Genomic DNA, 48,125 nt, shown 5'->3' with positions numbered 1-48,125 from the left:
ATGTGGAAAAGAAAATAAAGTTAGAAAAATAAAATTATAAAAAGAAAGGAAACATAAAAGTGAAGGCAAAATAAAACCATCTGAGGATGGTTTTATTAGGGCTTAGAGAGAAGATTGATTTAAGCAAATAATTGTGTAACAGAACACCATAGAATTGCTAAAATCGCAATCGCAACGATAGGTTCTAACACTTTAGACCAAGTGGGTACAATTGCTTCTACAGGCTCAATATTTTGATGATCATCGTGGGTATGTTGTTGAACCATTTGATTAAACTCCTTAATTGATGCCTCTAATGATAGCTCTTCTTGAGGAATTGGTTTAGAACCTTTTAACTCTATTAGATCATTTGTTGACCAAACCCAATCATCTGCTTGACCAGATAAATGTTCAATTTGACCTAGCAATAATTCACCTAGACCTTTATTGCCAAAATTACCGGTTTGATCCAATTGCTTGAGCTCTGTGAGTTGTAAGGCTAAGACTTCACTAATATTCTGTTCAAGCTCAGTTTTGGAGAGAGGTGACTGATTGTGTGGAGATGTGGTGAGTCGACGTGCAATTTCCTGAATATATAATTCATCTTGATGATCAATTTCTTGATAAAGTTTTTGGTTGTCTTCTCGCCACAGACTGACCAGTTTGCCTAAGCTCAGCGCATTGATTTCTTGAATATATTGGTCGCGATCAACAGCATTATATTGTTTCAAAAGCGAGGGCTTTTGAAGTTTAATCTGCGCTGCAAAATATTGTACTAAATCAAAAGCCATTCACTACTCCATTGTTTTAATCTAATAATCTAAGGCTTGGTTTTTTCTTAGTTTGTTCGGTTTTTTCTTCAGTCTTTGATTCTAAAGCATCTTGATCATTTTGGATATGTGCATACTCACTTGGATCAAAGAATAAGCCTTGTCCATTCTCTCTTGCATAGATACCTACGACGGCATTCATAGGTACATATAAGTCGCTTGATACGCCACCAAAGCGTGCAGAGAAGGTGATTGCATCATTGCTCATGTGTAAGGCATGCACTGCATGTGGAACGATATTTAGGACAATCTGACCATCCTGAATAAATTGTTCAGGAACAAGCGTATTCGGCTGTGTAGCATCGACCAATAAATGTGGTGTGAGTTGGTTATCACAAATCCATTCATAAATTGCGCGGGCTAAATAAGGACGGGTTGGACTTAAATTGATTTCAGATTCAGACATAATATGCTCTTTAAGTATGAATTAAAAATTCTTGATAGCGATTTTTTTCTTGCAAAGTCATTGCTTGAGTGAAGGCAGGGCGTGAAAAAATCCGCTGACAATACAGGAAAATTGGACGACAGTGTTGTTGAGGTAATTCTATGCCCATGGCTTTTAGCCGTATAAATAAGGATGCCAGCATGCAATCTAAAATACTGAAATTTTCTGACATGAAATAAGGATAATGCTGAAATAATGGTGTCAGTGAAATGAGTGTATCACGTAATTTTTTTTGTGCAGCGCGCTGTGTTGTGTAATCTAAGCTATCAGGATGACGTAGCATCTGATCGGCAAGTTTGAACCAGTCTTGTTCAAAGCGCCAAATATATTGACGTTGTTCTGCACGTGGCATAGGTGCATCGGCATAAAGTTTATTTTGTCGATAACGATCATCCAGATATTCGGAAATAATCGCAGTATTAAAGAGTTTTAAATCGTTTTCTAGCAGCATTGGAAGTTGATTATACGGATTCAGGCTTGCGAGGTCTTCATCTTCATAATCGACCAAAATCAGTTGATATTTGATTTGTTTTTCGGCCAGAACGTAACGAATCCAATGTGAGCGAAAGTCGTCCGCATGACTGTAGAGGGTAATGCCTTGTAAGGGTGCGTTCTCGACTGACATAATCCGAAATAAAACCAAATGAATAGAATAGGATACTAAACTTAGCCACTAAAATCACCCAGCAAAGCTGATAAAAGTGTATGAGATATTTGTTGATTGGTTTTCAATTTTTGGACTGTATTGAATTTTGATTTTTGGTGTATGTGAATCCGAATTGTTTATCTGACTTAAAATGCTCAGCTCGTTGATTTGCATAAAAAAAAGCCTTGGAAAATCCAAGGCTTTTTTTGTGTCCGATTCGGTAAACGAATTAACGTTTAGAGAATTGTGGACGTTTACGAGCTTTACGTAAACCAAGTTTCTTACGTTCAACTTCACGAGCATCACGAGTAACGAAACCAGCTTGACGAAGAGCAGGTTTTAAAGTGTCGTCAGATGCGATCAATGCACGAGTAATACCGTGACGGATTGCACCAGCTTGACCACCAATACCACCACCAGCAACAGTGATGTAAAGGTCATATTTTTCAGTAGCTTCAAGAAGCTCTAATGGTTGACGTACGATCATACGAGCAGTTTCACGACCGAAATATTGCTCAAGAGTACGGTTGTTAATTACGAGTTTACCTGTACCAGCTGATAAGAAAACACGTGCAGTTGCGGTCTTACGGCGACCTGTACCATAGTTAGTAGCCATGTGCTGTATCCCTTAGATGTCCAAAACTTGTGGCTGTTGAGCTGTGTGAGGATGCTCAGCACCAGCGTACACTTTCATTTTCTTGATCATAGCATAACCAAGAGGACCTTTTGGCAACATGCCTTTTACAGCGCGTTGGAAGATTTCTTCTGGTTTGTGAGCAACTAATTTCTCGAAATTAGTTTCACGGATACCACCAGGGAAACCAGTGTGGCGATAGTATTTCTTGTCAAGTGATTTGTTACCAGTCACTTGAACTTGCTCAGCATTGATGACAACGATGTAGTCGCCAGTGTCAACGTGAGGAGTATAAGAAGTTTTGTGCTTACCGCGTAAACGACGAGCGATTTCTGTCGCAAGGCGACCTAGAGTTTTGCCAGAAGCATCAACAACGTACCAGTCGTGTTGAACTTCAGCTGGCTTAGCGCTGAGAGTTTTCATTAAACCACTACCTATTATAGTTGGTTTGGACTATGGAAGCTGTCCAAACAAAAAGGAGTCCGAATTCTACCTGAGAATGGGTAGAACTACAATGGAAAAGTCACATTTTAAACGCTATATTTTATCAAGTTTGGTTATAAAAGCAAAATCACCTCTAGCGACCATTTCACGACAGTAAAAATCAGGTATTGATCTTCTTTATCTAGTGCTGTTTTAGCTTTTTCTGTATGGTCGCAGCAAATAATAATGATGAGGACGGATCACTATGTCTGATGATTTAGAACGCATCGCTACAACGACAAAAGCATTAACGACAGAAGCATTAAAGCCGCAACCAAATAAACTGCTAAAATTTATAGCAGGTTTTTTCATCACATTGATTGGTCTGTATGAACTGGCATTTTTGTTGGTAGGTGCAGCTTATGGTACTGATGTATTTGATTTTATCTTAATCTATTCTGTATTTATGCACATGACCTTGCTCCCTTTTATGCTATATGGCATTGGAGGCTTCATCATCTTGAGTCTATCTGATCAAAACTATCGAGCAGTTATTCAGCAAGCGCCCAAAATACTATTTATAGGTTTGTTGTTATGCGCGGTCGTGATTGGCATTTCAGAGTGGGCGCATCAGATGGGCATCTTAGATAGCCGATTTAGATTAGATTGGAGATAAAACAATTTTGCTCAGGATGGCGCTATAATTCAGCTACACCTAGCTATAGTGGATGAAGCTGCATGCGCCCTTTATATGTCACCAGTGGTGAACCTGCAGGTATTGGACCTGATATTTGTTTAAGTCTGGCAAATCGACAAGATGAGCGTCCAATTGTTGTATTGGCAGATCATCAATTATTACAACAACGCACCGGAATTCTAAAGCAACAAGTCGAATTGATTGAATATTCAGGTCAGCAACAGCCTGCAGCGCTTGGGCAGTTATATGTTGAGCATGTGCCTTTGGCTGTAGATGTTGAGTTGGGGCATTTAAGTGCACAAAATGCAGCTTACGTTTTGGAGCAATTACGTCGCTCAGCTTCTTATGCAATGACAGGTAAGAGTGTGGGCGTGGCGACAGCACCCGTGCAAAAATCTATTATTAATGAAGCTGGTATTTCTTTTAGTGGGCACACTGAATATTATCAGGAGTTTGCAGGTGTTGCGCGTGTGGTGATGATGTTAGCCACCAAAACCTTACGCATTGCCTTGGCGACCACGCATTTACCTTTACGTGCCGTGGCAGATGCCATTACCAAAACACGTTTAGAACAAGTAATTGATATTTTGCTGCACGATCTAAAAAGCAAGTTTAAAATTGAACATCCTAAAGTATTGGTCTGTGGTTTGAACCCACATGCGGGCGAAGATGGGTATTTAGGCATGGAAGAAATTGAGGTGATTAATCCTGTGCTGCAAAATTACCGTAATCGCGGTGAAAATCTCAGTTTAAGTTTACCTGCAGATACTTTATTTACCCCAGAAAATTTAAAAGATGCCGATGCAGTTTTAGCGATGTATCACGATCAGGGTTTACCTGTGTTAAAATCTCAGGGCTTTGGTGAAGCAATCAATATTACTTTAGGCTTACCGTTTATTCGCACTTCAGTCGATCACGGCACAGCGCTCTCCCTCGCAGGTACGGGACTTGCGAAAAGTTCTAGCTTGCATGTTGCTGTCGATTTAGCGCTGGATTTAGCACGTTCATAATTTCAGCTTGGAAATCTTTATGTATCAAATTAATGCCCTAAACCCAAAAGATGAAGGGCATCAGGCTCGTAAACGCTTTGGTCAAAACTTTTTGCATGATCAACGCGTGATTGCCAAAATTGTCCGCTCAGTGAACCCACGTCCAGGCGATAATATTGTCGAGATTGGACCGGGTTTAGCGGCATTGACCTCACCTTTAATTGGTGAGTGTGATGCTTTGACTGTAGTGGAATTAGACCGTGATTTGGCCGCAGGCTTACCGGGACGTGTGCCACATCCTGAGCGTTTAACTATTGTAGAAAGTGATGCGCTGAAATATGACTTTACCGAGTTATTTCAGGAAGGGCGCCCGCTACGTGTGGTTGGAAACTTGCCGTATAACATTTCGACGCCGCTTTTGTTTCATCTCTTAGAGTTTGGTGACAAAGTTAAAGACATGCACTTTATGCTGCAAAAAGAAGTGGTAGATCGTATCACGGCTGAACCGAATACCAAAGAATATGGGCGTTTATCGGTGATGATGCAGTATTACTGTAAGCCAACGTTCTTGTTTGAAGTACCGCCTGGCGCATTTAATCCACCGCCTAAAGTGACTTCTGCAGTATTCCGTTTAGAGCCTTATGTGACTAAACCGATTATTGCCAAAGATGAAAAAGCATTGGCACGTTTGGTGGCGCATGTATTTACCCAACGTCGTAAAACATTGCGCAATAGCTTAAAAGGCATGTTGGCTGAAGATGCGTTTGAACGTGCAGGGGTAGACCCAATGGCACGTCCTGAAACTTTAAGTTTGAGTGCATTTGTCGCATTGGCAGATCAGATGGTGAATTAATGGCAGCAATTCGATACAACTATGTCATTGGTGATGTGCAGGGCTGCTTTGAAGCCTTAAAACTGTTATTAAAAGAAATACAGTTCGATCCCGATCAAGATTTTATTTGGTTTGCAGGCGATTTAGTCGCGCGGGGTGAAAACTCGGTAGGTGCTTTGCGTTTTATTAAAAAACTGGTAGATCGTGGCGTTGCAGCAACGGTGTTAGGCAATCACGATTTAACCTTGTTGGCAGGCGCACGTGGCTTAAAGAAAATCAAAGCACAAGACAACACTCGTGATGTGATTGATGCAATTGACAGTGATGATTTGATTGATTGGTTGCGTAAACAACCATTGTGTCTTTTTCCTAATGAAAACACCATTTTAACTCATGCAGGTATTCCACATATTTGGAATGCGGAACAAACCGCAGCTTTGGCAAAAGAAGTTGAGGCGGTGATTGGGCATGAGGACTTTGAGGTAGTGGATGCATTCTTAAAGGAAATGTATGGGGCAGAACCTGCAGTTTGGTCGGATGATTTAGAGGGGCATGCGCGTTTACGTTGTATTACCAACTATTTGACCCGTATGCGTTTAGCCAATGCACAGGGTGGTTTGGAATTCAGCTTTAAAGATGCCTTAGATGATCCGATGCCAGAAGGTTTTAAACCGTGGTTTGAATATCCATCTTTAGCTGCGCAAACACATCAAATCGTATTTGGTCATTGGGCAGCATTGCAGGGACAAACGGTAGCCGACAATATTCAAAATGTGGATGGCGGTTGTGTGTGGGGCAATCAGCTTGTGGCTTATCGTTTGGAAGATCAGCAATTGTTTGCAGTGGATAATCCGCTGGCAGAATGGTAATAACATTCATCTTTAAAATTTAAAAATGTGATGATGAAATGAAAATAGCCACCTATTGAGGTGGCTATTTTTTATCTTGAATTTTATTGAATTCGAATCCAAGTTTGATTGCGACCTAGTGTAGATACACCCATATAAGCACGTAAAGTTAAACGTTTACCTGTTGAGTTGAGGCGAATTTTTGCATCGTAAATACGACCTGCCAATGGATCAATTACGCGTCCTTTTTCGTAATTGTTGCTGTTTTTGACTTGTTGTAAGCCTTTTAAAATATCCATCCCTAAAATAGGTTGGTCGGTATAAGGCGCAGGGCATTTATTACAAAGTTCACGTGGGGTATAACCCGGACGCGGGGTTACTTTCACAATTTTACCCGTATAGGTTTGATTGGCTTCTTTACGAATTTCGATGACAGCTTTGGGTGAGCCTGTTTTATCATCAATTTGTTGCCAAGTTCCTGCTAAATCTTGTGCCATCGCCAAAGTGCTTAGACTGCCGAAGATGACGGCTATTCCTAAAGCCAATTTCTGAATCATTTTATTTCCCTTACTCGGTCTTTGCGGCTAGTCTAATCTGTGAATTAACGGACACAAAGTCCCGAGTATCCAGAAAAAATGACCGATGAGACACAATTACTCGCTTATTGTTGGCGAATCCACGTTTGTGTCCGACCAATGGCTGAAATTCCGACGTAACCACGTAAAGTGAGACGTTTATTATTAGATGCTAAACGACCTTTCAGGCTATACATTTTGCCTGTAAGTGGATCTAAAATACGCCCATCGGCATAGTTGTTATTTTCCACATGCTTTAAGCCACTAATAATTTCCAAACCGACCAAAGGTTTGTTGGTATAAGGTGCAGGGCAATTCACACACATAGTTTTTGGGGTATAGCCCGGTCTTGGTGTGACTTTGATAATTTTACCAGTAAAGCTGCCATTTTCAGCTTGGGTAATTTCAATCAGGGCTTTGGGTGAACCTGTTTTGTCATCAATACTTTGCCAGATACCTGTTAGGTCTGCAGCAAATGCTGAACCACTGAAGATTAAGCTTGCAAATACACCCATCAATACATTTTTCTTCATATCAGTTCCTTTGATTGTCGAAAGTTATTACAGAGGTTAATTCAAGATATAAAGCGAGTTGTGGTAAGAGTCAAGAGATTTGAGGAAATTTTTAATCTTAAACTTGCAGGGAAAATGCTGGAAAAGATGTGAAAAATGCCACGAACGTGTGGTATTTTAAGTGAAAAGTGAATTAATTAAGTTGATGGAATAACTTATAAATTAATCACTTTTAATCCAAGTTTGGCTGCGACCTAAAGCCGATACACCGACATAACCGCGCATGGTCAAACGCTTACCATTATTGCTCAATTTGGCTTTGGTGCTGTAAATATTGCCGCTTAAAGGGTCAATAATTTTCCCGCCTGTGAAATTGGAATTACCTGTATATTTTAAGCCAGTGAGTACATCCATACCTAAAATCGGTTGGTTGGTATAAGGCGCAGGGCAGTTGACACAGGTTTCTCTTGGTGTGTAACCTGGGCGTGGCGTCACTTTAACGATTTTAGCGGTATAGCTACCATTGCTTTCCTGACGAATTTCTAAAATGGCTTTAGATGAACCCGTTTTATCGTCAATGTTTTTCCAAGTTCCTGTAATATCTTGAGCCAGCGCAAAACTACCTAAGGCTGAGCAGATTAAGGCAACGGTGAGTTTCATCTTGACCATGTTCAATGTTCCTTCATTTCGCAAACTGGATATTTCATAATAAAAAGAAAGTGAAATGGTCACAATCTTTAAAAGTGATTGCTCAGTCACATTCTTTGTAAATACAGTATAAATGTTGGCAGCCAAACTGCGGTAAAGACTGCATTGACTGCCATGCCAAAGGCAGCATAACGTCCTGCAACACTGCCACGTTGCCATGCTTGAGCAGTACCAATGGCATGTGCAGCTAAGCCAAGTGCCAAACCTGAAGCACGTTCATCATTGATATGCCTTAAAATAAGTGGTGAAAAAGCAGCACCCACGACACCTGATAAAATTACAATTAATACTGCCAATTGAATCGGTGCTTCTAATAAGGTTGCGATATTAATCGCAATCGGCGTGGTCACTGCACGGGTGGCAAATGCCATAATATCGGCACTGGACATATGTAGCGCATAAGCAAGCCCCATCGGCAGCGCCACAGCACTAAGACTGGCAAAGAACAAAATACCTAAAATCGCTTTGAGGGGTAAATCGTCATAACGCATGGCTGCTAGAGGAATGGCGAGTGCAACTGTCACATAGCCCAATAATTGATTAAACAAAGGGTTGGTTTGTGCGACGTAAGTTTCGTATGGAATCCCGAAAAAATACAACAGTAGCAACACAAAACACATGCCAAAGACAATCACAGGGATTTGCGGGACTTTTTGGTTGCAAGGTTTTGCCAGTAAATATGCAACGAGAGTGATTAAAAAACCATATAGAATTGACAGCATTTTAATCTCCTAAAGCCAGCGTTTTGCCATTTTGGCATACAGCCAAAGCGGGATCAGCGTACTGATAAACAACACAATTAAGAAGATTGGAATTTGTTTGCCCATGTGCGTGAGCATAATTAATGAACCCGCGCTGATGGGTAAAAAGGCAAAGGCACTTTCTTTCATGATTTTGTTGTTGGTATCGACCAGACGAGCAGGAATTTTACTGAGTTTGCGCCATGTAAATAATACCGCCAGTAGGCTGAGCAAACCGACTAAATTGCCTAATTCTGGGTGATTAAATTGGGTCATGATCCATACAGAGGCTTCACGAAACACAATAATCAAAAGGAGTGTGCCGATCCATGCTGGCCAATCGATATGTTTTATCCTGCTCATTTTTGATCTTTCATTAAAATTTTACTTATCACGTTTTAACCGATCTGATCGTCAATTTCAAATGCTTCAAGCGGACGTTTAAATTGTTCTGCCTGTGCACCTAAAATTTCGTCTATCGGTAAATGTGCCTGTTTAATCAGTTGTTCCAGTTTATGTGGTGCCATGCTGACTTGTAGATGTAATTGACCTTCATCATCGTACTGTTCTGCCTGAATGACATTGAGCGCATACAGTTGATTGCGCAGTTTGCCATAAGCAGGTTGTAATTTAAGATCAAACTTTTGAATTTGCCCCATCAAACATTCATGTACGGCTTGTTTTAACAAGTCTAAACCTTGCCCTGAATGTGCCGATACATAGACACGGTCAGGTTGATGCGGTTTTTCATAGATAATTTTGGCTGTTTCGCCTGAGACATCAATTTTATTGTAAACCCGCAAAATAGGTACATCTGCGCCAATTTCTTTTAGCACACCTTCGACTGCTTCAATTTGTTCCAACACATCGGGGCTGCTTGAATCAATCACATGCAGCAATAAACTGGCTTCTAAGGTTTCTTCCAAAGTTGCTTTAAAAGATTCCACCAAAGAGTGAGATAGGTTTCTTACAAAGCCAACGGTGTCTGCCAATACCAGACGTCCGATGCCATCCCATTCTAAACGCCGTAAAGTAGGGTCAAGCGTAGCAAACAGTTGGTCAGCAGCATAGACATCACTTTGCGCCAAAATATTAAATAAGGTCGATTTGCCTGCGTTGGTATAACCGACCAATGAAACGGTAGGAATGGCGGCTTTTTGCCGAGCCACACGACCTTGTGCACGGGTTTGACGGACTTTATCGAGTTTGGTTTTTAGTTGTCCCATGCGAATACGCAATAAGCGTCGGTCAGTTTCAAGCAAGGTTTCCCCAGGACCACGTAAGCCGATACCACCTTTTTGACTGTCTAAGTTGCTGCGACTACGCACCAAACGTGAAGATAAATGTTGTAATTGTGCCAATTCGACCTGTAATTTACCTTCGTAAGTGCGGGCGCGTTGAGCAAAAATATCTAAAATGAGTTCGGTACGGTCAACCACACGGCATTGCATCACTTTTTCTAAATTACGTGCCTGTGCAGGACTGAGTGCATGATCAAAAATGACCAAATTGGCGTCGTGTTCTTTGACCAATGCGGCAATTTCTTCGGCTTTGCCTGAGCCAATAAAGAGTTTGGCATCGGGTTTACTACGTTGAGTGTGGACGTGTTGTAAAACTTCTGCACCCGCAGATTCAGCCAAGAGCTGAAATTCTTCGGCATCTAGGTCTTCTAAAATTTGGACAGCGACACTGACCAGTACAACACGCTCGCCATCTTGAGGTGGCACAAAATTTTCCACTCAGCGCAATCTCCATGCTAAAGCTATATTCTAGTAGAAAAAATGTTTGTGCAGGGAAATAGATGATTGGATTTTTCCTGCGCCCTGATTTGATGCTATATCAACGTATGTAAACTCAATTATAAGGATGACCCCAATATAGAATTTATCTATTTAGATTTTGCCAAAAGTCGCATGTTTGCATGCAGGTTTCGGTTTTTATTATCAATGCAAGTTCAGATTGAACAGTATAGAATGAGCAAAATATAGACCTTTATACGTTGTTTTGCGTTTAACAATTAGTGATGACCCTATGAACCCAGCTGTTGAAACTCACACATCTCCAATTCATGGTTTTGCAAAGCTTGCTTTGTATAGCAAAAAAGTTCTGGCAACGGCTGGCGCGATTGGTGAAGGGTTTTATTTGGTCTATCGTCATCAATTGTATAAAGACACCAACAACCCGAACAATACGCGCTATGTGCAATATTTTTGCCGTCAATTGTGCAAAGTTTTTAATATTGAAGTGCAAATTCATGGTGAAATTCCGCATGACCCTGCGCTATGGGTCAGTAATCATATTTCGTGGTTAGATGTAGCGGTATTGGGTTCTAGTGCGCGGGTATTTTTTCTGGCCAAAGCTGAAATTGAAAAATGGCCGTTATTGGGTAAGTTAGCCAAAGGTGGGGGGACGCTATTTATTAAGCGTGGCTCTGGCGATTCAGTCAAAATTCGTGAACAAATCACGCAATTTTTAAAACAAGATATTCCTGTATTATTTTTTCCTGAAGCGACCACGTCAGATGGAAGCAAAATTAAAAAAGTGCATGGTCGTATTTTAGGGGCAGCAATTGAAGCCAAACGACCTGTGCAAATTTGTCTGATTTGTTATGTGAATCAGCAAGGTGAGTTAGATACTGTTGCGCCGTTTATTAATGACATGACCTTTGTTGATCATGTGAAAGATGTTTTGGAAATGCCGAAAGTGACAGCGCATTTAATGGCGTTACCTGCAATTGTGGTAGAAGGGCACGATATTGAATCTTTAACTGCTGTGGTACAGGAACGCATGACAGAAGGTTTGGCTGAGTTGCATCGTCAGGTATTAAAACCACAAGTGCTGACATCATAAAACATGCTTAGGCGCATCTTCATGTTAAAGATAGCCTAAGCACATCACATTTTTTTAAGAATAATGGTCATCATCCAACAGCTTCAATATTATGTTGCTACATAAAGCCTTCAATTGGCAGCCATGAGGTAATTTTCATTGCCGCACGTTGATACCATTTCATCCCTGGTTCTTTTTTCAGAATTTGAGTTTCGCCTTGTGGATTTTTCATGTGCCATTGAATGTTTTGCTGTGCATCCAAAACCAGTTTATAAGCATATTTGGACAAATTGACATCCATGGTGTGGTGAACTGCGCGAGCCAATGGCGGACTGTTTAAAATCACCCCAATTTCAGTATTTAAATATGCCGAGCGTGGGTCAAAATTAAACGAACCAATAAATACCTGTTTTTCATCCAATGCCATGAGTTTGGCATGTAAACTAGAACGGCTTAAACCTTTCATACTGACTTTGGCTTTTTTGGAAATTTCGTGCGTATGTGTGTTTAGGTTTTCCATTTCAGGTCGCGCCAAAAACTCATACAGCTGCACGTTATTTGCCAATAAATCTTCTCGATATTTGGCGTAAAAAGCATGCACCACAGGAACATCGTTGGCTTTAAAGGAGTTGGTCAGTACGCGTACCTGAACGCCATCATCCGCCAAGTCTTTTAGTTTTTCTGCCCCCGATTGTTCGGGGACAAAATACGCAGAAATAATATCGACACTACTGCTTGGCTTCTCTAAATGCGTCAGCAATTGAAAGTTGAGATGTTCTTCTTTTGAGGCGCGGTCTTTAATTTTACTCGGCGCATCTTTGACCACTTCAGCACTGACCCAATCGAACTTAATACTATGCGTCATCCACTGTTCAATCGCTTTAGAACGAGTCACCAAATCTAAATAATTTTGTACGGTGGCTTCTTGATCGTGCTGTTCTAATTGCTGTTTTAAGCTTTCATAACGCAAGGTGTAATGTTGTGGATTGACCAATTGCTTGACTGAATAAGCATAGTCATCATTCCAGTATTCATCAAAAGAGTGAATAATTTCATCCGAAGCCGAGCCGACTAACATCACATCGACATCAGAAAATTGATAATTGTCGCTGACGTTATAGTATTGATTGCTCATATTGCGCCCACCAATCAGAGAAATTTGGTTATCGGCAATAAAGCTTTTGTTGTGCATACGACGGTTAATACGCTTCAAATCCAAAATCATGTCCATGGCACGATAATGTCGAAAGCGATATGGATTATACAGTTTGATGTCGATGTTGACGTGTTGATCGAGCGCGAGATAAATGCCTTCCATTTTTTTGGCATTGTTATCATCGACCAATAAGCGGACTTTCACCCCACGATCTGCCGCACGAATAATGGCGTGTAGTGCAAGCGCGCCAATTTTATCGTTATCCCAAATATAATATTGTAAATCTAAAGATTTTTCTGCTTTATTAATCAGATAGATACGTGCTGCTAGGGCTTCGAGCGGATCATACAGGACATGATAACCCGTAAGCTGCGGATATTTTTCGCGTAGCGGCAGTACAATTTTGGCCAAACTGGTTTGATCGGTTGGGGTTTCAAACGCCATCCGGATCGGATGTTCAATCTGTTTGGGCAGCGTGCTACAGCCTGAGAGTGTCAAAACGAAGGCGCAACTCAGCCACAAGACGTTGTGCCGAATATTTTGAAATGGAGCGGATGAGCTGCGGTTTGCCAAATTAAATTCCTTTTTAGCACGAGGAGCAAATAAGTTAAAAATAGGGTTTGAGTATAATTGTCAGCTATGAAAAGATAAATATGACAATACAGATATATGACGTGTGTGGGTTAAATGCGACATCTGGGTTTAGCGCAGCATTGAATAGCAGAAGTATGAAGTAATAGAGAATAAATATGTGGGATAACGATTCAGTCGTGTTGTATTTCTATATGGGTATGGCAATTTTGGCGCTGTGGGCAGTTTCGCAAGCATGGCGCAGTCAGGCCAATACAGAAACCATTCACCCGTTTAAGGCCTTTGTGCATTTGTTGGCATTTTATTTGTCTTACCTGTTGCCGCCTTTGGTTTTTTTTAGTGTCTATGCGGGTATTCAGGGCTATTACTCCATCCACGAAGCGATTTTTGTATTTTTAGTCAGTGCTGTGTTGAGCTATGCGCGTTTTATTGAACCGCATTTGATTCAAGTCAAAACTACCAAATATCAAATTCATGCAGATCGCCGTTTATTAAAGCCTGTCAAAATTGCTTTAATTGCAGATTTACATATTGGCTTGTTTTCTGGGCATGAGCGTCAATTGAAGCAAATTGTGAAAAAACTCAATTTGCAAAACCCCGATATTGTCGTTGTAGCAGGCGACTGGACTTATGAGCCTGAAAATAAATTGGTCGAAGAATTGGCGGTATTAAAAGAAATTTGTGCGCCTGTATATTCGGTAAATGGTAATCATGATGAGCAGTATCCTGGCCCGCCCATTCAAGAGCTGTTAAAAACGGCTTTAGAACAAAATAACGTGATTGATATTGAAGGTAGAATTGTCGAGTTTGATGAGTTTCGTTTGCTCGGTATTGGCGATTTATGGGCAGGTAAAACCGACATGCGCTATATGCCCGATTTACCTCAGGATAAGCCGTGGGTGTTGTTATCACATAACCCCGATACAGTGGATATGGTGCCAAAATTGCCGACACGTCCGTTGATGTTGGCAGGACATACCCATGGTGGGCAGGTTGAACTGCCGTGGCTGACCGATTATGTGATGAAAAAAGTATCTATTTTAGGGCATAAAAAGGGGTTATATCGCCATGATCATGCCGATGTATTTGTGACTGTAGGGACAGGAATGGTCGGTGTTCCTTTTCGTTTTGGTGTGCCGCCCACGATTGATATTATTGAATTATTGTAAGCACCGTCACCATCGCCTACATGAAAAAAACCAGCCGAGGCTGGTTTTTTGATGCAATTTTTGCGCTTAAATTTGATTGTTTACATCATCATGCTTGGTTTCTCGAATCATTAAAAATGCGATTAAAGACAAGATGGATGCTGCACTTAAATAATAACCAACTGCAGCCAAGCCATAAGTGGTGGCAAGTTTGGTGGCAATCAGTGGGGCAAACGATGCGCCAAAAATACCCGCCAAGTTAAAGGTGAGTGCCGAGCCTGTATAGCGTACAGAAGTAGGAAAAATTTCAGACAACACTGTACCAATTGGTCCGTAAGTGAGTCCCATAATCGCCAAGCCAATACACAGGAAAATAAATACAATCCATGTGCTGCCTGAAGCAAGCATATCGGCAAAGAATAAGCCAAAAATTGCAGAGACGATGCACACCGCAATAGAGGTAGTTTTACGTCCAAATTTTTCGGCTAAAACGGCTGAGAGGGGAATAAATGCGGCAAAACACAATGTGGCTAGTAGTTGAAGTTTTAAGAATTCTTCACGTGAATAACCCAGTTGTTTAGTGCCCCATTGCAAGGCAAATACTGTAGTCAGATAAAACACCACAAAGGTACAAATTGCAGCGATTGTTCCGAGCACTAACATTTTAGCGTGTTTTTTAAAGACCTGAATAAATGGCACATTGACTTCTTTTTGTTTATTCAACACTTTTTGGAAGGCAGGCGTTTCATGCAGTTTTAAGCGAATCCATAAACCGACAATCACCAATAAGGCACTCGAAATAAACGGGATGCGCCAGCCCCATGTCATAAAGTCTTGCTCAGACATCAGCGCACCTAAAATAAGGAATGAACCTGTGGCAAGAATAAAACCAATCGGAGCGCCCAATTGTGGGAACATGCCATACCAAGCACGTTTACCTTCAGGGGCATTTTCTGTGGCTAACAGTACTGCTCCCGACCATTCACCGCCCAAGCCTAAACCTTGCCCTAAGCGACACAACGCCAACAGTAATGGCGCGATAATCCCAATTTGTGCATACGTCGGCAGTAAACCAATACAGACTGTAGAAATTCCCATGGTCAATAATGCCGCGACCAAAGTGGCTTTGCGTCCAATCCGATCTCCTAAATGTCCAAATAAAGCTGCGCCAATTGGACGGGCGATAAAGGCAATTGCAAAGGTGGCGAGAGATTGAATGGTTGCCGTCATTGGGTCAGTACTGGTCGGAAAGAACAGATACGGGAAAATAATGACTGCCGCAGTGGCGTAGATATAAAAGTCAAAAAACTCGATGGTGGTACCGACCAAGCTTGCAGTCAGTACTCGAAATTTAGAATTTTGAGTCGGCTGTTCAGCGGCAGCAGTAGATGAAGATGCCATACAGGACCTTATGTAAAGTGAATTTTAAATGAAAGTGCAATTTGGCACAGACCGCACTGGCAGAAAAATAGTAGATACTTCTTGTAGTTATACTTTTTTGAACAAGAAGTCGGTTACAAAACTGCATCCATGAACACCATTCAAATCTGATCGTTTTATCTGTAAGACATGAGCGATATTCAGCGTTAAATCACATACAGATAAATTGCCAGAAAGTGTGCGCCTGCACCAATTAGGACAAATACATGCCAAATTGCGTGGGTATATCTTACGCGTTTTAAGGCATAAAACAATGCACCCACGGTGTAGGCAATGCCGCCAATTAGCAAAAAGGTCAGGGCTTGGCTGCTTAAATAGGCTTGCATATCGTCCATGACCAGAACGGCTAACCAACCCATCACCAAGTAGGCAATTAAAGAAATTTTATGAAAACGGTTGATAAATACCAGTTTAAATAGGGTGCCAATCAGGGCAATAATCCACAGGGCAATTAACAAATATTGTGCTTTTTGCGTAGGAATCGCGATGGATAAAAATGGGGTATAAGTCCCTGCAATTAAATAATAAATTGCGGTGTGATCTAACTTTTTATAAAAATAACGACGGTCTGCTGCGGTTGCCATGTGATACAGCATTGAAGCAGAAAAAAGCAGTACCATGCTTATTGCATAGGCCCACAAACCTAGCCATTGTCCCGTACTTAAATACGCACCTTTAATGATTAAAAGAATACCTGCAATAAATGCCAAAGCCGCACCAACACCATGGCTCAGATAGTTAATCCGTTCTTCTTGCAGGTCATAATCAGGCACTAAAGGGGCATTTAATTTCATGGCGAATCTGCTTTAATTTCTTTAATTATACAACTGTATCGTAATTCAATTTTGCTTTTAGGGTAATAACAATTAAACTTGAATTGTAATTTTTTCAGGTTTTTATTATGTCGACTTTGGCTTCTCCCTCTGTGCAGGAACAACAATTCTTAGAGGCTTTTCAGCAAGCCATTGATACACAAAAGCTTGATCGTGTGGTGCTGAGTCAATATAAAGGCGAACTGGAACAATTAGAAAAAATCACCTTACGGGTGATTCAGCTAAATCAAGACACCGTTTTAACTTGTTTGTATCGCCATAAAACGCAGGATATCACCAAAAACTATCCTTTGGCAGAAGCACAGATACAATTGAGTCACTTATTGGCAGATTGTAAACAGGCCAATTTATTCACGACAGATCAGGAAATTCAGCTAAAAAAGAACAAAAAGAAAGCCATGCTTAGCATCAGTAAAACAGCACCGACTATAGCGAAACCGAAAGAACCACAAGGACATGACCGAGAAAAGCAGCGTTATGTCGATCAATCCAGCCCATTTTTACAACACTTGGGGATTAGCGATGCCAAAGCGCAAATTATTCCGAGCATGGCGCGGAAATGGAAACAGATTAATAAATTTATTGAAATTTTTTCGGGTGCCTTGGCGCAAATCAAAATTTCGGAAAATACCTTGCGCGTGGTGGATTTTGGTTCAGGCAAAGGCTATTTAACTTTTGCGCTCTATGACTATTTGCAAAAGCAGCAATTTATTCCCTTGGTGACTGGGGTGGAACTAAACCCGAAAATGGTTGAGTTTTGTCAGTCGGTGGCGAGTGCTTCAGACTTTCAGCAGCTAGATTTTTTTCAGGGCGATGTGCGCACCTATCAGCCAGAACATTTAGATGTAATGATTGCTTTGCATGCCTGTGATGTCGCCACCGATTTTGCAATTCATACTGGTATTCGCCTGCATGCACAAATGATTATGTGCGCGCCGTGTTGCCATAAAGAGTTGCGTCCACAATTACAAAGCCCAAGCGTGTTGCAACCGATGCTGCAATTTGGCATTCATGCAGGGCAACAGGCGGAAATGTTAACCGATACCATCCGCGCTTTATTGCTCAAAGCCTATGGTTATGACACCAAAGTTTTTGAGTTTGTCGCTTTAGAACACACCAGTAAAAACAAAATGATTTTGGCAACCAAACGTCAAAATTGGAGTGAACCTGATCAAGCAGTTTTGGCACAAATTCGTGATTTAAAAACCATGTACGGTATTCAAAAACATTCTTTGGAGTTGTTGTTGAACGATCAGTGGGATCAACAGGGCATTGGTTCTAAGTGCTAAGCAAGATGGAACAGGATATAAAGATGCAAGATTATGAAATTCAATCGGGCACTTGGACACAATTTGCTGCAGAGGCCAAATCTATTCGTGAGCAAGTCTTTATTCAGGAACAGCGAATTGCGCCTGAAGATGAGTGGGATGCACAAGATGCAGTTGCCTTGCATTTTGTGGTCTATGCAACTGGACAGGCGATTGCAACAGCACGTTTACTGGAAAATCACAGTATTGGACGGGTCGCAGTGTTGAAATCACAGCGCGGTTTAGGTGTGGGACGTGTTTTAATGCAGCATATTATTCAGGTGGCAAAGCAGCAGCAACGTCCGTGGGTCAAGTTGTCTGCGCAGGAACACGCGATTCCGTTTTATCAAAGTTTGAGTTTTCAGGTTGAGGGTGAGTCGTATTTAGATTGTGGTATTCCGCATGTAGATATGCGATTGATATTTTAAATGAATTGTCGATAGTCCTGATTTTAATCGTGCAAAATAAAAATCGCCATGATGGAATGTGATCATGGCGATTTCTTTTTATAAACTGTATGAACAGAACCGCTAGCGCATATTAATGTCCATGTGCGGGTGCTGGCTCATGGTTTTCAGGCATATTGGCATGTTCTGTTTCAGTCATACCGTGTGCATCTGCAGTTTCAGCAGCCAAAGCTTCACGTGCTTCACGATCTGCTTGTGCTTTTGCCAATGCTTCTTGTGACATAGCTGGCGCATTTTTAAAGGCGTGTTGCTGAGTATTCTGCTTTTGTTGCTGGCTAGGCATGTAGTCAGGTTCATTCGTGACCGCTAACCAGAAAATAAACATGAAAATTCCACCCAAAATACAGAAAATAAAGAGTGCTTTCCAACCCCAAGGTGATTTTTCAGGAGTAAGGCGTTCGGTCATGTGCATCTACCCAATTTGAATCTAAATCTTAAAATTATGTAACTTTATAACATAAAATGCATAAAAAACGGATTAAATTCTATTCATGCAGGGATATTCATTGTAATTTTGAGCAAATAAAAAGAGGGATGATGTATCCCTCTCAGATTGTTTTAAATTTAAAGTTTAGACTTAAATGCTTTTAGCATCTGCAGCAACACGGTCTTGCAAAATTTTAGGTGGGGTAAAACGTTCGCCATATGCTGCAGCAAGTTGCTGTGCTCGTGCCAAAGCCTGTGTTAAACCATATTGATTTAAAAACTGCAAAGCACCACCTGTCCATGCAGGGAAGCCAATGCCAAAAATTGACCCAACATTGGCATCAATGACAGATTCTAAAACACCTTCTTCCAAGCAACGTAAGCTGTCCAGTGCTTGTACAAATAAGAAACGGTCAATCATTTCTTGTTCAGCGATTTCGGTATTTTTATACCAATGACTTAATCCCGACCAAAGCTGTTTTTTACCCTGTTCAGGGTAGTCATAAAAGCCTGCACCTGCAGCTTTGCCTTTACGTGAGAATTGATGAATCATGGTTTGAATGACTTCATCTGCATTCGACAGTGGTCGATCTTTTCCTTCGGCTTGTAACGCTTTACGTGCTTCCTGCGCCACGTGTTCAGACAAGGTTAAAGACACTTCATCCTGAATGGCAAGCGGACCAACAGGCATACCTGCTTTTAAAGCTGCCATTTCAATTTTGGCAGGATGTACGCCTTCTGCCAGTAAGCGCAAGCCTTCCTGCACAAAAGTGCCAAACACCCGACTGGTAAAAAAGCCACGGCTGTCATTGACCACAATCGGTGTTTTACCAATGTATTGCACAAAATCATAAGCCTTTGCCAAAGTATCGGCAGAGGTGTTTTTTCCTTTAATGATTTCTACCAACGGCATTTTATCGACAGGACTAAAGAAATGCAGGCCAATAAAACGCTGCTGATCTTGCGCCGCTTGGGCAAGCTCACTAATTGGCAAAGTTGAGGTATTGGATGCCATCACACCTTGTTCTGCCAGAAAAACTTCGGCTTCTTGTGTGACTTGCGCCTTGAGTTGAGGATTTTCAAATACCGCCTCAATAATCAAATCACAGCCTTGTAAATCGGCAGCCTGTGCCGTTGGATGAATATTGGCTAAGACTTGTGCTGCTCGCTCTGCACTTATACGACCTTGCGATACTTGTTTATCCAATAGTTTTTGACTGTAAGCTTTGCCTTTTTCAGCTTGTTCGATGGATACATCTTTAAGAACAACCGCAATGCCTTTGCTTGCTGTGGCATAAGCAATGCCTGCGCCCATCATGCCTGCACCTAAAATGCCGACTTTTTGAGTTTGATGCGGTGCAATGCCTTGCGGACGGCCACTGCCCGATTTAATCGCATTCAGCCCATGCCAAAAGGTGCCAATCATATTTTTAGAAATTTGACCTGTTGCGAGCTGGGTAAAATAGCGAGATTCAATGCGTAAGGCTGTATCGACATCAACCTGCGCACCTTCTACTGCTGCACTCAAAATTGCTTCAGGCGCAGGGTAACAGCCTTTGGTTTTGTCGTGTAGCATGGCAGGAGCAATGGAAAGCATTTGCGCGACAGCAGGTGTAGATGGTGTTCCCCCAGGGATTTTATAGCCTTTGACATCAAATACTTGTTGTGATTGAGGATGTGCAAGAATCCAGTCTTGGGCTTTGCTGAGTAATTCTGTTTCATTTTCAGCAAGATCATGGATTAAACCTAAACTTTGTGCTTTTTCCACACTCAGCTGTTTGCCTTCCATCAACAGCGGCAGGGCAGTTTGTAAACCCAATAAACGTACCATCCGCACAATACCACCGCCACCAGGCAATAAACCTAAAGTCACTTCGGGTAAACCAAACTTGGTTTTTGCATCACGAATTGCAATACGATGATGACAGCACAGAGCAAGTTCCCATCCGCCGCCGAGTGCCGTGCCATTTAAGGCAGCTACCACAGGAATACCACGGGTTTCAATATAACGCAGCTGTGCTTTTAGGTTTTCAATCATCTGAAAAAATGAGCTGGCATGCTCAGGCTGTACTTGAATCAACTCATCTAAGTCACCGCCTGCAAAAAAGGTTTTTTTCGCAGAGGCGAAAATGATTCCCGCCACTTGTTCGTCTGCTTTTAACTTTTGTACCACTTGCGCTAATGCATCTCTAAAGTCAGCATTCATGGTGTTGGCAGATTGATTTGGTGAGTCAAAGGTTAGAATGACAATGTTATCGGCATTTTTATAATAGTGAATGGCGCTCATTTTTATACTCCTTATACTCGCTCAATAATGGTGGCAATTCCCATCCCACCGCCTACACATAATGTAGCCATGCCGCGTTTTTTATCTTGTCGTTCTAGCTCGTCCAGTAAGGTGCCTAAAATCATGGCACCTGTAGCGCCAAGTGGATGACCCAAGGCAATGGCACCACCATTCACATTGACTTTGGCGGGGTCAACCTGAAGCTCGGTAATAAAACGCAGAACCACGGCTGCAAAGGCTTCATTAACTTCGAACAGATCAATATCTTCAATGTTCAGTCCTGCTTTGGCTAAGGCTTTGCGTGCTGCAGATGCTGGCCCTGTGAGCATAATCGCAGGATCTGTGCCGACCAGTGCAGTGGCAAGCACTTTGGCACGTGGTTTTAAATTGTGTTGTTGTACCGCCTGTTCTGATGCAATCAAGACCAACGCCGCACCATCAACAATACCCGATGAATTGCCTGCATGATGCACATGATTGACTTGCCCTGCTTCAGGATATTTTTGCAAGGCGATGGCATCGAACCCCATTTGTCCCATCATTGCGAAACTTGGCTTGAGCTGTGCCAAACTTTCAACTGTGGTTTGTGGTTTGATAAATTCATCTTGTGCCAAAATCACCACACCTGCCTGATCTTTGACAGGTACAATCGAGCGTTCGAAATATCCCTGCGCTTGCGCTGCGGCTGCTTTTTGTTGCGATGCGGTTGCAAATTGATCGACCTCGGTGCGGCTATAACCATCTAAAGTGGCAATTAAGTCAGCGCCAATACCTTGCGGAATAAAGTCACAGGCCATGTTGGTTTCAGGGTCGAATGCCCAAGCACCACCATCAGAACCCATTGCCACACGTGACATAGATTCCACACCACCTGCAACAATTAAATCTTCCCAACCTGAACGGACTTTTTGTGCTGCGAGGTTCACGGCTTCTAAACCCGAGGCACAAAAGCGGTTGATTTGTACGCCTGCGACGTCATTGTCCCAACCTGCGGCAATCGCTGCGGTTTTGGCAATATCTGCACCCTGATCGCCAATTGGTGTGACACAACCCAAAACAATATCGTCTACTTGTGAGGTGTCTAGGTTGTGTCGTTGTTGCAATTCATTCAATAAGGTTGTGAGTAGGCGAATGGGTTTAACTTCGTGTAATGCGCCATCTTTTTTTCCTTTGCCGCGCGGAGTGCGAATAGCATCAATGATGTAGGCCTCGCTCATAATCAATCCTTTGTCGATAGTTTTCTTTATGATTGCTTTTGAGTGTAATCTGAAAATTTTGAAGTGCAATGACGAGAACGGTACAGGTCAGTGAGGTTTTTTGCTAATTGGGATGACGCAGTAATTTGGCAGAAAGATTGAAACTATAATAGAGCGATAAAAAAAGCCCTTGCGGTGTGCAAGGGCAATCGATTGGAATTATGAGTTATTGTGAATTGTCGATTCTAAATTAATGATAACCGTGCAACTGACGGTATAAACCAGGTGTGACGCCAGTCCACTTTTTGAAAGCACGGTGGAAAGTACTGGTTTCGCTAAAGCCAACTTGTTGTGCCACATCTTCAAGGGTAAGTTCAGGATTCAGCAATAGGTGAATCGCGGCATCACGGCGTAATGCATCTTTTACCCCTTGATAGCTTTTACCTTCTGCAGCCAAACGACGACGCAAGGTTTGTGGCGATAGGTACAGCATGGATGCAACATCGTTCAAGGTTGGCATTTCTTCGCCAATTTGGCTCTTTAACACGTCACGAATACGCGAAGTTAAAGAATTGGTGTTTTTGAATTTCACCAACAATTGCGCAGGCGCGGTTTTTAAGAATTCGTCTAAGGTTTCTTGGGTTTGACGAATTGGTAAATCCAAGTAGTCGGCAGCAAAGGTAATTTCGGTGCGTGGCATGTCAAATTGCATGACAGGCGCAAAGAACAGCGCATCGTATTCATCTGCATGTGCAGGACGTGGATAGCCAAAATGTACGCGCTCCAAAGGCAGGCGACGTTCAATCAGCCAAGATGCCAAGCCGTGCCAAATCATCAACATACTTTCAGTAATAAAGTGATCAGGATCCATAGCTTGTGGAATAGATGGTACCAAACGTGCTTCGTGTTTATCACGTTCTAAGGTAACCGACCAATCATCACCAAACAGTTTGTAGAATTGCGAAGAGAGTTCTAAGGCATCGCCCAGTGTTTTGGCGTGAATTACCAATTGGCACATGATCGCGAATGTACCCAAACGACGTGGCTGAGAATCAAAACCCACGTGTTCGTCTTGGGTCACCATCCACAACATTTTAATAAAGCGAGTATATTGTTCAGGTGAAATACGTGCTTTCGGTTGGCGCAGAAGTTCTGCCTCAATACCGACATGAGATAATAAGGTTTCGACATCCATGCCGAGTCGCTTAACACCCGTGAGCGCTGCATTTACAAAATGGATACTAATGGTATCTCTGCTCATGTTAAATCCTTCAGTCTCTTTTGTATTCACGTAAGCTTGACCTAAATGACGCTAAAAATTGAAATTGGCAATTTACAATACCAATTTTACTTATTTTACATAATAAATTGCCGAAATGATCAAGGTAAATGGCTGAACATGACATTGTGTTACAGTTTTGCTGTTTATAAGATGAACGGAAAATCAGTAAAAATCGAGTAATCACAACAATGACACATGCACTGAGCGGTTTAAAAGTTTTAGATTTTTCTACCTTATTGCCCGGCCCTTTTGCCAGTTTGTATTTGGCGGATATGGGTGCAGAGGTGATTCATATTGAATCGGCAACCCGTCCTGACTTAATTCGTTTATTTCCGCCCTATGCCAATGGACAAGCGACTTCGCACAGTTATTTGAATCGGAATAAACAGTCAATTACTTTGGATTTAAAATCCCCCGAAAGTATTCAGCTTATTCACGATAAAATTGCCGAATTCGATATTGTATTGGAACAGTTTAGACCAGGCGTGATGCAGCGTTTAGGGCTGGACTATGCCAGCTTGGCAAAAATTAATCCGCGACTGATCTATTGTTCCATCACAGGTTATGGACAAACAGGCGATTATCAACAAAGGGCAGGACATGACATCAACTATTTAGCCTTGTCTGGCATTGCGGGGCATAGTGGACGGCAAGCGGGTGGGCCGCCACCGCTCGGGATTCAAGTGGCCGATGTAGCAGGTGGATCATTGCATGCTTTGGTGGCGATTTTAAGTGCAGTGATAGAACGTCAGCGCAGTGGTTTAGGGCAGTATATTGATATTTCGATGACCGATTGCGCTGCGACTTTAAACAATATGGCCGCTTCAGCAGTTTTGGCGGCACAGGTTCCTCAATATGCTGAGCAATCTTACTTAAATGGTGGCACCTATTATGACTATTATGAAACAGCAGATGGCCGTTATCTTTCAGTCGGTAGTTTAGAGCCGCAGTTTATACAGGGTTTGGCACAGATTTTAAACTTACCGATACTTTTGGAAAAAGGGGCATCTTTAGATCCGCAAGAGCGCTTGCAAGTCAAACACGCTATTCAAGATAAAATTAAAACACAAAGTTTTGCCACATGGCAGCAGGTATTCGCGCAATATGATGTCTGCGTTGAACCTGTATTCACTTTAGATGAAGCCTTACATTCACCTTTGGCACAGCAACGCGGTTGGACAGTAGAAGTTCCTATTCAGCAGAATGCCGAAAAAACTGAAACTCAGTTGGCGTGTCCAATTAAATTTTCACGTTCTCAAATGCGTTACGATTATATCGGGCAGGCTTTGGGTGCAGGGCAGTGGTCATCTCAGATTAAAAATCAGGATGAAGATGAAGCCAAGTCGTAATTTCAGGTAATCAATAATAGATCGAATAGATGCTATAGCAGAAAAAGTGCTAAAGCATGCACTATTTTGTGATAGCTCTATAAAAAGCCTGTAAATTTTGGCAAAGGCTTACAGGCTGTGATGTTGCAATGGCTTATCAATAAAATCGCTAATAAATATGTAAAAAACACATTTTGTTGATAGATTGAATCTCGCTATGCTGTCAGCCGTGATAATAGAAATGACTAGCTGTACGCCATGTATTTATATACTGATTTCGATCAGCAACTGATTAATGAACGTGTTGCACAGTTCCGCGACCAAACGGAACGTTATTTAGCAGGCAAATTGACTGAGGATGAATATCGTCCATTGCGTCTGCAAAATGGTTTGTATGTACAACGCTATGCGCCAATGTTGCGTATTGCGGTGCCTTACGGTCTGATGAGCTCTAAGCAATTGCGTAAAGTTGCGCAGCTTGCCAAAGACTATGACCGTGGCTATGCGCACGTATCAACACGTCAAAATATTCAGTTTAACTGGCCTGCACTGGAAAATGTGCCTGACATGTTGGCAGAGCTTGCAACCGTACAAATGCACGCAATTCAGACTTCGGGTAACTGTATTCGTAATACCACTACAGATCAATATGCAGGTGTCGTGGCGGGCGAAATTGCTGACCCACGTCCAACTTGTGAATTAATTCGTCAGTGGTCAACTTTCCACCCTGAATTTGCCTTCTTGCCACGTAAATTCAAAATTGCGGTGTCTGCACTGGAAGAAATTGACCGTGCTGCGACTGCATTTCATGACATTGGTGTCTATATTGTCAAAAATGAAGCAGGCGAAATTGGCTATAAAATTAAAGTTGGTGGCGGCTTAGGTCGTACTCCAATTATCGGTAGCTTTATTCGTGAGTTCTTGCCACGTGAAGATTTGATTGCTTACTTAGAAGCTATTTTACGTGTTTATAACTTGCATGGTCGTCGCGACAATAAATATAAAGCACGTATCAAAATTTTGGTAAAAGCCTTAACTCCAGCAGTATTTGCAGAAAAAGTTGAAGCTGAATTTGCACATACGGTGAAAACCTTAAAAATTGATGCAGAAACTTTGCAAAAAATGGATGAAAACTTCACGCCATTTGCTTATCAAAACTATGCCGATGAAGATTTTAGCGAGCTGTTTGCGCAGTATCCAAAATTCAAGCAATGGTTCAACATCAACACCAATGCGCACAAAGTACAAGGCTATCGTATTGTCACCATTTCATTGAAACGTGCAGGTGTTGCACCGGGTGACATGACGACAGAAGAAATGAATCTGATTGCAGATTTAGCCGATCAATATACCTTTGGTGAGTTGCGTACCACGCATGAGCAAAATATTGCTTTGGTAGATGTGCCACAAAAAGACCTGTTTGCATTGTGGCAAGTGCTCGATGCCAATAACTTGGCGCGCGCGCATATTGGCTTTATTACCGATATTATTTGCTGTCCGGGTGGTGATTTCTGTTCACTTGCCAATGCCAAATCTATTCCAATTTCAGAAGCCATTTCACGCCGTTTTGATGATTTGGATACCATTTATAATCTTGGCAAACTGGATTTGAATATTTCAGGTTGTATGAACGCTTGTGGTCATCACCACGTTGGTAATATCGGGATTTTAGGTGTCGATAAAAAAGGCGCTGAATTCTACCAAATCACTTTAGGTGGGCATGCAGACCATGATGCGTCAATCGGTGATATTTTAGGGCCATCTTTTGCTGCTGAAGTGATTCCTGATGTGGTGGAAGAAATTTTAAATACCTACTTAGATTTGCGTAGTGAAGGTGAAGACTTCATCGACACTTATCGCCGTGTCGGCATTCAACCATTTAAGGAGCGCGCTTATGCTTAATACTGCACTACCTGTGCTCGCGAAAGATGGCACGATTGCAGACAATACTTATCAAGTGATTGCTGAAGATGCAGCATTACCGCAAGGTGATGTGGTGCTCAGCGTTGAACAGCTTGATCAGTTGGCACAAATTTCAGGTAAAAAAGCCCTATATTTAACGGTAGATGCTTCGCCTGAAAACCATGAATTTCCATTGGCAGAACTGGATGCGATTTTTATTGAATTTGCAGGTTTTAACGATGGCCGTGGTTATTCTTTTGCGGCATTGTTACGCCGTCAAGGCTTTCAGGGTGAACTTCGCGCAGTCGGTGATGTCTTTAAAGACGTCTTAAATTATATGAAGCGTGCAGGTTTCGATACTTTCGTGATTAAAGAAGGTAAAGATGTGCAAGAAGCTGCAGCAGGTTTGGCGGACTTTACCCATCCTTATCAAGCTTCTACCGCAGTGCCAAAACCAAATTATCAAACAGGTGCGTAATATATTGATGATGGATTTCATCGAAATGTAGATAGATTTTATCGAAATATCACGGTTCACACATTTACAAACAGCCTGCCATGTGCAGGCTTTTTGTTTGCCTTAAAATGATCAAACGGCTTGTTTTATCGCACTTCTTAATGATTTAATTTACCGTAAAGTGCTGTAGTATAAGCACGCTGATGTAGCATCGCAGTCTTATGTAGGCGTTATTTTTACATTATCAAAAATCAATCAAGACGATAATTTGATGTGATTATCCTCTGATTTATTTTTCAATTTTTTCATGATGAAGTGATTTGTCTTTATGCAAAATTCTATCCGTATTGGTATTGCTGGTTATGGCAACTTAGGTCGTGGTGTTGAAACGGCGATTCATAAAAACCCAGATTTACAATTGGTGGGTATTTTTACCCGTCGTGCGCCTGAAAGCGTTTCACCATGTTTTGCTGAAACAGCAGTGTTTCACATGGATTCATTGTCAGATTTTCAAGACAAAATTGATGTGCTGATTTTATGTGGTGGTTCAAAAGACGACTTGCCACAACAAGGTCCAGTACTGGCGAGCCAATTTAATATTGTCGATAGTTTCGATACGCATGCACGTATTCCTGAATATTATGCATCTGTAGATGCACCTGCGACAGCGAACAAGAAAACTGCACTCATCTCAATTGGTTGGGATCCAGGCATGTTCTCGATTAATCGTTTATTTGGTGAAGCGTTGTTACCTGATGGTGAAACCTATACTTTTTGGGGTAAAGGTTTAAGTCAGGGTCACTCAGATGCCATTCGTCGTGTTGATGGTGTAAAAGCAGGTGTGCAATATACCATTCCATCGAATGATGCCATTGAACAAGTGCGTAGCGGTGCGCGTCCTGTATTAAGCACCAAAGATAAACATACTCGTGAATGTTATGTCGTACTTGCAGAAGGTGCCGATGCTGCTGCGGTAGAGCAAGCGATTGTGACCATGCCAGATTATTTCGCTGACTACAACACAACCGTAAATTTCATTGATGAAGCGACTTTAGCCAAAGATCACCAACGCATGCCACATGGTGGTTTTGTCATTCGCAGTGGTAATACCAGCGATGAACAAAAACAAGTGCTTGAATTCTCATTGAAGTTAGACAGCAATCCTGAGTTTACCGCGAGTATTTTGGTGGCTTATGCACGTGCTTGCTATCGTTTAAACCAAATGCAGCAATATGGTGCAAAAACTGCTTATGATGTTGCGCCAGGTTTATTGTCAATGAAATCGCCTGAACAGTTGCGTGCAGAATTGCTCTAAACTTTTTAAAGCTATAAGCAAAAAGACGAATCAATGATTCGTCTTTTTACTTTTTGAATTAAAGAGGAGTTAGGGAATGACTTTATTTAATCTGCCTAAATCCTACTTTATGGGATAGGGGCTGCAAGGCATTAAAGCAATTCAATTGCGACAGCAGTTGCTTCACCACCACCAATACAGAGAGCGGCCACGCCACGTTTGCCACCTGTACGTTTAAGCGCATGAATTAAAGTCAGGATAATACGTGAACCTGTAGAACCCACAGGATGCCCAAGCGCACATGCACCACCGTTGATATTCACTTTTTCAGGATCTAGTTTGAATTCATCCATTGGGCACATGGTGACCATGGCAAAAGCTTCATTAATTTCCCATAAATCTACATCTTGTGCATTCCAGCCTGCTCGATCCAATACTTTCTGAATCGCAGCAACAGGGGCGATCGTGAACTCTGATGGATGTTGTGAGTTGGTTGCATAAGCCACAATTTTTGCTAATGGTTGTAAACCTTTATTTGCTGCATTTTCTGCAGACGTTAGGACTAAGGCTGAAGCACCATCTGAAATTGAGCTGGCATTGGCTGCGGTAATCGTGCCATCTTTAGCGAAGGCAGGACGAAGTGTTGGAATTTTTTCAATATTGGCATTAAAAGGTTGTTCATCTTTATCTACAATGACATCGCCTTTACGAGTTGTAACTGTCACAGGGACGATTTCATCAGCGAAATAGCCTTCATTGACTGCAGTTTGTGCACGTTTGAGTGAGCGAATCGCAAAGTCATCCATTTGTTGGCGTGTGTAACCTTTGCTATTGGCCATATCTTGTGCGAATGAGCCCATCAAACGACCTGTTTCAGCATCTTCAAGGCCGTCTAAGAACATGTGGTCTTTCACATCACCATGTCCCATACGGTACCCAGCACGTGCTTTGGTCAGTACATAAGGTGCATTACTCATTGACTCCATACCACCAGCGACAATGATTGAGGCAGAACCTGCTTTGATTGCATCGGCTGCTTGCATGACAGCTTTCATGCCCGAACCACACAGTTTATTGATGGTCACTGCACCTGTAGAATCTGGTAAGCCTGCTTGACGCATCGCCTGACGAGCAGGGCCTTGCTTTAAGCCTGCAGGCAGGACGCAGCCCATAATGACTTCATCGATTTCTGTTGCTTGTACCCCCGCACGTTGAATGGCCGCTTGGATACTCGCCGCACCTAATTCTGGTGCAGTCACATTGGCTAAACTGCCTTGAAAGCCACCCATGGCAGTGCGTGCACCATTTACAATAACGATATCCGTCATTTTATTCTCCCAGTTTTTTATATGTGCTTTTGTCTAGATTTAATTCCAAGCAGGAATAGATCACTTCAGCAGTATAGGCAAAAAAAGATGAGAATAAAGTGACAATATAAAGATCATTTAGACTGCTCAGTTAACATCCATTGATGTCTTCAGCTCGAGTTTGCCCCATTTTACTAAGCACCAGTCGTTTGCTCGCGACGTGAGTAGAGCAGTAAAAGAAACTACCATTCGAGCCGATCGGCAAACCTTGTTGTGCATTAAAAGTTACACTGGGTATGTTTAAAGTGCCACGCCAATCCAAGGTACCGTATTTAAGTGCAGTTTTTTCTGTATAAAGAATGTATTCATTGTTGTCTATCTGACGATTTTTATTTCGATCAATAAAAATCATAAAACCCGTATTCCAGTTTTGCTTACTGCATTGGCTAAAGTCATGTGTTGGACAGATCACAACATTACTATGATGGGTGAAGGCATGGGAGCGTGCTATTTTCAGGCTGGACTGTAATGAATACTGAATTCGCTTGAGTTCTTGTTGTGCCATCAGCTGATGAAAATAGGGCAGGGCAATCATGACTAAAATCGCACTAATTGCTAACGTGACGATCAATTCAAACAGCGTGAAGCCGTTTTTGCTTATATTTGACATAAGTCTATACCTGTTATTGTTATGTTTTTTTATGATTAATTTGAGTAATTTGTTGTTTTATAGCGCTTTATCTGCTGTATAATAAATATTAAACAACTTTCGAGAAAGCTGTTAAAATAAAGCGCAAGAAAGATAAGCTATTCACAATAAAAAATTGAGTAGAAAGTTACCGAATTACAACGGAAATTGTAAGTAATTTTGTCAATAATTTACTTGATTAAAATTATCAAGCACTTGGAAAAGTAATAAAGTGTTTGTATGATTCAAAGTGACTAGCTTAAAAATAATACTGGGGTATAAGAAAGCCTATCTCAGGGTAGTCGAAAATTTAGGCTTGAGCTTGAACAACAATTGTTATCTTTGGAGGATAAATCCATGAAAATGAGTCGTATTGCATTAGCAATGCTCGTAGCTGCTCCTTTAGCTGCTGCAAACGCGGGCGTAACTGTTACCCCATTAATGCTTGGTTACACTTTCCAAGATACTCAACACAACAATGACAAGCTAACAGATGGTCCAGAATTACAGGACGATTTATTTGTTGGTGCAGCACTTGGTGTTGAACTTACTCCTTGGTTAGGTTTCGAAGCTGAATATAGCCAAGTTAAAGGTGATGTAGAAGGTCTTGGTGCGGGTGCTGAGTATAAAGCTCAAAATATTGCTGGTAACTTCTATGCAACTTCTGACTTGATCACTAAAAACTACGACAGCAAAATCAAGCCATACGTACTTTTAGGTGCTGGTCATTATAAATACTCGCCAGAAGGCTCTATTGCTGGTGAAGATATTGAAGGTACTTTAGGTAATGCAGGTGTTGGTGCGTTCTTCCGTTTGAACGATGCTTTATCTCTTCGTACAGAAGCGCGTGGTACTTACCACTTTGACGAAAAATTCTGGAACTACACAGCTTTAGCTGGTCTTAACGTAGTTCTTGGCGGTCACTTGAAGCCAGCTGCTCCTGTAGTAGAAGTTGCTCCAGTTGAAACCGTTGCTCCAGTTCAACCTGCTCCACAAGAGTTGACTGAAGACTTGAACATGGAACTTCGTGTGTTCTTTGATACCAACAAATCAAACATCAAAGATCAGTACAAGCCAGAAATCGCTAAAGTTGCTGAGAAGTTAGTTGAATATCCAAACGCTACTGCTCGCATCGAAGGTCACACTGACAACACTGGTCCACGTGCATTGAACGAACGTTTATCTTTAGCGCGTGCGAACTCTGTTAAATCTTCACTTGTAAATGAATACAATGTAGATCCAGCTCGTTTGTCTACTCAAGGTTTCGCTTGGGATCAACCGATTGCTGACAACAACACTAAAGAAGGTCGTGCTATGAACCGTCGTGTATTCGCGACGATCACTGGCAGCCGTACAGTGACTGTTGAACAACAAGCTCAATAATTTGAGTTAAGTTGTAAAAAACGACTCTTCGGAGTCGTTTTTTTATGCTTATTTTTTATGGAATGTATGGATCAGAGAGTGTCTGAAATGATCCACATTCAATGCGCTTTAAAAAATACTGTAAAAGTATGATTTTTAGAATAAAGAGTAAATAAGGTAGAGTCAGATTATGCTTAATATTTCGGCTTGTTGAATCGTAAACTAAGTCGAATTTTTATAGCGAGTTTATCGTTAATTCATTTAAAAACTCCAAAGCGTCGTTGCAGATCAAAATTTTAAAATAAGATATATGTACTCGATGTCTATCAGTCGATCAAGTCGTTGTTTAGCGATTATAAAATCAACATTGAGCAGTTTGTGGTGTGATCTCTCGCCGTAATATTGATAACAAAAATATTTTAAAAATAGAATTTGTCTTAAATTTACGCCATAAAAAAACAGCCAAATGTTGGCTGTTTTTTTGAACCTTAACTTCTTAAATGAAGTGAAATAGAAGAAGAACTTTTTTAGTCATGATCAGGGTGTAGTGGTTTCACATCCATATCCTGATATGCAATCAGTTTGGTTTTGTGTTTCCATTTATAGCCTAACCAAATGACCAAGAACAAAATAATACCAATATAAGTCGATAAAACAGCGAGCCATTCACCTTCAAGCACTGCTTGGTAGTTTTGCCCTAACACGACAATTGCACACAAAATAAAGGCAAACCATGGCGCAAAAGGAAAAAATTTAGCGCGGTAATCTAAATCTTCAAGTTTGTAGCCTTGTGCCAAATAGCCTTTACGGAAGCGATAATGCGATACAGCAATTCCGAGCCAAACGATAAAACCACACATGCCTGACATATTCAGAAGCCAGTTAAATACTTGTTTTTCGCCAATAAATGTTGTTAAAAAACATAGTGCAGCGATTGCTGTTGTGGCATACAGTGCATTCATTGGGACGCCACGAGCATCCAAGCGGGCAAAAGCTTTTGGAGCACTGCCTTTACGTGCCATATCAAATAGCATACGGGTCGATGAATACATACCCGAGTTACCGGCAGAAAGAATCGCAGTTAAAATTACTGCATTCATGACACTTGCGGCAAAGGCAAAGCCTGCCTGTTCATACAATAAAGTAAACGGAGAGAGTGCAATGTTATCGGTGGCGGCTGCTTGAAGTAAACGTGGGTCATCATAGGCGATTAAGGTACCAATAATGAAAATACACACGATATAAAACAATAAAATACGCCAGAAGATTTGTTTGATTGCAATAGGAATGGTTTTCTTAGGATTTTTAGATTCACCCGCTGCAACGCCAACCATTTCAGTACCTTGAAATGAGAATCCTGCAATCATCGCCACACCAATTAAGGCAGATAGTCCACCTACAAATGGCGCTTCGCCTTTGCTCCAATTGGCAAATGTAGCAACATCAGGGTTGAGCATGATTTTGACAATCATAAAAATACCGATAATGATGAATGCCACAATCGCAAGTACTTTGACCAAAGAAAAGAAGAACTCAGACTCACCAAAACCTTTGACGGTTAATGCGTTAATTGCGAAAACCACCGCTAAAAATAATGCACTCCAGTAAAAGCCAGGAATATCAGGAAACCAAAATTTCATGATGAATTGCACCGCAACCAATTCAAATGCCACGGTAATAGCCCAGTTGTACCAATAGTTCCAACCTAGTGCAAAACCGAAACCACCTTCGACATATTTACTGCCATAGGTAAAGAACGCGCCTGAAGTTGGATTATGCGTTGCAAGTTCGCCTAGACTGGTCATCAAAAAATAAATCATGACGCCAATTAGGGCATACGCAAGCAAGGCGCCACCAGGACCTGCATTGGCAATGGTCGCACCTGAAGCAAGGAATAAACCTGTACCAATTGAGCCGCCAATGGCGATCATGTTTAAATGACGCGCACCGAGCTTACGCTGCAGTTTTCTACTGTTGTGTGAGTCGCTCATCCTACTTCCTTTGTATTTTTCTGCGTGCTGGCAAACAGCACTTTAAAGCCTTGTTGATCTGCCTTGATTGTGCATTGACCGAAACTTTGTTCAATTAAGAGTGGATAATTCAAAAAGCGATTGGCCACAATCCAAAGTTCACCACCCGATTTCAGATGACGACGTGAGGTTTTACACAGATTTTCACTGGCATCGTAATGTGTTTGAATGCCTTGGTGGAACGGGGGATTACTCACGATGGCATGCAAAAATAGCGGTGCATCTTCAATGCCTGTCACGGCTTTAATTTCAAGTTGTTGTGGATTGAGCTGATTTTTTTCAAACGTCATTTGCGTTGACGCTAAAGCAAAGGCATCGACATCTAAAGCAAAAATACGATTTTCAGGGTTAAGTTTGGCTAAGTAAGCACTGATCACACCCGCGCCACAGCCAAAATCTGCAATTTTTCCAGCAGTAACCTGATTCAAATAAGGCAATAATACAGCCGTGCCAACATCCAAGTGTTTTTGGCTAAATACACCCGGCAAGGCACTAATTTGTAAATCACCTTTAGGTGTAGCAACTGTATAGTTTTTCGCCCAATCTGCTAAGGTTTTAGTTTGAACCTTGCAGTCTAAAATCAGCTGCCATAGTTGGCAGTGGCGGGCGCTATCTAGTTTGAGTGTTTTGCCATAAGGTTGTAATTGCTTTGCAGCCCGTTCAATTCCTGCTTTCTTTTCACCGACTAAAAATACGCTGCTGCCTTGTGGGAGTTGTGCGGCAATGGTGTGAATCAGGTAATTGAGCAGTTCCTTGGATTTCGGCACAAAAATAACAGCCTGATCAAATTCACCTGCAGGCAATTCTGCACCAAAATGCACTTGCGCCTGTCGATTTTGAAAGTATTGATAGTCGTTAAAATTCCATGTCCAAACAGAAGCTTGGATTGAGTCACCCAATTCTGCGAGGAGTTGATCGGTCGGGGCATTGATCAGTAGAACGCGACCAGACAAATAGTCATATTGTCTGAGTAAAACTTCGCTTTGGGGGTTCATGGTTCTCTCTCCAATAGAAAAACACTGCCCAAGTTCAGCTCAGACAGTGTTTTTTGGACATGCAATTACTTTTTAGTTTCAGGAAGCACAATATTTAAAATGAGTGCTGCAATACCGCCTGTTGCAACGCCTGAACTGAAAATATTACGGAATAATTCAGGTAAGTGTTCCAGAATTTGTGGCACTTGTGCAACACCTAAACCTAAGCCCAATGAAATTGCAATAATCAGTAAGGCACGACGATCTAAAGCGACACCTGAAAGAATATTGATTCCCGAAGCGGCAACGGCACCAAACATCACCATCACAGCACCACCTAGTACGGCTTGAGGCACAGCCTGAATCACACCTGCAACTGCAGGAAGTAAACCTAAAATGATGAGTAGGGCAGCAATCCAGATACCGACATAACGGCTAGCAACACCTGTAAGTTGAATCACGCCATTATTTTGGGCAAATACCGAACTTGGAAAGGTGTTGAAAATCCCTGCCAAGAATGAGTTAGCGCCATTTACCAATACACCGCCTTTAATGCGTTGCATCCATTGTGGGCCATCGACAGGTTGATTGGAGAGTTTAGAGGTCGCGGTAATATCACCAATGGCTTCTAATGACGTCACCAAATAAATAAATGCCAATGGAATGAATAAGCTCCAAGAGAAATCCAGTCCAAAATGCATCGGAGTCGGCACTTGTACCAGAGGGGCATCTTTCAGACCTGAAAAGTCGAGATGACCCATCATGCCTGCCATTGCATAACCAATCACCAAGGCAATTAAAATGGCAGAGCTTTTAATCCACGTGATATTGATGCGGTTCAAAATAATAATAATTGCCAAGACGGTACACGACATAATCAGGTTGTCGGTATTGGCAAAGGTATTATTGCTCATGGCTTGGTAGCCACCGCCCATACTGATTAAACCTTCTTTAATTAAGGTCAAACCAATGAGAAGTACCACAATACCAGTGACCAATGGGGTAATCAGCTTTTTGACCCACGGTAAAATTTGCGATACGCCCATTTCAATAAACGAACCTGCAATGACCACGCCAAAAATTGCCGCCATGACCGATTCAACAGGTGTGCCTGCGGCGACCATAGCAGAGCCAATACCAATGATTGGGCCAATAAAGTTAAAACTGGTGCCTTGCACAATGAGCAAACCTGCACCAAAAGGGCCGACTTTTTTACATTGTAAAAAGGTTGCAATGCCTGAAATGACCAAAGACATTGACAAGATCATGTTGGTATCTTGTTTGGAAACACCTAAAGCCAAGCAAATTAAGAGACCTGGTGTGACAATTGGAACAATAATTGCCAGTAAATGCTGAAAAGCTGCTAAAAAAGCGATGAATGGTTTTGGACGGTCATTCAGACCATAGACCAAATCGAGCTGGTCTTTTGGGTGGGGAGAGTGGTTTAAATCAGACATGAGTCATAAAAAATTGCAAAAGTGGCGCTATTCTAATCGAGTTACACAGCTTTACAAAACCCAAAGCACGCCACTCATCAAAAAAAATTGTGTGTGTCAATAAAGTGTCACTATAAAACTTTAGTATTTTTCTGTATAATTTGCCCTCAAATTTATAGCGTATTGAATTTAAATGTCTGATATTAAAACTCTCCGCAACATCGCAATTATTGCGCACGTTGACCACGGAAAAACAACTCTTGTGGATAAACTTTTACAACAATCGGGCGCACTCGGTGAACGAGCGGGCGAGATTGAGCGTGTCATGGATTCAGGCGCTATTGAAAGTGAACGTGGTATTACCATTCTTGCAAAAAACACTGCAATCAAATGGTTAGACAAACGTACTGATACTGAATACCGCATTAACATTGTGGACACCCCGGGACACGCCGACTTCGGTGGCGAAGTTGAACGTGTAATGTCGATGGTGGATTGCGTACTTCTTTTGGTTGACTCACAAGAAGGTCCAATGCCACAAACACGTTTCGTAACGCAAAAAGCGTTCTCACGCGGTTTGAAGCCAATCGTGATCATCAACAAAGTAGACAAGCCAAACGCGCGTCCAGACTGGGTTATTGATCAAGTATTTGACTTGTTTGATAACTTGGGTGCAACCGATGACCAATTAGACTTCCCAATCGTATATGCATCAGGCTTACGTGGTGTTGCTGGTCCTGCGCCAGACGAATTAGCGGAAGATATGACACCGTTGTTCCAAACAATTGTAGATATCGTTGAGCCACCAGCAGTTGATGTTGATGGTCCATTCCAAATGCAAGTCTCTTCACTTGACTATAACAGCTTCGTAGGTGTGATTGGTGTGGGTCGTATTCAACGTGGTTCTGTGAAATTGAATACACCTGTAACCGTGATTGACCAAGAAGGCAAAACACGTAACGGTCGTATCTTAAAAATCATGGGTTACCACGGTTTAGAGCGTATCGACATCGAATCTGCATCTGCAGGTGACATCGTTTGTGTAACAGGCATGGACGAATTACATATTTCTGACACGATTTGTGATCCGAAAAATGTAGAAGCTTTACCGCCGCTTTCTGTAGACGAACCAACCGTATCGATGACATTCCAAGTCAACAACTCACCTTTTGCGGGTAAAGAAGGTAAGTTCGTGACTTCACGTAACATTCGTGAACGTCTAGACCGCGAATTAATTCACAACGTTGCACTTCGTGTAGAAGATACTGACAGTCCAGACCGTTTCAAAGTATCTGGTCGTGGTGAGCTTCACCTTTCTGTATTGATTGAAAACATGCGCCGTGAAGGCTTCGAAATGGGTGTATCTCGTCCGCAAGTCATCTTGAAAGAGATTGATGGCGAAATGCAAGAACCATACGAAAACGTGACTTTTGACGTAGAAGAACAGCACCAAGGCGCTGTGATGGAACAAATGGGTAACCGTAAAGGTGAGATGACCAATATGGAAGTAGACGGTAAAGGTCGTATCCGTATTGAAGCCACTGTGCCTTCACGTGGTTTAATTGGTTTCCGTTCTGAATTCATGACCATGACTTCTGGTACGGGTATCATGACGTCAAGCTTCTCACACTATGGCCCAATGAAAGCAGGTCAAGTTGCGAAACGTCAAAACGGTGTGTTGATTTCTATGGTTCAAGGTACTTGCCTTGGCTATGCATTGTTCACATTGCAGGACCGTGGTCGTCTATTTGCTAAACCTCAGTTAGAAGTTTACGAAGGTATGATCGTAGGGATTAACTCTCGTTCAGACGACATGACAGTTAACCCAACTAAAGCGAAACAGTTAACTAACGTACGTGCTTCTGGTACTGATGATGCGTTGACATTGGTACCTGCAATTGAATTCACGCTTGAACAAGCGCTTGAATTTATTGAAGATGACGAATTAGTTGAAGTAACACCAAAGTCAATCCGTATCCGTAAACGCTGGTTGACTGAAAACGAACGTAAACGTAACCGTTCTGGTAAATAAGTTTTAAAAATGATGTTGTCCTCATGCGGGGCAGCAAAATTTAAAAATGCCATCAATTTATTGATGGCATTTTTTTGTTTAAATTAGCAAACCAATATATAAAAGCAGATGATTTCCAAGTAAATTACGTGGAAATGAAGCTATAAAGTTAATGTATACTTCGTCACATAAATTAAAGTCAAAAAAAACTGGAGATTTAAATGAGTATTATTCAAGAGTTCCGCGAATTTGCGGTAAAAGGCAATATGATCGACTTGGCTGTCGGTGTGATTATTGGTGGGGCATTTGGTAAAATTGTTGACTCATTAGTGAAAGATATCATCATGCCATTGATTACTGTGATCACTGGCGGTGGTGTGGATTTCACACAAAAGTTCTTTGTTTTGGGCGATAACCCAAACAATTTACAGTCTTTAGATGAGTTAACCAAAGCAGGTGTAAATGTCCTGACCTATGGTAACTTCCTTACGATTTTAATTAACTTCATCATTTTGGCATGGGTGGTGTTCTTAATGGTGAAAATGATTAATCGTATGCGCCGTAAACAAGAAGAAGCAGCGCCAGAACCAGCAGCAACGCCAGAAGATATCGCGTTGCTACGTGAAATTCGTGATGAATTGAAAAAACGTCAATAATTTTTAATACGCAATCAAAACAAACGGCGCTTTATGCGCCGTTTGTTTGCACCCTATTCTCTAGGATGGAGAGGCGCTGAAGGCATAAAAATTACATCCGAAACTTTACTTCTACCAAATGAAAACCAAACTGACTTTTTACAGGGCCATGCAATACCCGTTCTGCTGCAGTAAACACTAACTTATCAATCACGGGTACCAATTGTCCTTTTTTGACCTCACCCAATTCCCCACCTTTTTTGCCTGAAGGGCAGGTCGAAAATTGTTTGGCAATTTTGGCAAAATCAGCGCCTGATTGAATACGCTTTTTCAGTTGCTCACAGGTTTCTTTATTTTTCACTAAGATATGACGCACAATAGCGGTTCTCATACTTTCTTACCTCGTTTGCTTGTTGCAGCTTTGGTCGCAGTGAGTACTTTTTTCAAAGGCTGACATTCAGGACAAAATACCGAGGCACGCTGTCCCAGTTTTAAATTTTCTAGGGTGGTTTCACAGTTCACGCACATTTCACCTGCACGTCCATACGCCAACAAGGTTTGTTGGAAATAGCCATTTTCGCCCATCGCATTGCTGTAATCACGTAAGGTCGAACCGCCTAAATCAATCGCTTGTTTTAAAATGCGTTTGATTTCGAGCACTAGTTTTTCAATCTGTTTCAAACTGAGTGATGATGCAGGTTGTGCAGGGTGAATACCTAAATTAAACAGACTTTCCGTGGCATAAATATTGCCCACACCCACCACGACATGGTTATCCATAATTGCAACTTTGATGCCAACATTTTTGTTTTTGAGCTTCTGTGCAAGATAGTCGGGGTTAAAGGCATCACTCAACGGCTCAGGGCCAAGTGGATCTATCAGTTTGCGTTGAGAGCTTTCATTTAGCCATAAAATACAGCCAAAGCGACGTGGGTCGTGGTAGCGCAATTGTATATCTTCAAACTGAATAATCAAATGGTCGTGTTTGCGTAAATCTTCCTGCGCATCGCAAAGACGAAAACTGCCCGACATGCCTAAATGCCACAACATGCTGTCCTGTTCAAATTGCGCCAGAATGTATTTGGATCTGCGGGTCAATTGCAGTAATTTTTGTCCTGTGAGTTTATGTAGGTTTTCTGGAATGGGCCAGCGTAAATTGGCTTGACGTACTTCTACATTCAGGACTTTTTGATCAAGTAGCGGCAATAGACTAGTTTTGGTAGTTTCAACTTCTGGTAATTCTGGCATGGTACAAATTCAATCCGCTTTTAGAAATTAAGCAGGCAAGGACATACAGTAATGCGCTTAATATTGGGCATTATCCATAGAATACAAGCCATAGTGTGCTGTCGCAAAATTATTCTGTGTAAAACAAAAGCAGGCTTTGCAAAAACCATACAACACGTTATAAATAAATCATTTTTAAACATCTATTATAGAAAAACCATCTAAAACAGATGGCAGATTCTGAGTGATTACTTCTTTTTTATTTAATGATTCGCTTTTGGTGAATCGCACTGTATGAGGGCTTGCAGCGTGACATTACTTTTTCAGCCGATTCAATTTGGATCACTGCAACTTGCCAACAAAATTATTATCGCTCCGATGTGTCAATATTCTGCCAATGAACAAGGTGAGTTGAGCTATTGGCATGAGCAGCAATGGGCAAATTATGCCTTGTCGGGTGCAGGGATGTGCATTGTAGAAGCCACCGCAGTACAGGCTGAAGGGCGTATCAGCTATGCAGATTTAGGCTTATGGAATGACATGCAGCGTGTGCAGCTTAAAGCCTTATTGCATAAAGTTAAAAGTTTATCGCCTATGCCATTTGCTGTGCAGTTGGCACATGCGGGACGTAAAGCTTCAACCGATAAACCGTGGCAGGGCAAAGGACAGTTTGCACCGAATGAAGAACATGGCTGGCAGACGGTATCGGCCAGTGAGTTACCATTTCAACCGCACGAACATCCTCCGCATGCTTTAACGCAAGATGAAATTCAACAGGTGATTGCAGACTTTGCCAGTGCCGCAGTACGAGCGGTGGATGCAGGTTTTGATTTAATCGAAATTCATGCTGCACATGGTTATTTGCTGCATCAATTTATGTCACCACTGTCTAATCACCGCCAAGATGAATATGGCGGCAGTTTGGAAAATCGGATTCGCCTTACATTGGAAGTATTTCAAGCGATTCAAAATGCTGTTCCACAAGGCTATCCAATTGGGGTGCGAATTTCTGCAACAGACTGGATGGATGATGCAGAGGGTTGGAATGTGGAATCTTCAGTAGGTTTGGCAAAAGCACTGGAGCATTTAGGTGCGGCTTATATTCACGTGTCGAGCGGTGGTTTGCATGTCGATCAAAAAATTGATTTACATGCGGGTTATCAAACACCATTTGCACATGCCATTAAGCAAGCTGTAAAAATTCCTGTAATTGCGGTGGGTTTGATTACCGAAGCGATGCAGGCAGAAGGTATTTTGCAATATGAACAGGCCGATGCGATTGCGATCGCACGTGCGATTTTATATGACCCTCGTTGGCCATGGCATGCTGCGGCAGAATTGGGTGAAAAAATTGAGATTGCCCCGCAATATTTGCGCTGTCAGCCGCATGGGTTTCGTACTTTATTTGCGCCGTTTAAATCCACAGATACGGAAGTGGAATCCTAATATTTTATCTGCTTAAAATAAGTGAAACTTAAACTATTTTGCCGTGCTTTATAGGGAGATTCGGTGTAAGGTAAATCAGTAAAAACCATGTCGATCATGGGCAACACTGAAAAAGGATGTCAGGGTGTTACTGAGTATTTTATTTCCCATTTGTACCGTAGTACTGTTGGGATATTTTGCCGTCAGAAGCCAATTTATTGAGACCAGTGCGATTCAGTTTCTAGGTCAATTTGTCATGAAAGTGGCGTTGCCTGCATTTCTATTGCAGGCATTGGCCAGTAAAAGTTTGTCAGAAATCTGGCATCCCGCTTATTTTTTAGGTTACGGTGGCGGTTCTATTCTGCTGTTTATCTTTGCCTTTTTACTGTATCGGCATTATTTTAATTCAAACTTAACCCATGCCAGTGTCTTGGCAATGGGTGCATCAATGTCAAATACAGGGTTTATTGGCACTGCTATTTTGACTTTGTTGATTGGCAGTCAATCGGCAATTTATTTGTCTTTAACTTTAATTGTCGAAAATTTAATTATTGTGGCATTGATGCTGATTTTGGCAGAACGAGGGCTACAATCTTCAGCGAAATCAGGTTGGCAGGTGTATGCCGAAACTGTGCAGCGCTTACTGAAAAATCCAGTAATTTTATCTATTTTATTGGGTATGCTGTGCGTATTGTTGAATTTCAAACTGCCGCAAGCTATTGCACAAGTGCTGGAAATGTTGGGCAAAACTGCTTCACCTTTGGCTTTATTTGTGATTGGTGGAAGTTTGGTCGGCATGCAAATCAAGTCGGTGAATTTGCAAAGTATTGTTTTGGTTGCATTCAAAGTATTGCTGATGCCACTCACGATTTTTGGAATTTTATGGGCATTAGATGTGAACCGAGAAATGCTATTTGTCGGGACTTTGCTTGCGGCTTTACCAATGCCAATTGCCTTTGGTATTTTCGGGCAGCACTATGGTTTACATGAAAAAGCCTTAGCCCCCTTGGTGTTGAGTACAGTTTTTGGTTTTGTAATGGTGGCGATTTTATTGACACAATCGGGTAAGTATTTATAGCAACGGTATCGAAGTGCTCAAATCATAAAAAAAGTCTGTACCATGCTGATACAGACTTTTTTTAAAATTTCTCTGATTAATAGCCTTTATAAAGAAACTATCTTAACTTTTCTTAGCGGTTGCCTTGTTGGAAGCTTTGGCTTGATCTGCCATCATTTTTTCAACCACAGCCAATGATTCTTTGGCTTGCGCTACATTTTCCTGTGCCAGTGAGGCAAAAATCTTTTTCGCTTCAGGCAAGTTTTGCGGCACGATATTGCCATTCACAAACATATTGCCCACTGCCATGAGTGCAGGAATATAACCCTTTTGCGCCAAGTTTTGAATGCTTTGCAGCCCTTGCTTAATTGGTGCTTCATCTTTGTTTTTAAAGCCTGTGCTAATTTCGTACAAGGCTTTTGCATGTATGGCTTGATAATGATCTTTGGCAATTAAAGATTGTAATAGTTTTAAACCTTTTTGGTCAGATGCTGCCGTATTTTCCGAGAAATATAAAACGGCTAAATCGACTGTGGCATCATTAAAACCCTGATTGGATGCCGTCTGTAAATATTGTTTGGCTTTAGCAGCATCCTGTTTTAAACCCAGTGCGCCAGTAAGATAGTTTTTGCCTAAAACATAACTCGCAACTGGGTAGCCTTTTTGGGCAGATTGCTCATACAACTGAATGGCTTTCTTTTCATTTTTTGCTGTGCCTTGTCCAGTTTGTGTCAAATAGCCTAAGTTATACATGGCTTGCGCATTGCCTGTTTTGGCAAGCTTTTCTAATTCCTGATAGGCATCTTTAACCTTGTTGGCTTGAATTAATTGTTCAATTTTGGCAAAAGCAGGATCGGTTGGAATGTTGCTATTTGCCATACTGATGCTGCTAGATAGGGCGATTGCACCCGCAATGAGTAGTTTTTTCATCATTTGAGTTGTACCTTGTTCTCTTTTACACATCATTCCGTTGATGTGCGTTTTGTTTTTACAGTGGTGCATTCATCATAAGTTGAAAAGTGTGAATGTAAATATAAAAAATGTGTACGAATGCTTTTTCATTGTCATTTGAAGGGAATCTTGCGACTCCCTTAACCTGAGCGGGTGGAATCTATTTTATTGCGGACGTGCAACATCGCCATTCAAATGTTCAGGCAAAGCCAATACTTGTACAGCTAACTCTTCCAAAGCACTTGGTTTGGCAACCACCAACGCTTTAAAACCTTCTGCAGTCGCTATGCTATTCACCACTTCCACATCATTATTCAGTTTGGCGGCAGGTGCAGGGGCTTCGCCTGAACCCTGAATTAAATGCAACCAGTGTTTTGGTTTGGCTTTAAACCATAAACGTGCCACGACTTCCTGACCCAAATAACAGCCTTTGTCATAATGCACGCCATCTCGTTGATGCAAACGCAATTCCTGCGGCTGAAACACTTCTGCTGTTGAGGCTTGAATCCATGCTTGACCTGTTTCAATCGCTTGTAGTTGCCATGCGTTTAAATCAGTCACTTCAGCAGAAAATTCAGTTTGATTGCCCTGAATGGTTGGGTAAACCGTACCGATGGTTTCAAGCTGCATTTTTGAAAATGCACCAAACTTTTTAATGTGTTTGGCTAAATCTTCGGCTTGGTCGGCTGTGCTAACGATTTCAAAACATTCAGAAGAGATTTTTTTAAGCCAGAAGCCAAACTGAACGCGTCCTTTTAAACTGCAAATTGCGGTATAACAGGTTGTATTTTCAGCTAATGTTTCGACATTGACTGTTACCTGACCTTGCAGGAATTTTTGTGCATCGACACCGTTTAAACTTAAAGCACTGAAAGCTAAATCGCGCATGAATAACCTTTCACATTGAAATCTAAGACTAAAGAATGAGGTCAATTTTGCGCTATTTTTCAAAAAAAAGCATTTTTAGGGCAAGAATTTTACTCAAAATGTAATTAAATGTTTCAAAAACCCCTGTTTTTATATTTAAGTGTATGAAATATATAGGATTTGGGAAATGGGTTTTTGGCGGCGTACAATGCTTTCGACGGGTGGAAACAATCATCCCATAAGATGTTGAGAACAATAGAGTAAGGGCGAATACCAGATGAATAACAACTACCGCAAACCACTGCAAGGCACTCAGCTCGATTTTTATGACGTGCGACAAGCCGTTGAAGATATCCAGCCAGGCGCTTATGCCAAACTTCCTTATACCTCAAAAGTACTTGCAGAACAGTTAGTGCGCCGTTGTGATCCTGCAATTTTAGAACAATCTTTAAAACAATTGATTGAGCGTAAACAAGAGCATGATTTTCCGTGGTATCCAGCGCGTGTGGTATGTCACGACATCTTGGGGCAAACTGCGCTCGTTGACTTAGCAGGTTTACGTGATGCAATTGCCGATCAAGGTGGCGATCCTTCTAAAGTGAATCCTGTCGTACCTACCCAGTTAATTGTCGATCACTCTTTAGCTGTGGAATATGGCGGTTTTGACCCAGATGCTTTCCGTAAAAACCGTGAAGTGGAAGATCGTCGTAATGAAGACCGTTTCCACTTTATTGAATGGACGAAAACTGCATTTGAAAATGTTGATGTGATTCCTGCAGGCAACGGCATCATGCACCAGATTAATCTGGAAAAAATGTCACCAGTCATTCAAAACCGTGAAGGCATTGCATTCCCAGATACTTGTGTGGGTACAGACTCACACACACCACATACCGATGCTTTGGGTGTCATTTCTGTAGGTGTAGGCGGTCTTGAAGCTGAAAACGTGATGTTGGGTCGTGCTTCTTGGATGCGTCTGCCAGATATTATTGGTGTTGAGTTGGTCGGTCAGCGTCAGGCTGGTATTACGGCAACGGACATCGTATTGGCTTTAACCGAGTTTTTGCGTAAAGAACGTGTGGTCGGTGCATATTTAGAATTCTTTGGTGAAGGTGCAGATAGCATGTCGGTGGGGGATCGTGCCACGATTTCCAACATGACACCTGAATATGGTGCAACTGCCGCTATGTTCTACATCGATCAAAACACCATCGACTATTTAACCTTAACAGGTCGTGAAGCAGATCAGGTCAAACTGGTTGAAACTTATGCTAAAGAAATTGGTCTTTGGGCATCTGAAATGACACAGGCAGAGTATCCACGTGTATTACGTTTTGACCTTTCAACAGTAACTCGTAACATTGCAGGCCCATCGAATCCGCATGCGCGTGTTTCAACTGCAGACTTAAAAGAAAAAGGCATTGCAGGTGTGGTTGAAAACCGTACTGATGGTTTAATGCCAGATGGTGCCATCATCATTGCTGCGATTACCTCTTGTACTAATACCTCAAACCCGCGTAATACTGTAGCAGCAGGTTTGTTGGCACGTAAAGCCAATGAGTTAGGTTTAGTGCGTAAGCCTTGGGTGAAATCATCATTTGCACCAGGTTCTAAAGCGGCTGCATTGTATTTGGAAGAAGCAGGCGTACTGAAAGACTTAGAAAAACTTGGTTTTGGTATTGTCGCTTATGCATGTACTACTTGTAACGGTATGTCTGGTGCATTAGACCCAGCGATTCAACAAGAAATTATTGACCGTGACTTGTATGCGACTGCTGTGCTGTCGGGTAACCGTAACTTTGATGGTCGTATCCATCCGTATGCGAAACAAGCATTTTTGGCATCGCCACCGTTGGTTGTGGCTTATGCGATTGCAGGAACGATTCGTTTTGACATCGAAAAAGATGCTTTGGGCACAGATCAAAATGGTAACCCGATTTATCTGAAAGATATTTGGCCATCTGATGCTGAAATTGATGCTTTGGTGAAAGAATCGGTTAAACCTGAACAATTCCGCCAAGTGTACATTCCAATGTTCGATTTGGGAGAGTCGGAAAAATCTGAAAGTCCACTCTACGACTGGCGTCCACAAAGTACTTATATCCGCCGTCCACCATATTGGGAAGGTGCATTGGCTGCGCCACGTACTTTAGCCAATATGCGTCCGTTGGCAATTTTGGGCGATAACATCACCACAGACCATTTATCTCCATCGAATGCGATTATTTTAGACTCGGCAGCAGGGGAATATTTGGCAAAAATGGGCTTGCCAGAAGAAGATTTCAACTCTTATGCAACGCATCGCGGTGATCATTTGACTGCACAGCGTGCAACTTTGGCGAATCCGAAATTGTTTAATGAAATGGTGGTACGTTCAGACGGCACAATTAAGCAAGGTTCTAAAGCGCGTGTTGAGCCAGAAGGCGAAGTAATGCGTATGTGGGAAGCGATTGAAACTTATATGAACCGTAAGCAGCCGTTAATTATTATTGCGGGTGCAGATTATGGTCAGGGTTCAAGCCGTGACTGGGCTGCAAAAGGCGTGCGTCTTGCGGGTGTGGAAGCGATTGTGGCTGAAGGTTTTGAGCGTATTCACCGTACCAACTTGGTGGGTATGGGCGTATTGCCACTTGAGTTTAAAGCGGGTGTTAACCGTAAAACTTTAGGTTTGGATGGTACGGAACTTTATAGCGTGATTGGTAATATTGCGCCACGTTCGACTTTGACTTTGGTGATTGAGCGTTCAACGGATGATGGTAAAAACCAAACAATTGAAGTGCCAGTAACTTGTCGTTTAGATACCGAAGAAGAAGTATCTGTGTATGAGGCGGGCGGTGTATTGCAACGCTTTGCGCAGGATTTCTTGGAAGGGAATGTGGCTTGATGATGTTTTAAGAATCTTCTTTAATTTTTCTTCTTTAAAGAAATGTTAGAGAATGATTATTGTTGAGAAAAGACCTCATTGTTAAGTGAGGTCTTTTTTTTTTGGAAGATGAATATATTGTGAATTAAACAGCAAACTCCTTGTAAACCTAACTTAATTTTCTAAAAAGTATCTTTCATTCAAAAAATCAGCAGTTATCAAAAACAATAAAATTTAAAAGTAGAAGTTTATTTGGTTGAAAAACACCCAATAAATATCTATCATAAGATATGTATCAAAAACGATGGAGTAGCCCAATGACTACCGCAAAAGTTTTTATGACAGGACGAAGTCAAGCCATTCGATTGCCTAAAGAATTTCGCTTTGAAGGCAAAGAAGTTGAAATCTTTCGTCGTGGTGATGAAGTGATTCTTCGTGAAAAACCAGTCACGGTAGATCGGTTATTTAAAGCGTTATCCCAAATGCCAAAT

46 protein-coding genes are annotated in these 48,125 nt (G+C 41.7%); 19 read left to right on the top strand and 27 right to left on the bottom strand.

What is annotated here, in order from left to right; translation table 11 throughout:
- Nucleotides 1–119 precede the first annotated feature (119 nt).
- The 5 genes from VF675_RS07440 to rplM form a co-directional block, all read right to left on the bottom strand.
- Nucleotides 120–770 carry a hypothetical protein gene (locus VF675_RS07440; protein ID WP_180160944.1) on the bottom strand — a complete coding sequence of 217 codons (651 nt, stop codon included), beginning with the start codon at nt 768–770 and terminating at the stop codon, nt 120–122.
- A 16-nt stretch (nt 771–786) separates the two neighbouring features.
- The gene (locus VF675_RS07435) at nt 787–1,215 is read right to left on the bottom strand and encodes a ClpXP protease specificity-enhancing factor (RefSeq protein ID WP_440205011.1); all 429 of its coding nucleotides are present in this window, start codon (nt 1,213–1,215) and stop codon (nt 787–789) included.
- A gap of 10 nt (nt 1,216–1,225) precedes the next feature.
- Complete coding sequence (locus VF675_RS07430) at nt 1,226–1,879, bottom strand: glutathione S-transferase N-terminal domain-containing protein (protein WP_096901581.1); 654 nt, start codon at nt 1,877–1,879, stop codon at nt 1,226–1,228.
- A gap of 250 nt (nt 1,880–2,129) precedes the next feature.
- Nucleotides 2,130–2,516, bottom strand: a complete 387-nt coding sequence (gene rpsI / locus VF675_RS07425) for a 30S ribosomal protein S9 (protein ID WP_004972483.1) — start codon at nt 2,514–2,516, stop codon at nt 2,130–2,132.
- Between the two features lie 12 nt (nt 2,517–2,528).
- On the bottom strand, nt 2,529–2,957 hold the full coding sequence (gene rplM, locus VF675_RS07420; protein WP_004909012.1) for a 50S ribosomal protein L13: 429 nt from the start codon (nt 2,955–2,957) through the stop codon (nt 2,529–2,531).
- A 265-nt stretch (nt 2,958–3,222) separates the two neighbouring features.
- On the opposite strand from rplM, the gene VF675_RS07415 reads away from it, so the two are divergent.
- The 4 genes from VF675_RS07415 to VF675_RS07400 all read left to right on the top strand — a co-directional run bounded on the left by VF675_RS07415 (nt 3,223) and on the right by VF675_RS07400 (nt 6,344).
- Nucleotides 3,223–3,633, top strand: a complete 411-nt coding sequence (locus tag VF675_RS07415; protein WP_180062460.1) for a hypothetical protein — start codon at nt 3,223–3,225, stop codon at nt 3,631–3,633.
- 62 nt (nt 3,634–3,695) lie between these two features.
- Nucleotides 3,696–4,664, top strand: coding sequence for a 4-hydroxythreonine-4-phosphate dehydrogenase PdxA (gene pdxA / locus VF675_RS07410; RefSeq protein ID WP_416710208.1), 969 nt, complete (start codon nt 3,696–3,698; stop codon nt 4,662–4,664).
- A 19-nt stretch (nt 4,665–4,683) separates the two neighbouring features.
- Nucleotides 4,684–5,496, top strand: a complete 813-nt coding sequence (gene rsmA / locus VF675_RS07405) for a 16S rRNA (adenine(1518)-N(6)/adenine(1519)-N(6))-dimethyltransferase RsmA (RefSeq protein WP_004972477.1) — start codon at nt 4,684–4,686, stop codon at nt 5,494–5,496.
- Complete coding sequence (locus VF675_RS07400; RefSeq protein WP_096901578.1) at nt 5,496–6,344, top strand: symmetrical bis(5'-nucleosyl)-tetraphosphatase; 849 nt, start codon at nt 5,496–5,498, stop codon at nt 6,342–6,344. Before rsmA ends, VF675_RS07400 begins: the two co-directional genes overlap by 1 nt.
- An 83-nt stretch (nt 6,345–6,427) precedes the next feature.
- On the opposite strand, the gene VF675_RS07395 is transcribed toward VF675_RS07400, so the two are convergent.
- From VF675_RS07395 to hflX, 6 genes are all read right to left on the bottom strand, one after another.
- Nucleotides 6,428–6,880 (bottom strand): DUF2147 domain-containing protein, encoded by a 453-nt coding sequence (locus tag VF675_RS07395; RefSeq protein WP_440205010.1) that lies wholly within the window; start codon nt 6,878–6,880, stop codon nt 6,428–6,430.
- A gap of 104 nt (nt 6,881–6,984) precedes the next feature.
- Nucleotides 6,985–7,431, bottom strand: a complete 447-nt coding sequence (locus tag VF675_RS07390; protein ID WP_004972472.1) for a DUF2147 domain-containing protein — start codon at nt 7,429–7,431, stop codon at nt 6,985–6,987.
- Nucleotides 7,432–7,632: 201 nt separating this feature from the next.
- Nucleotides 7,633–8,079, bottom strand: coding sequence for a DUF2147 domain-containing protein (locus VF675_RS07385; RefSeq protein ID WP_104853073.1), 447 nt, complete (start codon nt 8,077–8,079; stop codon nt 7,633–7,635).
- Between the two features lie 86 nt (nt 8,080–8,165).
- The gene (locus VF675_RS07380; RefSeq protein ID WP_004972468.1) at nt 8,166–8,840 is read right to left on the bottom strand and encodes an LrgB family protein; all 675 of its coding nucleotides are present in this window, start codon (nt 8,838–8,840) and stop codon (nt 8,166–8,168) included.
- A gap of 9 nt (nt 8,841–8,849) precedes the next feature.
- Nucleotides 8,850–9,221 carry a hypothetical protein gene (locus tag VF675_RS07375; RefSeq protein ID WP_004972466.1) on the bottom strand — a complete coding sequence of 124 codons (372 nt, stop codon included), beginning with the start codon at nt 9,219–9,221 and terminating at the stop codon, nt 8,850–8,852.
- A 35-nt stretch (nt 9,222–9,256) separates the two neighbouring features.
- A complete protein-coding gene (gene hflX / locus VF675_RS07370) occupies nt 9,257–10,597 on the bottom strand; it encodes a ribosome rescue GTPase HflX (RefSeq protein ID WP_167845795.1) in 1,341 nt (446 codons plus the stop codon).
- A gap of 292 nt (nt 10,598–10,889) precedes the next feature.
- On the opposite strand from hflX, the gene VF675_RS07365 reads away from it, so the two are divergent.
- On the top strand, nt 10,890–11,708 hold the full coding sequence (locus tag VF675_RS07365; RefSeq protein WP_096901584.1) for a lysophospholipid acyltransferase family protein: 819 nt from the start codon (nt 10,890–10,892) through the stop codon (nt 11,706–11,708).
- Nucleotides 11,709–11,805: 97 nt separating this feature from the next.
- Here VF675_RS07365 and VF675_RS07360 read toward each other — a convergent pair whose 3' ends face one another.
- Nucleotides 11,806–13,416: a phospholipase D family protein gene (locus VF675_RS07360; RefSeq protein WP_225532188.1), complete on the bottom strand. Its 1,611-nt coding sequence runs from the start codon at nt 13,414–13,416 to the stop codon at nt 11,806–11,808.
- A 176-nt stretch (nt 13,417–13,592) separates the two neighbouring features.
- On the opposite strand from VF675_RS07360, the gene VF675_RS07355 reads away from it, so the two are divergent.
- The gene (locus VF675_RS07355) at nt 13,593–14,603 is read left to right on the top strand and encodes a metallophosphoesterase (RefSeq protein WP_004972462.1); all 1,011 of its coding nucleotides are present in this window, start codon (nt 13,593–13,595) and stop codon (nt 14,601–14,603) included.
- Nucleotides 14,604–14,669: 66 nt separating this feature from the next.
- On the opposite strand, the gene VF675_RS07350 is transcribed toward VF675_RS07355, so the two are convergent.
- Together VF675_RS07350 and trhA are read right to left on the bottom strand one after the other, a co-directional pair.
- Nucleotides 14,670–15,983, bottom strand: coding sequence for an MFS transporter (locus VF675_RS07350; RefSeq protein ID WP_096901571.1), 1,314 nt, complete (start codon nt 15,981–15,983; stop codon nt 14,670–14,672).
- A 185-nt stretch (nt 15,984–16,168) separates the two neighbouring features.
- Nucleotides 16,169–16,816, bottom strand: coding sequence for a PAQR family membrane homeostasis protein TrhA (gene trhA, locus VF675_RS07345; RefSeq protein ID WP_004972459.1), 648 nt, complete (start codon nt 16,814–16,816; stop codon nt 16,169–16,171).
- Nucleotides 16,817–16,923: 107 nt separating this feature from the next.
- On the opposite strand from trhA, the gene VF675_RS07340 reads away from it, so the two are divergent.
- Nucleotides 16,924–18,144 carry a class I SAM-dependent methyltransferase gene (locus tag VF675_RS07340; protein ID WP_440205009.1) on the top strand — a complete coding sequence of 407 codons (1,221 nt, stop codon included), beginning with the start codon at nt 16,924–16,926 and terminating at the stop codon, nt 18,142–18,144.
- Nucleotides 18,145–18,167: 23 nt separating this feature from the next.
- Nucleotides 18,168–18,590, top strand: coding sequence for a GNAT family N-acetyltransferase (locus VF675_RS07335; protein ID WP_004972455.1), 423 nt, complete (start codon nt 18,168–18,170; stop codon nt 18,588–18,590).
- Nucleotides 18,591–18,702: 112 nt separating this feature from the next.
- Here VF675_RS07335 and VF675_RS07330 read toward each other — a convergent pair whose 3' ends face one another.
- The 4 genes from VF675_RS07330 to VF675_RS07315 form a co-directional block, all read right to left on the bottom strand.
- Nucleotides 18,703–19,035: a hypothetical protein gene (locus VF675_RS07330; protein ID WP_004972453.1), complete on the bottom strand. Its 333-nt coding sequence runs from the start codon at nt 19,033–19,035 to the stop codon at nt 18,703–18,705.
- Nucleotides 19,036–19,206: 171 nt separating this feature from the next.
- Nucleotides 19,207–21,342: a 3-hydroxyacyl-CoA dehydrogenase NAD-binding domain-containing protein gene (locus VF675_RS07325; RefSeq protein ID WP_440205008.1), complete on the bottom strand. Its 2,136-nt coding sequence runs from the start codon at nt 21,340–21,342 to the stop codon at nt 19,207–19,209.
- Between the two features lie 11 nt (nt 21,343–21,353).
- A complete protein-coding gene (locus tag VF675_RS07320; protein ID WP_440205007.1) occupies nt 21,354–22,559 on the bottom strand; it encodes an acetyl-CoA C-acetyltransferase in 1,206 nt (401 codons plus the stop codon).
- A gap of 229 nt (nt 22,560–22,788) precedes the next feature.
- Nucleotides 22,789–23,799 (bottom strand): AraC family transcriptional regulator, encoded by a 1,011-nt coding sequence (locus VF675_RS07315; RefSeq protein ID WP_004972448.1) that lies wholly within the window; start codon nt 23,797–23,799, stop codon nt 22,789–22,791.
- A 209-nt stretch (nt 23,800–24,008) separates the two neighbouring features.
- Between VF675_RS07315 and VF675_RS07310 the strand changes: the two genes are divergently transcribed.
- From VF675_RS07310 to VF675_RS07295, 4 genes are all read left to right on the top strand, one after another.
- Entirely contained in the window at nt 24,009–25,169 is a 1,161-nt protein-coding gene (locus VF675_RS07310) for a CaiB/BaiF CoA transferase family protein (protein WP_440205006.1), read from the top strand.
- A 237-nt stretch (nt 25,170–25,406) separates the two neighbouring features.
- On the top strand, nt 25,407–27,050 hold the full coding sequence (locus VF675_RS07305) for a nitrite/sulfite reductase (protein WP_440205005.1): 1,644 nt from the start codon (nt 25,407–25,409) through the stop codon (nt 27,048–27,050).
- Nucleotides 27,043–27,528 carry a DUF934 domain-containing protein gene (locus VF675_RS07300; RefSeq protein WP_180006101.1) on the top strand — a complete coding sequence of 162 codons (486 nt, stop codon included), beginning with the start codon at nt 27,043–27,045 and terminating at the stop codon, nt 27,526–27,528. Before VF675_RS07305 ends, VF675_RS07300 begins: the two co-directional genes overlap by 8 nt.
- Nucleotides 27,529–27,835: 307 nt before the next feature.
- Nucleotides 27,836–28,822: a diaminopimelate dehydrogenase gene (locus tag VF675_RS07295; RefSeq protein WP_004972441.1), complete on the top strand. Its 987-nt coding sequence runs from the start codon at nt 27,836–27,838 to the stop codon at nt 28,820–28,822.
- Nucleotides 28,823–28,953: 131 nt separating this feature from the next.
- On the opposite strand, the gene VF675_RS07290 is transcribed toward VF675_RS07295, so the two are convergent.
- Complete coding sequence (locus VF675_RS07290; protein WP_440205004.1) at nt 28,954–30,129, bottom strand: thiolase family protein; 1,176 nt, start codon at nt 30,127–30,129, stop codon at nt 28,954–28,956.
- 130 nt (nt 30,130–30,259) lie between these two features.
- Entirely contained in the window at nt 30,260–30,778 is a 519-nt protein-coding gene (locus VF675_RS07285) for a GspH/FimT family pseudopilin (RefSeq protein ID WP_178867341.1), read from the bottom strand.
- Nucleotides 30,779–31,153: 375 nt separating this feature from the next.
- Here VF675_RS07285 and omp38 point away from each other — a divergent pair, with 375 nt between their 5' ends.
- On the top strand, nt 31,154–32,179 hold the full coding sequence (omp38, locus tag VF675_RS07280) for an outer membrane protein Omp38 (RefSeq protein WP_167845802.1): 1,026 nt from the start codon (nt 31,154–31,156) through the stop codon (nt 32,177–32,179).
- Between the two features lie 506 nt (nt 32,180–32,685).
- On the opposite strand, the gene VF675_RS07275 is transcribed toward omp38, so the two are convergent.
- The 3 genes from VF675_RS07275 to VF675_RS07265 form a co-directional block, all read right to left on the bottom strand.
- Complete coding sequence (locus tag VF675_RS07275; RefSeq protein WP_440205003.1) at nt 32,686–34,149, bottom strand: amino acid permease; 1,464 nt, start codon at nt 34,147–34,149, stop codon at nt 32,686–32,688.
- On the bottom strand, nt 34,146–35,183 hold the full coding sequence (locus VF675_RS07270) for a methyltransferase (protein ID WP_440205002.1): 1,038 nt from the start codon (nt 35,181–35,183) through the stop codon (nt 34,146–34,148). Before VF675_RS07270 ends, VF675_RS07275 begins: the two co-directional genes overlap by 4 nt.
- Before the next feature lie 65 nt (nt 35,184–35,248).
- Complete coding sequence (locus VF675_RS07265) at nt 35,249–36,619, bottom strand: uracil-xanthine permease family protein (RefSeq protein WP_004972426.1); 1,371 nt, start codon at nt 36,617–36,619, stop codon at nt 35,249–35,251.
- Nucleotides 36,620–36,791: 172 nt separating this feature from the next.
- Here VF675_RS07265 and typA point away from each other — a divergent pair, with 172 nt between their 5' ends.
- A complete protein-coding gene (gene typA / locus VF675_RS07260; protein ID WP_180043559.1) occupies nt 36,792–38,630 on the top strand; it encodes a translational GTPase TypA in 1,839 nt (612 codons plus the stop codon).
- Between the two features lie 200 nt (nt 38,631–38,830).
- Nucleotides 38,831–39,265: a large conductance mechanosensitive channel protein MscL gene (gene mscL / locus VF675_RS07255; protein WP_004972423.1), complete on the top strand. Its 435-nt coding sequence runs from the start codon at nt 38,831–38,833 to the stop codon at nt 39,263–39,265.
- Nucleotides 39,266–39,356: 91 nt separating this feature from the next.
- Here mscL and VF675_RS07250 read toward each other — a convergent pair whose 3' ends face one another.
- Nucleotides 39,357–39,635, bottom strand: a complete 279-nt coding sequence (locus VF675_RS07250) for a peptidylprolyl isomerase (RefSeq protein ID WP_286381276.1) — start codon at nt 39,633–39,635, stop codon at nt 39,357–39,359.
- Nucleotides 39,632–40,492 (bottom strand): bifunctional DNA-formamidopyrimidine glycosylase/DNA-(apurinic or apyrimidinic site) lyase, encoded by an 861-nt coding sequence (gene mutM, locus VF675_RS07245; RefSeq protein WP_104853092.1) that lies wholly within the window; start codon nt 40,490–40,492, stop codon nt 39,632–39,634. The genes VF675_RS07250 and mutM overlap by 4 nt, the downstream gene beginning before the upstream one ends.
- 288 nt (nt 40,493–40,780) lie before the next feature.
- On the opposite strand from mutM, the gene VF675_RS07240 reads away from it, so the two are divergent.
- Together VF675_RS07240 and VF675_RS07235 are read left to right on the top strand one after the other, a co-directional pair.
- Entirely contained in the window at nt 40,781–41,917 is a 1,137-nt protein-coding gene (locus tag VF675_RS07240; RefSeq protein WP_440205001.1) for an NADH:flavin oxidoreductase/NADH oxidase, read from the top strand.
- A gap of 124 nt (nt 41,918–42,041) precedes the next feature.
- Nucleotides 42,042–42,974: an AEC family transporter gene (locus VF675_RS07235; protein WP_096901559.1), complete on the top strand. Its 933-nt coding sequence runs from the start codon at nt 42,042–42,044 to the stop codon at nt 42,972–42,974.
- 102 nt (nt 42,975–43,076) lie between these two features.
- Here the strand turns inward: VF675_RS07235 and VF675_RS07230 are convergent, their stop codons facing one another.
- Entirely contained in the window at nt 43,077–43,883 is an 807-nt protein-coding gene (locus VF675_RS07230; RefSeq protein WP_440205013.1) for a tetratricopeptide repeat protein, read from the bottom strand.
- 186 nt (nt 43,884–44,069) lie between these two features.
- Nucleotides 44,070–44,792 (bottom strand): CAF17-like 4Fe-4S cluster assembly/insertion protein YgfZ, encoded by a 723-nt coding sequence (gene ygfZ, locus VF675_RS07225; protein ID WP_104853095.1) that lies wholly within the window; start codon nt 44,790–44,792, stop codon nt 44,070–44,072.
- A 256-nt stretch (nt 44,793–45,048) separates the two neighbouring features.
- On the opposite strand from ygfZ, the gene acnD reads away from it, so the two are divergent.
- The gene (acnD, locus tag VF675_RS07220; protein WP_096901558.1) at nt 45,049–47,655 is read left to right on the top strand and encodes a Fe/S-dependent 2-methylisocitrate dehydratase AcnD; all 2,607 of its coding nucleotides are present in this window, start codon (nt 45,049–45,051) and stop codon (nt 47,653–47,655) included.
- A 296-nt stretch (nt 47,656–47,951) separates the two neighbouring features.
- Nucleotides 47,952–48,125: antitoxin (locus VF675_RS07215; protein ID WP_440205012.1), on the top strand; the 174-nt coding region annotated here is incomplete at its 3' end.

Source organism: Acinetobacter sp. Lyrl_1, from assembly GCF_051948795.1.
GTDB classification, from domain to species: domain Bacteria; phylum Pseudomonadota; class Gammaproteobacteria; order Pseudomonadales; family Moraxellaceae; genus Acinetobacter; species Acinetobacter towneri.
Note: the sequence above shows the minus strand (reverse complement) of the source record. Positions and strands in the feature narration are given on the sequence as shown.

Bases quoted from the DNA above. Each gene is read 5' to 3' on its own strand.
- VF675_RS07440 (WP_180160944.1), bottom strand. From the start codon at position 770: ATGGCTTTTGATTTAGTACAATATTTTGCAGCGCAGATTAAACTTCAA.
- VF675_RS07435 (WP_440205011.1), bottom strand. From the start codon at position 1,215: ATGTCTGAATCTGAAATCAATTTAAGTCCAACCCGTCCTTATTTAGCC.
- VF675_RS07430 (WP_096901581.1), bottom strand. From the start codon at position 1,879: ATGTCAGTCGAGAACGCACCCTTACAAGGCATTACCCTCTACAGTCAT.
- rpsI (WP_004972483.1), bottom strand. From the start codon at position 2,516: ATGGCTACTAACTATGGTACAGGTCGCCGTAAGACCGCAACTGCACGT.
- rplM (WP_004909012.1), bottom strand. From the start codon at position 2,957: ATGAAAACTCTCAGCGCTAAGCCAGCTGAAGTTCAACACGACTGGTAC.
- VF675_RS07415 (WP_180062460.1), top strand. From the start codon at position 3,223: ATGTCTGATGATTTAGAACGCATCGCTACAACGACAAAAGCATTAACG.
- pdxA (WP_416710208.1), top strand. From the start codon at position 3,696: ATGCGCCCTTTATATGTCACCAGTGGTGAACCTGCAGGTATTGGACCT.
- rsmA (WP_004972477.1), top strand. From the start codon at position 4,684: ATGTATCAAATTAATGCCCTAAACCCAAAAGATGAAGGGCATCAGGCT.
- VF675_RS07400 (WP_096901578.1), top strand. From the start codon at position 5,496: ATGGCAGCAATTCGATACAACTATGTCATTGGTGATGTGCAGGGCTGC.
- VF675_RS07395 (WP_440205010.1), bottom strand. From the start codon at position 6,880: ATGATTCAGAAATTGGCTTTAGGAATAGCCGTCATCTTCGGCAGTCTA.
- VF675_RS07390 (WP_004972472.1), bottom strand. From the start codon at position 7,431: ATGAAGAAAAATGTATTGATGGGTGTATTTGCAAGCTTAATCTTCAGT.
- VF675_RS07385 (WP_104853073.1), bottom strand. From the start codon at position 8,079: ATGGTCAAGATGAAACTCACCGTTGCCTTAATCTGCTCAGCCTTAGGT.
- VF675_RS07380 (WP_004972468.1), bottom strand. From the start codon at position 8,840: ATGCTGTCAATTCTATATGGTTTTTTAATCACTCTCGTTGCATATTTA.
- VF675_RS07375 (WP_004972466.1), bottom strand. From the start codon at position 9,221: ATGAGCAGGATAAAACATATCGATTGGCCAGCATGGATCGGCACACTC.
- VF675_RS07365 (WP_096901584.1), top strand. From the start codon at position 10,890: ATGAACCCAGCTGTTGAAACTCACACATCTCCAATTCATGGTTTTGCA.
- VF675_RS07355 (WP_004972462.1), top strand. From the start codon at position 13,593: ATGTGGGATAACGATTCAGTCGTGTTGTATTTCTATATGGGTATGGCA.
- VF675_RS07350 (WP_096901571.1), bottom strand. From the start codon at position 15,983: ATGGCATCTTCATCTACTGCTGCCGCTGAACAGCCGACTCAAAATTCT.
- trhA (WP_004972459.1), bottom strand. From the start codon at position 16,816: ATGAAATTAAATGCCCCTTTAGTGCCTGATTATGACCTGCAAGAAGAA.
- VF675_RS07340 (WP_440205009.1), top strand. From the start codon at position 16,924: ATGTCGACTTTGGCTTCTCCCTCTGTGCAGGAACAACAATTCTTAGAG.
- VF675_RS07335 (WP_004972455.1), top strand. From the start codon at position 18,168: ATGCAAGATTATGAAATTCAATCGGGCACTTGGACACAATTTGCTGCA.
- VF675_RS07330 (WP_004972453.1), bottom strand. From the start codon at position 19,035: ATGACCGAACGCCTTACTCCTGAAAAATCACCTTGGGGTTGGAAAGCA.
- VF675_RS07325 (WP_440205008.1), bottom strand. From the start codon at position 21,342: ATGAGCGCCATTCACTATTATAAAAATGCCGATAACATTGTCATTCTA.
- VF675_RS07320 (WP_440205007.1), bottom strand. From the start codon at position 22,559: ATGAGCGAGGCCTACATCATTGATGCTATTCGCACTCCGCGCGGCAAA.
- VF675_RS07315 (WP_004972448.1), bottom strand. From the start codon at position 23,799: ATGAGCAGAGATACCATTAGTATCCATTTTGTAAATGCAGCGCTCACG.
- VF675_RS07310 (WP_440205006.1), top strand. From the start codon at position 24,009: ATGACACATGCACTGAGCGGTTTAAAAGTTTTAGATTTTTCTACCTTA.
- VF675_RS07305 (WP_440205005.1), top strand. From the start codon at position 25,407: ATGTATTTATATACTGATTTCGATCAGCAACTGATTAATGAACGTGTT.
- VF675_RS07300 (WP_180006101.1), top strand. From the start codon at position 27,043: ATGCTTAATACTGCACTACCTGTGCTCGCGAAAGATGGCACGATTGCA.
- VF675_RS07295 (WP_004972441.1), top strand. From the start codon at position 27,836: ATGCAAAATTCTATCCGTATTGGTATTGCTGGTTATGGCAACTTAGGT.
- VF675_RS07290 (WP_440205004.1), bottom strand. From the start codon at position 30,129: ATGACGGATATCGTTATTGTAAATGGTGCACGCACTGCCATGGGTGGC.
- VF675_RS07285 (WP_178867341.1), bottom strand. From the start codon at position 30,778: ATGTCAAATATAAGCAAAAACGGCTTCACGCTGTTTGAATTGATCGTC.
- omp38 (WP_167845802.1), top strand. From the start codon at position 31,154: ATGAAAATGAGTCGTATTGCATTAGCAATGCTCGTAGCTGCTCCTTTA.
- VF675_RS07275 (WP_440205003.1), bottom strand. From the start codon at position 34,149: ATGAGCGACTCACACAACAGTAGAAAACTGCAGCGTAAGCTCGGTGCG.
- VF675_RS07270 (WP_440205002.1), bottom strand. From the start codon at position 35,183: ATGAACCCCCAAAGCGAAGTTTTACTCAGACAATATGACTATTTGTCT.
- VF675_RS07265 (WP_004972426.1), bottom strand. From the start codon at position 36,619: ATGTCTGATTTAAACCACTCTCCCCACCCAAAAGACCAGCTCGATTTG.
- typA (WP_180043559.1), top strand. From the start codon at position 36,792: ATGTCTGATATTAAAACTCTCCGCAACATCGCAATTATTGCGCACGTT.
- mscL (WP_004972423.1), top strand. From the start codon at position 38,831: ATGAGTATTATTCAAGAGTTCCGCGAATTTGCGGTAAAAGGCAATATG.
- VF675_RS07250 (WP_286381276.1), bottom strand. From the start codon at position 39,635: ATGAGAACCGCTATTGTGCGTCATATCTTAGTGAAAAATAAAGAAACC.
- mutM (WP_104853092.1), bottom strand. From the start codon at position 40,492: ATGCCAGAATTACCAGAAGTTGAAACTACCAAAACTAGTCTATTGCCG.
- VF675_RS07230 (WP_440205013.1), bottom strand. From the start codon at position 43,883: ATGAAAAAACTACTCATTGCGGGTGCAATCGCCCTATCTAGCAGCATC.
- ygfZ (WP_104853095.1), bottom strand. From the start codon at position 44,792: ATGCGCGATTTAGCTTTCAGTGCTTTAAGTTTAAACGGTGTCGATGCA.
- acnD (WP_096901558.1), top strand. From the start codon at position 45,049: ATGAATAACAACTACCGCAAACCACTGCAAGGCACTCAGCTCGATTTT.